General features: G+C 51.8%; 53 protein-coding genes (2 of these 53 cut by a window edge). 15 read left to right on the forward strand and 38 right to left on the reverse strand.

Features of this window, described 5'->3' with window-relative positions; genetic code table 11:
• From F454_RS0102950 to F454_RS16565, 17 genes are all read right to left on the reverse strand, one after another.
• Positions 1-122: the start of a CPBP family intramembrane glutamic endopeptidase gene (locus tag F454_RS0102950; RefSeq protein WP_018969130.1), read on the reverse strand. Its footprint begins 727 nt before the window's first position; only the first 122 of its 849 coding nucleotides appear in the window; the start codon lies at positions 120-122; its stop codon lies beyond the left edge, outside the window.
• A gap of 26 nt (positions 123-148) precedes the next feature.
• A complete protein-coding gene (ispG, locus tag F454_RS0102955) occupies positions 149-1,951 on the reverse strand; it encodes a (E)-4-hydroxy-3-methylbut-2-enyl-diphosphate synthase (RefSeq protein ID WP_018969131.1) in 1,803 nt (600 codons plus the stop codon).
• Between the two features lie 194 nt (positions 1,952-2,145).
• Positions 2,146-2,508 (reverse strand): SpoIIAA family protein, encoded by a 363-nt coding sequence (locus tag F454_RS0102960; protein ID WP_018969132.1) that lies wholly within the window; start codon positions 2,506-2,508, stop codon positions 2,146-2,148.
• Positions 2,509-2,613: 105 nt separating this feature from the next.
• A complete protein-coding gene (locus F454_RS0102965; RefSeq protein WP_018969133.1) occupies positions 2,614-4,176 on the reverse strand; it encodes an NADH-quinone oxidoreductase subunit N in 1,563 nt (520 codons plus the stop codon).
• Positions 4,177-4,197: 21 nt separating this feature from the next.
• Positions 4,198-5,646, reverse strand: a complete 1,449-nt coding sequence (locus tag F454_RS0102970; protein WP_018969134.1) for a complex I subunit 4 family protein — start codon at positions 5,644-5,646, stop codon at positions 4,198-4,200.
• Between the two features lie 45 nt (positions 5,647-5,691).
• The gene (gene nuoL / locus F454_RS0102975) at positions 5,692-7,494 is read right to left on the reverse strand and encodes an NADH-quinone oxidoreductase subunit L (RefSeq protein WP_018969135.1); all 1,803 of its coding nucleotides are present in this window, start codon (positions 7,492-7,494) and stop codon (positions 5,692-5,694) included.
• A gap of 6 nt (positions 7,495-7,500) precedes the next feature.
• Positions 7,501-7,824 (reverse strand): NADH-quinone oxidoreductase subunit NuoK, encoded by a 324-nt coding sequence (gene nuoK, locus F454_RS0102980; protein WP_018969136.1) that lies wholly within the window; start codon positions 7,822-7,824, stop codon positions 7,501-7,503.
• 61 nt (positions 7,825-7,885) lie between these two features.
• Positions 7,886-8,482 (reverse strand): NADH-quinone oxidoreductase subunit J family protein, encoded by a 597-nt coding sequence (locus tag F454_RS0102985; RefSeq protein ID WP_018969137.1) that lies wholly within the window; start codon positions 8,480-8,482, stop codon positions 7,886-7,888.
• 24 nt (positions 8,483-8,506) lie between these two features.
• Entirely contained in the window at positions 8,507-8,707 is a 201-nt protein-coding gene (locus F454_RS0102990; protein ID WP_018969138.1) for a hypothetical protein, read from the reverse strand.
• Positions 8,708-8,752: 45 nt separating this feature from the next.
• Positions 8,753-9,322: a NuoI/complex I 23 kDa subunit family protein gene (locus F454_RS0102995; protein ID WP_018969139.1), complete on the reverse strand. Its 570-nt coding sequence runs from the start codon at positions 9,320-9,322 to the stop codon at positions 8,753-8,755.
• A gap of 26 nt (positions 9,323-9,348) precedes the next feature.
• On the reverse strand, positions 9,349-10,620 hold the full coding sequence (locus tag F454_RS0103000) for a complex I subunit 1/NuoH family protein (RefSeq protein ID WP_018969140.1): 1,272 nt from the start codon (positions 10,618-10,620) through the stop codon (positions 9,349-9,351).
• 25 nt (positions 10,621-10,645) lie between these two features.
• Entirely contained in the window at positions 10,646-12,394 is a 1,749-nt protein-coding gene (locus F454_RS0103005; protein ID WP_018969141.1) for an NADH-quinone oxidoreductase subunit G, read from the reverse strand.
• 37 nt (positions 12,395-12,431) lie between these two features.
• Positions 12,432-12,845 carry a DUF805 domain-containing protein gene (locus tag F454_RS0103010; RefSeq protein ID WP_018969142.1) on the reverse strand — a complete coding sequence of 138 codons (414 nt, stop codon included), beginning with the start codon at positions 12,843-12,845 and terminating at the stop codon, positions 12,432-12,434.
• A 13-nt stretch (positions 12,846-12,858) separates the two neighbouring features.
• Complete coding sequence (nuoF, locus tag F454_RS0103015) at positions 12,859-14,253, reverse strand: NADH-quinone oxidoreductase subunit NuoF (protein ID WP_018969143.1); 1,395 nt, start codon at positions 14,251-14,253, stop codon at positions 12,859-12,861.
• A gap of 22 nt (positions 14,254-14,275) precedes the next feature.
• On the reverse strand, positions 14,276-14,842 hold the full coding sequence (locus F454_RS0103020; RefSeq protein ID WP_018969144.1) for an NADH-quinone oxidoreductase subunit NuoE family protein: 567 nt from the start codon (positions 14,840-14,842) through the stop codon (positions 14,276-14,278).
• 42 nt (positions 14,843-14,884) lie between these two features.
• Positions 14,885-16,147 carry an NADH dehydrogenase (quinone) subunit D gene (nuoD, locus tag F454_RS0103025; protein WP_018969145.1) on the reverse strand — a complete coding sequence of 421 codons (1,263 nt, stop codon included), beginning with the start codon at positions 16,145-16,147 and terminating at the stop codon, positions 14,885-14,887.
• A 171-nt stretch (positions 16,148-16,318) separates the two neighbouring features.
• A complete protein-coding gene (locus F454_RS16565) occupies positions 16,319-16,612 on the reverse strand; it encodes a hypothetical protein (RefSeq protein ID WP_018969146.1) in 294 nt (97 codons plus the stop codon).
• A 291-nt stretch (positions 16,613-16,903) separates the two neighbouring features.
• Here F454_RS16565 and F454_RS0103040 point away from each other — a divergent pair, with 291 nt between their 5' ends.
• Positions 16,904-17,578: an outer membrane lipoprotein-sorting protein gene (locus tag F454_RS0103040; protein ID WP_026292669.1), complete on the forward strand. Its 675-nt coding sequence runs from the start codon at positions 16,904-16,906 to the stop codon at positions 17,576-17,578.
• A gap of 138 nt (positions 17,579-17,716) precedes the next feature.
• Here F454_RS0103040 and rpoD read toward each other — a convergent pair whose 3' ends face one another.
• The 4 genes from rpoD to prfA all read right to left on the reverse strand — a co-directional run bounded on the left by rpoD (position 17,717) and on the right by prfA (position 23,176).
• Positions 17,717-19,660 (reverse strand): RNA polymerase sigma factor RpoD, encoded by a 1,944-nt coding sequence (gene rpoD / locus F454_RS16730; RefSeq protein ID WP_051083278.1) that lies wholly within the window; start codon positions 19,658-19,660, stop codon positions 17,717-17,719.
• Positions 19,661-19,877: 217 nt separating this feature from the next.
• Positions 19,878-21,155 (reverse strand): UDP-N-acetylglucosamine 1-carboxyvinyltransferase, encoded by a 1,278-nt coding sequence (murA, locus tag F454_RS0103050; protein WP_018969149.1) that lies wholly within the window; start codon positions 21,153-21,155, stop codon positions 19,878-19,880.
• Between the two features lie 4 nt (positions 21,156-21,159).
• Positions 21,160-22,056, reverse strand: coding sequence for a peptide chain release factor N(5)-glutamine methyltransferase (gene prmC / locus F454_RS13960; protein WP_018969150.1), 897 nt, complete (start codon positions 22,054-22,056; stop codon positions 21,160-21,162).
• A gap of 43 nt (positions 22,057-22,099) precedes the next feature.
• Positions 22,100-23,176, reverse strand: coding sequence for a peptide chain release factor 1 (gene prfA / locus F454_RS0103060; RefSeq protein ID WP_018969151.1), 1,077 nt, complete (start codon positions 23,174-23,176; stop codon positions 22,100-22,102).
• Positions 23,177-23,326: 150 nt separating this feature from the next.
• Between prfA and F454_RS0103065 the strand changes: the two genes are divergently transcribed.
• The 3 genes from F454_RS0103065 to F454_RS0103075 are packed head-to-tail and all read left to right on the forward strand — an operon-like array spanning position 23,327 to position 26,527.
• Entirely contained in the window at positions 23,327-24,208 is an 882-nt protein-coding gene (locus tag F454_RS0103065; RefSeq protein WP_018969152.1) for an HAD family hydrolase, read from the forward strand.
• A gap of 22 nt (positions 24,209-24,230) precedes the next feature.
• Positions 24,231-25,634, forward strand: coding sequence for a UDP-N-acetylmuramate:L-alanyl-gamma-D-glutamyl-meso-diaminopimelate ligase (gene mpl / locus F454_RS0103070; protein ID WP_156817106.1), 1,404 nt, complete (start codon positions 24,231-24,233; stop codon positions 25,632-25,634).
• 8 nt (positions 25,635-25,642) lie between these two features.
• Positions 25,643-26,527 (forward strand): tyrosine recombinase, encoded by an 885-nt coding sequence (locus F454_RS0103075; RefSeq protein WP_018969154.1) that lies wholly within the window; start codon positions 25,643-25,645, stop codon positions 26,525-26,527.
• A 5-nt stretch (positions 26,528-26,532) separates the two neighbouring features.
• Here the strand turns inward: F454_RS0103075 and F454_RS0103080 are convergent, their stop codons facing one another.
• Complete coding sequence (locus F454_RS0103080) at positions 26,533-27,147, reverse strand: MarC family protein (RefSeq protein ID WP_018969155.1); 615 nt, start codon at positions 27,145-27,147, stop codon at positions 26,533-26,535.
• Between the two features lie 22 nt (positions 27,148-27,169).
• On the reverse strand, positions 27,170-27,991 hold the full coding sequence (locus F454_RS0103085) for an NTP transferase domain-containing protein (RefSeq protein ID WP_018969156.1): 822 nt from the start codon (positions 27,989-27,991) through the stop codon (positions 27,170-27,172).
• 509 nt (positions 27,992-28,500) lie between these two features.
• Between F454_RS0103085 and F454_RS0103095 the strand changes: the two genes are divergently transcribed.
• On the forward strand, positions 28,501-29,418 hold the full coding sequence (locus F454_RS0103095; protein WP_018969158.1) for an SUMF1/EgtB/PvdO family nonheme iron enzyme: 918 nt from the start codon (positions 28,501-28,503) through the stop codon (positions 29,416-29,418).
• A 425-nt stretch (positions 29,419-29,843) separates the two neighbouring features.
• On the opposite strand, the gene F454_RS0103100 is transcribed toward F454_RS0103095, so the two are convergent.
• Positions 29,844-31,814 (reverse strand): fumarate reductase/succinate dehydrogenase flavoprotein subunit, encoded by a 1,971-nt coding sequence (locus tag F454_RS0103100; protein ID WP_018969159.1) that lies wholly within the window; start codon positions 31,812-31,814, stop codon positions 29,844-29,846.
• A gap of 38 nt (positions 31,815-31,852) precedes the next feature.
• Complete coding sequence (locus tag F454_RS0103105; protein ID WP_018969160.1) at positions 31,853-32,536, reverse strand: succinate dehydrogenase cytochrome b subunit; 684 nt, start codon at positions 32,534-32,536, stop codon at positions 31,853-31,855.
• Positions 32,537-32,728: 192 nt separating this feature from the next.
• Between F454_RS0103105 and F454_RS0103110 the strand changes: the two genes are divergently transcribed.
• Together F454_RS0103110 and F454_RS0103115 are read left to right on the forward strand one after the other, a co-directional pair.
• Positions 32,729-33,109 carry a hypothetical protein gene (locus F454_RS0103110; protein WP_018969161.1) on the forward strand — a complete coding sequence of 127 codons (381 nt, stop codon included), beginning with the start codon at positions 32,729-32,731 and terminating at the stop codon, positions 33,107-33,109.
• Between the two features lie 115 nt (positions 33,110-33,224).
• Positions 33,225-34,835: a protein kinase domain-containing protein gene (locus F454_RS0103115; protein ID WP_018969162.1), complete on the forward strand. Its 1,611-nt coding sequence runs from the start codon at positions 33,225-33,227 to the stop codon at positions 34,833-34,835.
• Here F454_RS0103115 and F454_RS0103120 read toward each other — a convergent pair.
• The 5 genes from F454_RS0103120 to F454_RS0103140 all read right to left on the reverse strand — a co-directional run bounded on the left by F454_RS0103120 (position 34,832) and on the right by F454_RS0103140 (position 37,988).
• On the reverse strand, positions 34,832-35,539 hold the full coding sequence (locus tag F454_RS0103120) for a type II secretion system protein (RefSeq protein ID WP_018969163.1): 708 nt from the start codon (positions 35,537-35,539) through the stop codon (positions 34,832-34,834). The two genes, F454_RS0103115 and F454_RS0103120, sit on opposite strands and share 4 nt — an antisense overlap.
• The gene (locus F454_RS0103125) at positions 35,536-35,958 is read right to left on the reverse strand and encodes a hypothetical protein (RefSeq protein WP_018969164.1); all 423 of its coding nucleotides are present in this window, start codon (positions 35,956-35,958) and stop codon (positions 35,536-35,538) included. Before F454_RS0103125 ends, F454_RS0103120 begins: the two co-directional genes overlap by 4 nt.
• Before the next feature lie 21 nt (positions 35,959-35,979).
• Positions 35,980-36,549: a prepilin-type N-terminal cleavage/methylation domain-containing protein gene (locus F454_RS0103130; protein WP_083912871.1), complete on the reverse strand. Its 570-nt coding sequence runs from the start codon at positions 36,547-36,549 to the stop codon at positions 35,980-35,982.
• Complete coding sequence (gene gspG, locus F454_RS0103135) at positions 36,473-36,919, reverse strand: type II secretion system major pseudopilin GspG (protein WP_018969166.1); 447 nt, start codon at positions 36,917-36,919, stop codon at positions 36,473-36,475. Before gspG ends, F454_RS0103130 begins: the two co-directional genes overlap by 77 nt.
• A gap of 151 nt (positions 36,920-37,070) precedes the next feature.
• Entirely contained in the window at positions 37,071-37,988 is a 918-nt protein-coding gene (locus tag F454_RS0103140) for an ArsR/SmtB family transcription factor (RefSeq protein WP_018969167.1), read from the reverse strand.
• Positions 37,989-38,043: 55 nt separating this feature from the next.
• Here F454_RS0103140 and metK point away from each other — a divergent pair, with 55 nt between their 5' ends.
• Complete coding sequence (gene metK / locus F454_RS0103145) at positions 38,044-39,222, forward strand: methionine adenosyltransferase (protein WP_018969168.1); 1,179 nt, start codon at positions 38,044-38,046, stop codon at positions 39,220-39,222.
• Positions 39,223-39,276: 54 nt separating this feature from the next.
• Positions 39,277-40,707, forward strand: a complete 1,431-nt coding sequence (ahcY, locus tag F454_RS0103150; protein WP_018969169.1) for an adenosylhomocysteinase — start codon at positions 39,277-39,279, stop codon at positions 40,705-40,707.
• A gap of 79 nt (positions 40,708-40,786) precedes the next feature.
• Here ahcY and F454_RS0103155 read toward each other — a convergent pair whose 3' ends face one another.
• A complete protein-coding gene (locus F454_RS0103155) occupies positions 40,787-41,377 on the reverse strand; it encodes a riboflavin synthase (RefSeq protein WP_018969170.1) in 591 nt (196 codons plus the stop codon).
• A 156-nt stretch (positions 41,378-41,533) separates the two neighbouring features.
• Positions 41,534-43,255: a putative Na+/H+ antiporter gene (locus F454_RS0103160; protein WP_018969171.1), complete on the reverse strand. Its 1,722-nt coding sequence runs from the start codon at positions 43,253-43,255 to the stop codon at positions 41,534-41,536.
• A gap of 307 nt (positions 43,256-43,562) precedes the next feature.
• On the opposite strand from F454_RS0103160, the gene F454_RS0103165 reads away from it, so the two are divergent.
• The gene (locus F454_RS0103165) at positions 43,563-44,420 is read left to right on the forward strand and encodes a thioredoxin domain-containing protein (protein ID WP_018969172.1); all 858 of its coding nucleotides are present in this window, start codon (positions 43,563-43,565) and stop codon (positions 44,418-44,420) included.
• Positions 44,421-44,428: 8 nt separating this feature from the next.
• Here the strand turns inward: F454_RS0103165 and F454_RS0103170 are convergent, their stop codons facing one another.
• Positions 44,429-45,277, reverse strand: a complete 849-nt coding sequence (locus tag F454_RS0103170) for a DUF1853 family protein (protein ID WP_018969173.1) — start codon at positions 45,275-45,277, stop codon at positions 44,429-44,431.
• A 10-nt stretch (positions 45,278-45,287) separates the two neighbouring features.
• Positions 45,288-46,514, reverse strand: a complete 1,227-nt coding sequence (locus F454_RS0103175) for a saccharopine dehydrogenase family protein (RefSeq protein WP_018969174.1) — start codon at positions 46,512-46,514, stop codon at positions 45,288-45,290.
• Between the two features lie 178 nt (positions 46,515-46,692).
• Between F454_RS0103175 and F454_RS0103180 the strand changes: the two genes are divergently transcribed.
• The 4 genes from F454_RS0103180 to F454_RS0103195 all read left to right on the forward strand — a co-directional run bounded on the left by F454_RS0103180 (position 46,693) and on the right by F454_RS0103195 (position 51,030).
• Positions 46,693-48,099, forward strand: coding sequence for a tetratricopeptide repeat protein (locus tag F454_RS0103180; protein WP_018969175.1), 1,407 nt, complete (start codon positions 46,693-46,695; stop codon positions 48,097-48,099).
• A 192-nt stretch (positions 48,100-48,291) separates the two neighbouring features.
• Positions 48,292-48,603 carry a translation initiation factor IF-1 gene (gene infA, locus F454_RS0103185; protein ID WP_343123142.1) on the forward strand — a complete coding sequence of 104 codons (312 nt, stop codon included), beginning with the start codon at positions 48,292-48,294 and terminating at the stop codon, positions 48,601-48,603.
• 189 nt (positions 48,604-48,792) lie between these two features.
• Positions 48,793-49,140 carry a Spx/MgsR family RNA polymerase-binding regulatory protein gene (locus tag F454_RS0103190; protein WP_018969177.1) on the forward strand — a complete coding sequence of 116 codons (348 nt, stop codon included), beginning with the start codon at positions 48,793-48,795 and terminating at the stop codon, positions 49,138-49,140.
• 51 nt (positions 49,141-49,191) lie between these two features.
• Complete coding sequence (locus F454_RS0103195) at positions 49,192-51,030, forward strand: SLC13 family permease (RefSeq protein ID WP_018969178.1); 1,839 nt, start codon at positions 49,192-49,194, stop codon at positions 51,028-51,030.
• A 52-nt stretch (positions 51,031-51,082) separates the two neighbouring features.
• On the opposite strand, the gene F454_RS0103200 is transcribed toward F454_RS0103195, so the two are convergent.
• From F454_RS0103200 to F454_RS15490, 4 genes are all read right to left on the reverse strand, one after another.
• Positions 51,083-53,014 carry an amidohydrolase gene (locus F454_RS0103200; protein ID WP_018969179.1) on the reverse strand — a complete coding sequence of 644 codons (1,932 nt, stop codon included), beginning with the start codon at positions 53,012-53,014 and terminating at the stop codon, positions 51,083-51,085.
• A 36-nt stretch (positions 53,015-53,050) separates the two neighbouring features.
• Positions 53,051-54,892: an amidohydrolase gene (locus F454_RS0103205; protein ID WP_156817109.1), complete on the reverse strand. Its 1,842-nt coding sequence runs from the start codon at positions 54,890-54,892 to the stop codon at positions 53,051-53,053.
• A 19-nt stretch (positions 54,893-54,911) separates the two neighbouring features.
• Positions 54,912-55,391 carry a protease inhibitor I42 family protein gene (locus F454_RS0103210; RefSeq protein ID WP_018969181.1) on the reverse strand — a complete coding sequence of 160 codons (480 nt, stop codon included), beginning with the start codon at positions 55,389-55,391 and terminating at the stop codon, positions 54,912-54,914.
• A 113-nt stretch (positions 55,392-55,504) separates the two neighbouring features.
• On the reverse strand, positions 55,505-56,071 hold the full coding sequence (locus F454_RS15490) for a 5-formyltetrahydrofolate cyclo-ligase (protein WP_018969182.1): 567 nt from the start codon (positions 56,069-56,071) through the stop codon (positions 55,505-55,507).
• Positions 56,072-56,225: 154 nt separating this feature from the next.
• On the opposite strand from F454_RS15490, the gene rpsM reads away from it, so the two are divergent.
• Positions 56,226-56,512 carry the 5' portion of a 30S ribosomal protein S13 gene (gene rpsM, locus F454_RS0103220; RefSeq protein WP_018969183.1) on the forward strand. It continues 82 nt past the right edge of the window, so the window shows 287 of its 369 coding nt (coding positions 1-287); its start codon is at positions 56,226-56,228; the stop codon falls past the right edge of the window.

Consider the following 56,512-nt stretch of genomic DNA (forward strand, 5'->3'; position numbering starts at 1 on the left):
GCCGCTCGGCGAAGCCATGCATAGAGGATGGCTGAGAGGACGGCACCGATGGCGCAGATCAGTCCAATGTCCTGCAGGACGTGGTGGCCAAACTCGGCTACCTCTAGCTCGCTGGGTGTCATGTTTTTTTAATCTTAGACTCTAATGCTCAAATTTCAACCGTCTCGGTGGGAGCATCGATCCACTTGTCATTCTCTTTGATCAAGTCGATGAGGCGATCCACTGCTTCCGCTTCTGGGATGTTGAACTGCACCGGTGTTTTATTGATGTAGAGATTGATTTTGTTAGGGGCGCCACCGACGTAGCCGAAGTCTGCGTCAGCCATTTCGCCAGGGCCATTGACGATGCAGCCCATGACCGCGATTCTGACTCCTTTGAGGTGACCGGTGGCTGCGCGAATGCGTTGGGTGGTTTCTTGCAAGTTGAAGAGTGTGCGTCCACAGCTAGGGCAGGCGACATAGTCAGTCTTGAAGATGCGCGTGCCCGCTGCTTGAAGAATATTGTATGAGAGTCTGAGTGACTGACCAGGAGCCTCCTCACCCTGCACGATCACGGCATCTCCAATGCCATCACAAAGGAGTGAACCAATGTTTCTAGCAGCGGTTAGCAATGTGTCTTGGAAGTCTTTGTTGGAGTCCTTGGATGGGTGGAAGGTGTCTTTGAGGAGGATGGGGTGGCGTGCATCGAGCTTGCAGGCTAGCATGCGGTAAGCGTGGATGACGGCCATTGGGTGCCCGTCCGGAATCGTCACCAACTGGGGGCTGGTAGAGGCATTGATGGTGGCAATTTCTTTGGAGTTCTCGGGATCAACTGCAATCACTCCGGAGTTTTCGATAACAATTTCTGGTGTGAAGTCACCTAGTTTATCGAGTTTGTGTGAGAGCGCGTCGTACTTTTCTTTGGAAGTGAAGACTCTGACAGTATTGGCTCCGCCAAGTTTGATCTCGTTGAGGACGATTTCTTGTGAGGCGCGTCGTTGGTAGGAGAATGGGTTGTAGCTGAGAGTGCCTTTTTGTTGGTCTTGGGGGTCATGTGGAAGGTGGCTGTCCGCAATGTTATTGACCAGGGCGAGCGCCACAGGGACTTCTTTGACTGGATCCTCAGTGAGGGAGACGCGAATGGTGTCGCCAATGCCGTCGGCGAGCAAGGAACCGATGCCGATGGCGGATTTGATACGACCATCTTCGCCATCTCCGGCTTCCGTCACACCGAGGTGGATCGGGTAGTTCCAGTCTGGGCCTTCAGCCATGAGGCGGGCGACTAACAAGCGATAAGCTTCGACCATGACCTTAGGATTCGAGGCCTTCATCGAGAAAATGAAATTGTGGTAGTTGTTGTCGCGGGCGATGCGGGCGAACTCGAGTGCGCTTTCGACCATACCTAGCGGGGTGTCACCGTAGCGGTTCATGATGCGATCGGAAAGTGAGCCGTGGTTGGTACCGATGCGCATGGCACGATTTTTGTCGCGGCAGAGGTGGACGAGTGGGGTGAATTCTTCGCGGATACGTTCGAGTTCTTCGTCGTATTGTGCGTCGGTGTACTCGCGGATTTCGAATTTCTTTTTGTCGGCGTAGTTGCCTGGGTTGACGCGGATTTTTTCTACCCATTTGGCCGCTTCAAGAGCGGCATCGGGTTTGAAGTGGATGTCTGCGACAATGGGCACTTCACAGCCTGCTGCTCGTACTTCGCGCACGATGTTTTCTAGGTTTTCGGCGTATTTACGGGTCTGGGCTGTGACACGCACTAATTCGCATCCAGCTTCTGCTAGTTCGAGGATTTCCTTCACACATGCAGGAGTGTCGCGAGTGTCTGAGGTGATCATCGATTGGATTCTCACCGGGTTGTCACCACCGAACTTGATGTTTCCAACATGGATCTCGCGGGAGACTCGGCGTTGGTAAGCGAATAGGTCTGAACAGTATTGGAGTGCGTTAGATGCCTCAGCAGTCATGCAGGACATCGTATACAGTGCTTGGATTTGTCCAACTATAAAACGAGGGAAATCGACTTGCTAGAATTGAACATTAGAGCGCTAACAAGATAGGTGAGACCCTTGTTGCCTGAAGGTGTGACTGAGGGGGCTCTGGGCTATCAGCACGGGGGCTGAGAGTTTCATCGTGCCAATGGTTCTGGCGCGAGAGAGATTCAGTCAGACAACCATTTGGTAGCCGCATCTTTGGCATCGAAGTCAAAGTGTCGTACCTCCGCAGAGACGAAGTGCGAGGCGAGTTTAGGTGCTAGAGTGGCGAGTGCGCTGTCACTGACGAGAGCCACTTTATGGAGGGTTTGGTGGTGGTCCTTGATGAACTTGAAGTGTTGGATCATGGCACTGAGGGTTTCCCAGCCTGGGAATTCTTCGGCGATGATCATCAAGTCTTGGAGTGAGTGACCATTCTCGATGGATGTGTCGACTATTTGTGCGAGCTGAACGAAGTCATCTTGGCTAAGTGGACCACTAGGTTCTACGATGAGGAGGGATTGTTGATAGTGGAAGTGGTGCTTGAGCATGAGAACGCGATGAGGGTGGTGATTCGTGTATGAAACGCAATGTTGATTATTTGGGAGGAATGGCTGTCTCAATCGCGATCCTGGAGCCTTGGGCTAGCTTGTTCTTTATTGAATTAAAGCATAGATCGGCTGTGGGATGATTCCGAAGAGGATGATGGCAAGACAGAGAATGGTGATGGCTAGCTTTGAGATCAGTGGCACTTGGATGGGGGTCTCAGATTTCGGGTCGTGCCAGTAGATGGCTTTGATGATTTTGAAGTAGTAGTAGAAGCCTGAGATCGCACCGAGGAAGGCGAGGGAAATGACGAGCCAACCAACGGTTTGGAGGTGGCTAAAAGCTGCTTCAAACATCAGGAATTTGCCGATAAATCCAGCAGTGAGCGGAACGCCTGCCATCGCTGCCATAATGATGGTCAGAGCCACGGCTAACAGTGGGTTGCGTTTGCCTAGACCATTGAATGTGTCAATTTCATCTGAGTCGTCTTGTGTGCGAACGATTGCGAGCACAAAGAAGGCGGCGAAGGTCATGATGAGGTAGGTGGCGAGATAGAAGGATACCGCGGCGAATTGGGAGGTGGCCAAGCCAATGAGGAGGAAGCCAGCGTGAGCGATCGAAGAGTAAGCCAGCAGTCGCTTGAAGTTCGTCTGCGCAAGGGCGGCTAGATTCCCGTAGAGGAGAGTGAGGCCAGCGAGTACTACAAGGATGAGAGCCACTTGGCTGCTAGTAGACTCTGCGGCGAGGAACGGGCGTAGGATGGTGATGGCGACGCCGAATCCAGCAGCTTTTGAAGCCACGGAAAGGAAGCTGGTGATCGGAGTTGGGGCCCCTTGGTAGACATCTGGGATCCAGAGTTGCATTGGAGCGGCTCCTACTTTGAAGCCTAGAGCGATGATGATGAGCCCGAGCCCGAACATCAGTGCTGGGCTAGAGCTGATGGATTGAAGGCTGTGGACATGGTGGAGATTGTGCGTCGCGAGGGCTTCAGCCAGCTCTGAGGAGGGGTTGGCATGAGCAAAGGAGTAGAGCTTGGCGTATTCGATTGCCTGGTCTGGGGTGATGCTGAGTCCTAGGGTGATACTAGGAAGGTGGGTGGTCTGAGTGGCACCATAGACCCATGCGATCCCGTAGACTAAGAAACCAGTGGATAGGGCGCCGAGGATGAGGTATTTCGCGCCTGCTTCCAGTGAACCGACATTGCGGCGCATGTAGGTGACCATGACGTAGAAGGATATGGTGACGAGTTCGAGCGCGACAAAGATGGATACGAGGTCTTTGGCGGAGGCCATCCACATCAGGCCAGCACAGGCAAATAATGGTAGGCAGTAGAATTCCCCCACATTTTCATCACTGCCGTCTGGGCTGGTGAATTTATTGAGCACGCTTTGGAAATCGATGCTCATGAGTAGCACGAGGATGGTGCTGATGAGTGCGAAGCCTTTGAAGAATGCGGAGTAATGATCGTGGCCATAGAAGCGAGACATCCACGCGGGTGCCTCTTGAGCGTGGCTGCCACACGATCCGATGATCAAAAGAACCAAGACGGCGGCGAGGCCAGCGGCACCCACCAGGCCCAGGGTGGCTTTATTTTTCGGCGAGGCGAAGGCCTCCCACATGAGCAGGATGAGGCCAATTCCAACGACGATGAATTCGAGGTAGTTGTAGAGCATGTTCGGTAGCTTGAGTAAACGTTACTTGAGAAGGTTGAGAAGGAGGTTGGGGCAAAGGCCAACAGCGAGGAGTACCAGGCTGAGTAGGATAGCAGGGGCTTTTTCTGCAAATGTGAGGTCGCTGGCGCTGGCGCAGCGGTCGGCGGCTGGCCCATGGAAGGTGTTGCGGAAGGCGCGCAGCATGTAGACAGCGCTGATCACCACGCCCCAGATGGCGATGATGGTGGTGATTTGCACGGGTCCGAGTGCTTGCTCTGGGGACCAGCCTTCAAAGCCGGAGAAGAATACCATGATTTCACCAGCGAAGTTAGCGAGGCCGGGAAGTCCAATTGATGCCATGGCTACGAGCCCGAATAAGAAGGCGAGCTTTGGTGCCGCCTTAGCGAGTCCGCCGAGTTTGTTCATTTCGAGGGTGCCGGTTTTGGCCTCAATACGATCGGCGAGTGAGAAGGAAAGAGCGATCGAGATGCCATGGGCAAACATGAGTAGGACTGCGGCGGAGGCGGCTAGTGTCAGTGATTGCGTTGTGGGGTCAACGATATTGCCTCCCGCTGCAATGGCTGCGCCAATGGCTAGGAAGATGTAACCCATGTGCATCACTGAGGAAGCGCCTAGCATGTTATCGAGACGCTTTTGGTTGATGGTCACTAGTCCCATCCAGAGGATGTTGAAGAGCAGCAAGACGAGGAGGAGGTTGAGCCAATGTTTCATGCCATCCGGGGCGACGGCTAGGCCGATGCGGAGGAGACCGTAGAGTCCAAATTTTTTGAGAACGCCTGCGTGAAGCATGGCGACGGGTGCGGGAGCTGAAGCGTAGGCTGGAGCTGCCCATGAATGGAATGGGAACAGCGAGACGAGGGTGCCGAAGCCGATAATGAGCAAAAGGGCGATGGCGTTCTGATGTTCAGCCACTGGCTGAAGAGAGCTAAAGGATAGGTCTTCGAGCTGGATTCCAGCGAGGATCAAACCACCGAGAAGGATGATGGAGCCAAAGGCGAGGTAGATGGTAGTTTTCCATGCGATGTTGACGCGCTCGTGACCACCTCGGCCTAAAATACCAATCATGAGGAAGGTGGGGATCAGAGCGAGCTCGTGGAAGGCGTAGAAGAAAAATAAGTTGGTAGAAACGAAGGCTCCGATGGCGCCTGCGGCGATGAGGTTGATCGATGCATACCAGAGTCTTTCACGTCCGTCGGGACAGGAACCACTGAGGGCGGCGGCGAGAGTGACAATCACAGTGAGGGAGAGCATGACTGCACTCATGCCATCGAGTCCAAGGCTGAAGCTGATTGCTGGGTTTTCAAGTACCAAGACATCCATCGTGCCTGCGCAGGTAGGACAGAGTGCCGCATAGAGCCCCAAAATCAGGTTGATGCCAGCAGCTCCGAGTGTGATCGTGCGCGCTGGCAGCTTCGCAAAGACTGCAAGAGCTGCGAGTATGGGAATGAGAATGAGTGCGAGTAGTAGCATGGAGGTGAAGTGTGAAGTGAGGTGTGAGCTGTGGGTAACGCAGTCTTAGAGAAAGGTGACGATGTAGATAATGACGATGGCACCCAGACCTAAAAGGGTGGCGTAGCCTTGGAGTCGGCCGGATTGGCAATGATTACGGAAGAGGTTGCCCGTACCCTGAGCGATGCGGGTGAGGCCACCCACGAGGAGTCCATTGATGAAGAATTCGTCAATGAAGTGGACGATGGCAGCCACGAGGTCTTGGAAGATCTTGATGAGTATCGCGTAGGCTTCGTCAACGTAGAACTTGTTGCGGAAGAGCTGCATCACTTTGTTGTTCGCGAGCGGGTCGCTTTCTTTTCCTTTGTAGAAGACGACGGCCGCAGCGAGGCCGACCACGAAGGCGGCGATGGAAGCGATGGTGACGCTATTCATTTCAAGGCCGATGTGGGGGTGGAAGTCGTTGAGCGCAGGGATCGCTTTACCAATCCAGGGTGAAGCAAGCGACATGAGACCGAGGATGAGGAGTGGCACGGCCATGACGAGAGGTACTTCTTTGGCGTGGGCCGCGTGTTCGTCTTTGGCCTTACCGAAGAAGGCGATGAAGAGCAGGCGGAACATGTAGAATGTGGTGAGCGCGGCTACTGCTACAGCGATGTAAAAGAGCGCGGGGTTGCTCTCGTGTGCGGCGTGGAGGATGCCTTCTTTAGAGAAGAATCCTGAGGTGAATGGGACTGCAGTCAAACACAGGGTGCCGATAACGAAGGTGATGCCGGTGATGGGCATTTTCTTGAAGAGGCCACCCATCTTCCAGATGTTTTGTTCGTGGTGGCAGGCGTAGATGACGGCACCAGAGCCTAGGAAGAGGAGCGCCTTGAACCATGCGTGGGTGTAGAGGTGGAACATCCCGGCATTCGGGTCGACCAAGCCAACAGCCATCACCATGTAGCCGAGCTGCGAGAGCGTCGAGTAGGCGAGGATCTTTTTGATGTCGTCTTGCTGAGTGGCCATGAGGGCGGCAGCCAATGAAGTGATCCCACCGATCCAGGCGATAGTGACCGCTGAGCAATCCGGGATGACATCGAAGCCGATTGAGAAAAAGAAGCGTGCCATCATGTAGACACCCGCTGCTACCATGGTGGCAGCGTGGATCAGAGCTGAGACTGGAGTTGGTCCCTCCATGGCATCGGGAAGCCAGACGTGGAGCGGGAGTTGGGCGGATTTACCAATGGCACCGCAGAAGACGAGGAGGACGGCGGCTCCGAGGAAGGGAGTGGCTGCGCTGAGAGCCATTTGATCAAAGACGATGGAGCCGGTGATGCCCCAGATCATGAGAATGCCGATGAGGAAACCAAAGTCGCCCACGCGGTTGGAGAGGAAGGCTTTCTTTGCCGCGTCTGCAGCACTGTCTTTTTGATACCAATGGCCGATGAGCAGGTAGGAAGAAAGACCAACGAGCTCCCAGAAGATAAACATCATGACGAAGTTATCGGCTAGGACGATGCCGGTCATGGAGAACATGAAGAGCGAAAGATTGCCGAAGTAGCGAGCCTTGGATTCGTCGTCCTTCATGTAGCCGAGTGAGAACACATGAACCAGCAAGCCAATTCCAGTGACCACGACCATCATCCCCTTGGAGAGTTGATCGAGCTGGATGCCAATGTTGACGTTAAAGTCGCCAATTTGCGCCCAATTGAAGCTGCAGCCCACAGCGTCTGAGCTGAGAAGGCTGAGCGAGATGCCGAGCGTGACTAAGGTGCCAATAGTGCCTAGAATGGCTGCGATACTGGCCATCTTTTGCTGAAGCAAAAAATGGATGAGGATGGCTGAGAGCAGCGGGATGATGAGTAGGAGCAATGCTGAATTCATCTGATGTTATCCTTTCAAGCTAGTGAGGTCTTCGGTGTTCACGGTCTGGCGTGCGCGATAGAGGGCTACGATGATGGCAAGCCCTACGGCGACTTCGGCAGCGGCCACGGTGATGATAAAGAACATGAGCATCTGTCCATCATAGTCGGGAAGTCCGTTGACGGTGTGGTAGCGGGAAAAAGCAATCAAGGTCAGAGCCGCGGCAGCGAGCATCATTTCCAAGCACATGAAGATGACGATGATGTTGCGGCGAATGATCACTCCAGCCAGGCCAATGGCAAAGAGTAGGCCCGACATGAAGAGGTATTCGGTGAGTGAGGCGGTTTGCATGAAATTCGTTATCCTGGAATGGTTTTCAGTGAGTGGCTTGGGGTCGTGGTTGCCCGAGACCCTAGGATTTTGCTTTGAGCTTCTTGGAGAGTGCGACACAGCCGACGGTGGCCACGAGCAAGAGCACGGCGATAATTTGCAGTGGTAGGTTGTATTCGTTGAAGAGCTTGTGACCGATGAGGTTGACGTCAGGCAGCTTGCGGTCTGCAAGGTTTTCGGCAGCCATTGAGCTGCGAATCACCGAGTCAGCGGGGATGCTTGGGTCGAGTTGTTGCTCGCTCATTGCGAGCGACTCAGGAGTGATGGCTTGGAAGTTACCAAAGTCACTTGTTTGGAACACAGCGATCAACTGCAGCACGAGTAAGGTTGGGATGACGACGCCCGCTGCAATGGAGCTGGAGCTGAATTGCTTTTCTTCCTCTTTTTTGAGGTCTAGAAGCATGATGATGAAGAGGAATAGAACCATCACAGCGCCGGTGTATACGAGGATCTGCAAGATGCCGACGAAGTAGGCATTCAAGCCAACAAACAAGGCAGCTAATCCGATGAAGGAAACAATCATCGAGAGGGCGCTGGACACAGGGTTCTTGAGGGCGACAACACCGATGCCGCCACCAATCATGATGAGGGCGAAAAGGTAGAATAGTATGGTAGGCATTGTTTAGTGAATTGTTATGGGTGATTAGTTAATCGGTGCTAGCGGCTTTGGGCAGCCGGTTAGTGTGATGATTTGTTGGCTGAGCGCTAGAGGTAGTTGGTCGGCAAGGCTGAATTCTTTGGCGCCAGCAATGGTAGTAAGAATGTGTTGGGACACGCGCATGCGAAAAGCTCTGCCTGCTTTGTAGGCTTCGAACTCTTCAAATCTATTGATCTCACTTTCCATATCCAAACCAGCTCACCAGAGCTGCAAATTCATTTCTAATAACAACTATTTAATCTCATTCCACTTGTTGACGAGGCCGATGCGTTTGCCTCCGATTTCGTAGAGTTTCTGCTTGTCGTGGAGCAGTTCGGCACGTGAGGAACCGGTGATGGCGTAGTCTTTTCTGAGGTAGATAGCTTGTTCTGGGCAGACTTCTTCACACATGCCGCAGTAGATGCAGCGGGTCATGTCGATGTCGAATTCTTTAGGGCGCTTTTCTACTTTGGCCCATGGATCATCTGCTGGGATGTCGCCTGGGATGATTTTGATTGCTTTGGGAGGGCAGATGAATTCACAGAGTTGGCAGGAAACACAGCGTTCACGATCTTGTTCGTCAGTCACGAGTGCTGGAGCCCCGCGGTAGTGTTCAGGTAGTTGGTCGTCCCACTTTTGCTCTGGGTACTGCATGGTCAAGCCAAGTCCAGATGACTTGAGTGCCTCAGATCCGCGTGCTTTGCCAGTCATCGATTTGAAGGCATGCTTGAGTGTGACGGCAGCTCCTTTCGCCAGGGCAAAGAGGTAGAGCTTCTCGGAGGTGTTGAGCTCCGGGCGTTTGAGTTTTTTTACTTCGGCCATGGTGGTGTGTGCGTGTGGGGTGATGACTAAGCGTTTGCCTTGGGTTTTTTGTCAAAAGTCTTGGCGATGTAGAACATGAGGGCTGAGAAGATGATGGTGCCCAGGGCGAGTGCGCTGAGGGCGAGTGATTCCCCACGTTCTATCATGCTAGGTGCAGCCATGATGACTGCGGCAACGAGTACATTGATGAGAGCGAGTTCGAAGAAGACAACCCAACCAAGCTTCATGAGTTGGTCGTAGCGGAAGCGTGGAACGGTCCAGCGCACGAGGATGAAGAATAGGATGAAGAAGATGACTTTCCCAAGGAAGGCGGCGAGGTGGACGAGTCCAGCGTATGGCAGCCAGTTGCCCTGTGCATCTTGGAGAAGGGCATCGAGGCCAAAGCCCAGGGACCAGCCACCAAAGAATAATGTCACAATGAGTGCGGATCCGACGATCATGGCGGCATATTCACCGAGGAAGAAGAGCGCGAACTTCATGGAAGAATATTCGGTATGGTAGCCACCGACGAGTTCGGTTTCACACTCAGGAAGGTCGAATGGCATGCGGTTGGTTTCAGCAAAGATGGAGACGGTGAATATGAAGAACGAAAGCATTAGTGGGAACCAAAGGAAGTAGCCGATAGCACCACCGAACTGGCTTAGACCACATTGGAACCCGTCATCGAAGGTGAATGGAAGAAGCAACCAACCATGGTTCGCTTGCCAGGTGACGATGTCAGTTAGGTTAAGTTGGCCAAAAATCATCAGCACCGGAACGATCGAAAGGCCTAGAGAGATTTCGTAAGAGATCATTTGGGCACAGGAACGTACGCCACCGAAGAAGGAGTATTTGTTGTTGGATGACCAACCCGCAAAGGTGATTCCGTAGACAGAGAGTGAGGCGATGGCAAAGATGAAGAGTGGGCCAACTGCGATGTCGGCGATCACAAGTTTTTCACCCCAAAGTTCCGAGCCAAATGGGATCACACAAAGCGTGAGCAAGGCGGGCACCATGGTAAGGCCGGGAGCAATCCAGAAGAAGAATTTGTGCACGTGGGATGGGGTGAAGTCTTCTTTGAGAATAAACTTTAGACCATCGGCAAGCGGCTGAAGCAGGCCTTGCACCGGGAGGTCTTTCTTGCCACCAAAGAGGGTGAGAGGGATTCCGGTACGGTTGGGGCCTACGCGGTCTTGGATGACAGCAGCGAAGCGGCGTTCAGCGTATACTGAATAGGCGATGAGAGGTAGGGTGAGAACGAAGGTGAAGCCGACGATCTTGACCAGAATGATGAGGAGCTGGATGAGTATGGAGTCCATGAGAATGCAATTCTAGTTCGAGAGTTTAGCCGACAATCTCACCATTGTTGATGCGTTGTTTTTCAGCTTCGAGCAATGGGATAGTTTCGCCAGTGTCAATGAGTGGGAGCCCTTGGTCTCCAATCTTGGAGAAGGTGATGCCTTCGAATTCTTTGACGCTGGATGCGAGGAGCTTGAGTACATCTTCGATGATGAAGAGGTCATTCTGCTCGCCTGCGAGCTTGAGCGTGAGGTCACGGATGATCTCCCAGTCTTCGCGAGCGTTGCCTGGAGGTTGGAGGGCTTGATTGAGTCGCTGGAGGCGTCCTGTGACGTTGATCATGGAGCCCCGCTTTTCGGCGAAGGATGAAGATGGTAGTACGATGTCGCTGGCTTCGGCTGTATGGTTTGCAACAGCGGCTACACTGATGATGAGCTCGCATCCAGCAAGGTCGTCGTGGGTGAATTCAGCAGCTTCAAACACATCTTCTTGAAGGATGACGAGGGCCTTGATTTTACCATCTTGGAGTCCGTTTTTGATGGATATTAGACGGCCTGCGGAGCCTTCTGTCCCTAGAATCAGGTTGACCCCCTGGGTGTTGGGGTTGCGGTCGGCTGAGATGAGCTTGCCATCTGCTTGATCATCGCGTGCCACCGTGGCGATGGATTCGGTACCCAGGACTTGGGCGAGGGTTTTGGTGAGGAAGAGTTCTTCATTGGTCATGCGGGCGGACGCGATAATAGCAACTTCCGCAGCGTCGAATTGCTTGAGTGCTTCGGCACTGGCATCGAGGGCTTGGTTCCAAGCTGAAACTTCGTGCTTGCCGTCCGCCTTGACCATGGGGTCGGTGAGGCGATCGTTTCCTTGAAATTTGTGGAATGACAAGCGATGTGAGTCTGGCATCCACTCAGAATTCACCGCGTCATTGCGGCGTGGTGTGACACGGTAGACTTGGCTACCACGCGTCCAGATAGTGGTGTTGCATCCCGTGGCGCAATTGACATCGATTGATTTGGTTTCCTTGAGGAACCAAACACGCATCTGGAAGCGGAAGTCTTTTGAGGTCAGGGCTCCCACTGGACAGAGGTCGATGGTGTTCATCCCATAGTTAGAATCGAGCTTGCGGTCTGGGTGGCAGGTGAGCGTGGTGTGTGTGCCACGTTCGGTAAAGCCAAGGACTGCGTCATCAGCAACTTCATCCATGAAGCGGACACAGCGTGAGCACATCACACAGCGTTCATCGTCGAGGTTCACGCGCGGGCCAATATCAACATTTTTAGGCTTCTTGACCTTATCTTCGATGAAACGTGAGGTGCCACGTCCGTGCTCTACTGAGTATTCTTGGAGGGTGCATTCACCTGCTTGGTCACAAATCGGGCAATCGAGTGGGTGATTGATGAGAAGGAATTCCATGACTCCTTCACGGGTTTTCTCTACGAGCTCCCCTTGGGTGCGAATCCCCATGTTTTCAGCCACCGTGTTGGCGCAAGCGATGACTGGACGAGGCATCCATCCGATGTCCTGGTAGCCTTCGTTATTGTATTCGGGGTCTTGGCCAGGAGCTAGGCGCGGTGGCATACCCATCTGCACCATGCACATGCGGCAGTTGCCTGGAGAAGAAAGTTTCGGGTGGTAACAATAATGTGGAACTTCCGCTGCCGCTTGTTTGCACGCCTCAATCATGCGTGTGCCACGAGGCACTTGGATCCAGTGGCCATCGATTTGCACATTGACCAAGCCCTTTTCGGCAGCAAGGTCTTTGGGGAGTGTTTGGGTTTCAGTAGTCTCTGACATACGCAAGGTGGTTGGCTAGGAGTGGGGCAGGAAGGGGTTATAGCGGGTCTTGGCCGAAGTTGTTTGGGCCATCAGTGCCTTTGAGGCATCCATTCTCAATGAAGGCCCAGAGGGCGCCGACGACGGGGACGAAGGCGATGAGCACCCACCATGCAGACTTGTCTCTGTCATGCCATCGCTTGGCTTGAATTGCGATGGTGATCCACAAGACTGGGAGGTAGCATACCAACGCAATGATTGAGGCGGCCAGGGACTCTGAGCCAAAGACTAGGGATGTCACGAAGACGATGGCATAAAAAGCCAACATCGTAACAATGGAATAAGCCCAGTATGAGCTCCGGGATATTCTACCTTTGAAGCCGAACAAGATTTCATTGGGTGTGAGTTTCGCAGCTGATTCAGCTGGCAATTGGGTGTCGGTTGCTGGTGCGGTGTATGGGTTGTTGTCCATAGGATGAAGTGCGTTATTGAGTCAAAAACTCCTCACGTTGGAGTTGTTCTTTGCTGAGGTACTGGTTGTTCTCGGATGTTTCAGCTGTGAGTTCATCACGGAATTTGGCGATGATTGCTTCAACTGGCCATGAGGAAGCCTCGCCGAAAGCGCAGATGGTTTTGCCGTCGATTTGGTAGGCGACGTCTTCGAGGGTTTGGATATCCTCTGGCGCTGCCTCACCATTGACGATGCGGTCGGAAAGTTTCTTCATCCAGCCATTTCCCTCGCGGCACGGGGTGCATTGGCCACAGGATTCGTGGGCGTAGAAGTGATTGATATTGTTGAGCACCCAAGACATCTTTCGCGAGTCGTCTAGAACGATCACGCCACCCGATCCAGCCATAGAGCCGCATGCGGCGAGTGTGTCGAAGTCCATCTGAATGTCCCAAAAATCGAGGTCTTTGGCATCTTCACCACGTCCAATCTTGAAGGTTTCATCACAACGAAGAATCTTGGAGGAGGAACCACCGGGGATTACCGCTTTGAATTCTCGCCCATCTTTGGGGCCGCCGCAGATGTCGTAAAGAAGTTCACGCATGGTGAGAGTGCCAACTTGGACTTCGTAGTAGCCAGGCTTCTTCACATCGCCGGAGACACAGAGGATGCGAGTGCCGGTGTTGCGCTCGACGCCGAGCTTGGCATATGCGTCACTACCCATCTCGATGATGTGTTTGACATGGCAGAGTGATTCGACGTTGTTGACGATGGTTGGTGCCATGTAGAGGCCAAGGGCGGCAGGGAAGTAGGGTGGTTTGATCCGTGGGTACGGACGCTTGCCTTCGAGTGACTCGATGAGTCCGGTTTCTTCGCCGCAGATGTAGGCTGCTGCACCACGGTGGACGTAAATTTCGAGATCAAACCCGGTACCGAGAATGTTTTTGCCAACGAAGCCTTTTTCACGTGCTTCTTCAATTGCCGCTTCCATGGTCTCGGCCGCGGCAGGAAATTCCTCACGCATGTAGAGGTAGGCAGTGTGTGAGCCAACCGCGAAGGCGGAGATGACCATGCCTTCAATCAGCTGATGCGGGTCTTGGTGTACAATGTAGCGGTCCTTGAATGTGCCGGGTTCCGATTCATCACAGTTGCAGATGAGGTAGACCGGCTTGGTGTTGTTTGGTGGGATGAAGCCCCATTTGACACCGGTGGGGAAGCCAGCGCCTCCGCGACCTCGAAGGCCGGATTTTTTCACCTCATCGGTGATAGCACCGGGCTCCATTTTGACGGCTTTCTTGAGTTGTTCGTAGCCGCCATCCGCGATGTAGGTGGCAATGCTAGTGTCCCAGCCTTGGCGATCGATGTTCTTGAAAATCAAGCGATGTTCGCGTGGATGTGGTTCTTTACCTGGAAGGTATTGGATGTCTGCCATATGCTTGCTGGAGGGTGAGTGGTTATGCCTGATACTTGTCGATGAGTTCTTGAGCTTTGTCAGGCGTGACGCTTTCGTGGAAGTCGTCATTGACGAGGCAGACCGGGCCCGTGCCACAGGAGGCCAGGCACTCGGCAAATTCTACTGAATAATTCCCGCATGGCGAGACGACGATTGGCTGGTGGTGGGATAATTGTGTGCGGTCGATGTTGGTGATCTCACAGATTTTTTCCATCAATTCGTATGAGCCTTCCATGGCGCAGGAAAGTGTGCGGCAGATGCGGTAATGGAACTTTCCTGGAGCGCTCTGGCGAAAGCCTGGGTAAAAGGTGACGACCGAGAGAACTTTGATTTTTTCAATTTCCAGTTTGTTGGCAACCCAATCGATGGCTTCCTTTGAGATGAATCCAAAGTGGTGCTGGACGATGTGTAGCAATGGGAGCACGGCGGAGAGTTTGCTCACGGGGTAGTGCGTGATGCGTTCGTCTGCGAGTGCTTCGATTTCAGCGCTGGCTTCAAAAGGTTTGAAGTGCTGTGTGCCCGGAGTGGTGTCGGATGCTACAGCATGTTCTAGGATTTCATGAGACATGGGGTCTGCGGAGTGAGAATTGGAATGAAGTGCTTGGGTGATTTATCGGTCGCATTCACCCATCACAAAGTCGAGTGAACCGAGGATCGCTGGAACGTCCGATACCATGGTGCCTTTGAGTAGCTCAGGGCAGATGGAAAGGTTGATGAAGGACGGAGAGCGGATCTTGAGGCGGTGCGGAACGCCTCCTCCTTTGGAGTGGATGTAAAAACCCAGTTCGCCTTTCGGGTTTTCATGGCCAAAGTATACTTCACCCTTCGGGGCGTCGATGCCCTGTGTGGTGACAATAAAGTGGTGGATGAGTTCCTCCATCGACATCAACACGCGTTCCTTTTCTGGGAGCGTGCTTTTCGGATCGATGATGTTGATCGGTCCGTCTGGTAGCGAGACGATAGCCTGACGTAGGATGCGGATGGACTGGCGAATTTCCTCCAGTCGAATTTGGTAGCGAGCATAGCAATCTCCCTCATCTGCAATAGGAACATCAAAATCGTATTGTTCGTAGCCTAGGTATGGGTTGTCTTTGCGGAGGTCACGAGCAACTCCTGAGGCTCGAAGGTTGGGGCCGGTGAGGCCGTATGAGATCGCATCTTCCTTGCTGATGTGGCCGATGTCACACATGCGATTCATGAAAATCTTGTTCTTGTCTAGCAAGGTGGCGACTTCTTCCACAAGTGGTTCGCATTCGTCGAGGAAGGTGGTGAGTTGCTCAATGAAGCCGTCTGGGAGGTCGCGTGTTTGACCGCCGATGCGGGTGTAGGAAGTGGTGAAACGCGCGCCCGTGAGTTGCTCACAAAGGTTGTAGATCTTTTCTCTTTCGTTGAATGTGTAGAGGAAGACGGTCATGGCTCCTACATCCATGGCGCAGACCCCGACTCCTAACATGTGTGATGAAATGCGAGCGAGTTCGCAGGCGATGACTCGCACAGCTTGACCGCGTTCGGGTAGTTCCCAACCCATCAATTTTTCGACGGCGCAAGCGTAGGCGACATTATTTGCTAGTGGCGCGAGGTAGTCGAGGCGGTCAGTGTATGGGACGAACTGATTGTATTGCATGTTCTCCGCAATTTTTTCATCACCGCGGTGTAGGAAACCTACATCTGGTGTGGCCTTACTGATGACCTCTCCGTCGAGTTCGAGGATGAGGCGAAGCACTCCGTGGGTGGCTGGGTGTGATGGCCCCATGTTGAGTACCATCTTTTCGCCAAGCATGTCGTCAGCTTCTGCCTGGTGGTCTGCTACAGCCTGGACAGCGCGTGCTGCATTATCGGGTGCTTCGTAGTGGGTAGTTTGTTTTGTGGCCATAGAAGTGTGAGTGTCTAACCACATATTAGAAAAAAGGAAAAACTACAGTGTATCAAGGAGGATTATCAAAAAAGAAAGAGATCACCATGATAGTGATCTCTAAAGTGCGGGTAGCAATCTGAACTTGAGCAGATTAGCGGCGTGTGCAGCGGTGTCCTCAGGGCGTGAAGTCTAGCCTTTGAGTGACTCAACGGCCTTTGCCCAGTCGAGTTCTGCGCTGCCTGCTGTGCCGTTTGCGATGCGCTCACAGAAGTTGAGGTATGCTGCTACAGCGATGTCGTCTTGGGTGATCTTGGAGAGCACGACTTTCTTTGGTGTTTTTTTAGCGGCTGCCTTTTTTGTGGTTTTCTTTGCGCTTGTCTTTTTTGTCGCCTTTTTGGCGCTTGCCTTCTTAGCTACTGTTTTTTTAGCGGCTTTCTTTGCAGTCTTCTTGGCGGCTGTTTTTTTGGTAGTTGATTTTGCCATGATAGGGGTGTGTTGCTGTTCGGTATAATATAGTGAGTGTAGGCTCACACGGAGTTACGCAGCAGAGTCAATGCCAACTAACAAATTAGTCAACGAATTATCGGTTGATATTCTGTCACGCAAATTCGTGTGTCTGAGTTAGCTGTAGCTGAATTTGTTAGGTTTTTCAATCATTTCTATGATGGCGTCAAAGATTTTTATCTGATGGGTAATTATTACTTGAGGATTCTTCACTATGGGGTGTTATTGCGAGTGATGCGATTGAGACAATTATTACTGGCTGTGTGTGTGATGTCATCTGGTTCCCTGATGGCGGATGATGCGGCGCGCGAGATATTGGCGCGCACGCGATACGCGGCGACGATGCAAGATGATCAGAGTTTGCATGGTACGATGACTAAGAATGGGCTCCGCACACCGATTAGTTTGTATTTACGTCAGTCGGACATTCAATTTCGATATGAGGCTGCTGGGCAGGAGAAGCGTTTTCATATGCGTCTGGAAGATGATGATTTTTCCCTCTACCAGATTGTTGGTGATAAGGTGACTCCCTTTAGTGATGCTCAGATCTCGGAGCCTATCAACGGCACTGATTTTACTTATGAGGATTTATCCATGCGCTTTTTGTATTGGGATGATGCTTCGATCGAGGGGGATGAGAAGGTGAGTGGTCAGCTATGTACGAAGTTGCGCTTGATCAATCCGTCACAGACGAGTGGTCAGTACCGAATTGTTTATATCTGGGTACATAAGAAGTTTGGGAGCTTGATGAAGATGGTGGGTTATAATGCTGCAGGGAAGCCATTGAAGCAATTTCAGGTGACTGATGTGATGCAAGTAGGGAAGCAATACACGCTGCGCAAGATGCGTGTCGATAGCATCAGTCCAAAGACGAATAAGGCTACCGGGATCACCTATTTGGAATTCCAGAAAGAGAAGCGTAAGAAGAGCCGCTTCAGGAGGTAGCATCGGCTCATCCGCCACTGCTGCCTAGCTTGCAAGTTCTGCTGTTGGTGGATTGATGACGAGCAGATTCCTTAAGTGTGAATAAAAAAAGCGCCAAGCAGTGATGCTGGCGCTTTTGTGTTGAGATGGAATTCCTGATTAGGCGTTCGGGAGTTCGATGAAGCCTTCGAGCTTGCGGATACGAGTCGGGTGACGCATCTTACGCAGTGCTTTTGCTTCAATCTGACGGATTCGCTCACGAGTGACTTGGAATTGACGTCCGACTTCTTCGAGAGTGCGGCTGTACCCGTCTTTGAGGCCAAAGCGTTGTTCGAGGACTTCGCGTTCGCGGTCGGTGAGTGTGTCGAGTACGTCGATGATCTTCTCCTTCAGCATCGCGAAGCCTGCTTCTTCCATTGGGTTTTCAGCAGCTTTATCTTCGATGAAGTCACCGAATGAGGTGTCGTCCGAATCACCTACTGGCGCTTGGAGTGAGATCGGCTGTTGGGCCATCTTCAGGACTGCGCGGACACGCTCCACAGGTAGGTGGATTTCCTCTGCGATTTCGTCTGGGGTAGGTTCGCGACCATATTCTTGCACGAGTTGCTTCTGCACGCGCATGAGCTTATTGATCGTTTCGATCATGTGCACAGGAATACGGATGGTACGTGCTTGGTCGGCGATGGAGCGAGTGATCGCCTGACGAATCCACCAAGTTGCGTACGTTGAAAATTTGTAACCACGGCGGTATTCGAATTTTTCAACCGCTTTCATGAGGCCCATGTTGCCTTCCTGGATGAGGTCGAGGAAGGAAAGTCCACGGTTGGTGTACTTCTTGGCGATGGAGATAACGAGTCGGAGGTTGGCTTCGACCATTTCGGTTTTGGCTTTGTAGGCCATCTTCATCCAGTGGCGGAGATTTTTATTGTTCTCCATGAAGTCATCCGTGTTGTGCCAGGCGTGTTGCTGCGCTTCACGGATTTTAGTTTCAAATTCTTTGTCTTCCGGATGTGCTTGAAGCTTGCGGCTATATTTCCAGAATTTCTTTTGATAATCTTCAACAACTTCGCAGAAGTCTTCGACAATCTTTTGTTTGTAGAAGAAGCGGTTGTAGAGTTTTGCAATGATCGTAAGTTGGCTCTCGAGCTCGTCTCTGAGTTTGGTGACACCACGTGGGTTCTTCGCATTGAGCTTTCGGAAAATGTCGTCAGCTTCCTCGTGAACTTGGCGGAGTTGGTCGCAGAGTTTTGGAAGTGTCTTCATGTAGCGCTCGCGTGATTCGATTTTCTTATCGAGGATGACGCGGTCGAAGCGTTCCTTGCCACGCATGAGCTTGTCTGCAAGGTCGAGGTATGATTGAGACACGAAGCCGAAGCGGTGGAGGTACTGCTGCACGGTGATTTCAGCATCTTCGATACGCTTGGAGATCTCCACTTCCTGCTCACGTGTGAGAAGTGGGACTTGGCCCATTTGCTTGAGGTACATGCGTACCGGGTCATCGAGGATGTCGAGTTTTTGCTCTGGCTTGGAATCGGCTTCCTCGCCACCATTACGCTTCTTGTCGCGGTAGCGATCAACTTCAGAGGCGTCGATGATATCAAATTCCATCATGCGCAGGCGTTCGAGGATGGCCTCAACATCTGCGGGTTCGACGAGATCATTGGGGAGAATCTCATTGATGTCGTCGTAGGTGAGATATTCTTGCTCTTTGGCAAGCTTGATAAGCTCGCGCACCTTTTCCTGGATTTCAGGGGTGTCGATGCGGTTTTTTGGTGGCTTCTTGGACTTCTTCGCTTCGGCTTCTGCTTCGAGAAGTGCTTCAAGTTTAGATTTTTTAGGAGCAGCTTTTTTGGCGGCCTTTTTTGCAGGAGCAGCCTTTTTGCTTACTGTCTTTTTGGCAGCCTTTTTCGCAGGAGCTTTCTTGGCTACAGACTTTTTAGCTGCTTTTTTCGCAGGAGCCTTTTTTGCTACAGACTTTTTCGCGGCAGTTTTTTTAGCTGCGGTCTTTTTCGCGGTGGTTTTTTTTGCTGCAGTCTTCTTGGCTGCAACTTTTTTAGTTGCTGCTTTCTTGGCTGTTTTTTTCGCTACTTTCTTAGATGCCATGGTGAGCTTGTGGTGGCTATGTGTGATCGTTCGGAGCACAAATATAGCTATTGTAAGTTGTCAAGGCGCAGAGATGCGCGACAACTTTGAAAGTTGTGCCACGAATGTCGATTCGTCAAGGGATTTCCTGACGCTCCTAGCAAGGAAATCTCTGAGTGCTTGAGCGTCTGCGTGATTTGGATGTTAGAAAAAATCAATCACCCTGTCGGTTAGGGGATTATCGTTCTTTTACTCGTTCGACTTTGGCGCCGAGAGCGAGGAGTTTTTCATCGATATGCTCGTAGCCACGGTCAATGTGGTAGAGGCGGTTGATCTCAGTGGATCCCTCAGCATTCAGTGCTGCTAGCACGAGGGCTGCGGAGGCTCGTAGATCGGAGGCCATGACGGGGGCTGCTGAGAGCTTATCCGTGCCATCAATGACGGCTGTGCCATTGTCGACTTTCATGTTAGCTCCCATGCGGGACATTTCAGCACAGTGCATGAAGCGCTGAGGGAAGATGGTGTCTTCGATCACAGAGAGGCCTGGTGTGGTGGCGTAGAGCGCGGAGAATTGGGCCTGCATGTCTGTGGGGAATCCGGGATGAGGGGCTGTGACGATGCGAGCCCCTTTTGGAGTGCTCGCTGGTGCAACTTTCACCGAGCTTCCTTCTTCATTGAATTCGACGGAGTGTCCTGATTCGATGAGTTTTTCTGTGACTGGTTCGAGGTGTTCCTTGCAGATACGATTGATGGTGATGCCTTCGGGGCCAGCAGCCATGGCACCTGCTACCATGAATGTGCCAGCTTCGATACGGTCCGGGATGATGGTGTGTTCGGTGCCGTGGAGGCGTTCTACTCCTTCAATGGTGATGGTGCGGGTGCCGGCGCCTTGGATTTTTGCGCCCATGCTGATGAGGAAGTTGGCGAGGTCGACGACTTCTGGTTCAGCGGCTGCTGACTCGATCACGGTGGTTCCTTTGGCTAAGACGGCGGCCATCATGAGGTTGTCGGTGCCGAGCACGGTTGGGCCTTGCTTACCGCGCATGTCTACTTCGGTACCCACGAGTCCATTGGGAGTGGTCATGTTCATGTTGCCGCCTTCTAGGTCGATATCGGCGCCGATGGCGCGCAGTCCTTTGAGGTGGAGGTCCACTGGGCGGTCGCCGATCACGCAACCTCCGGGCAGGGAAACCATGGCTTGGCCGAGGCGTGCGAGTAATGGGCCCATCACACAGATGGAGGCTCGCATTTTGCGAACAAGTTCATAGGGGGCTTCGTGGGTGATGGTTTGTGCGCTGATGCGTACGGTGCCGCTGGAGCGCTCCACATGGGCTCCAAGAGCTGAGAGGATCTGGATCATGTAGTTGGTGTCCGAGACGTCGGGCACGCGGCGAATGATCACATCATCTTCTGTGAGTAGTGAGGCTGCAAGGATTGGGAGCGAGGCGTTTTTTGCGCCGGAGATGTTGATGGCGCCAGATAGGGTATTGCCACCGTGTACGATGAGTTTGTCCATGTGATCAGTCGGTTAAAGGGGTGTGTTCTGTAGAAGGGGCTTCTGGCTCTTGGGCTTCCTGCCATGTGGCCGTTGGAAAGCGTTGGATACCAGAGAGGTCTGAATAGGTGTGGATAGAGGAAAATCCAGCGCGATCAAGAAGTTGTTCTACTTCTTGATATTGGTGGATGCCAATTTCGAGAGCGATTTTCCCGTTCGGGTTAAGAAATTGTGGTGCTTGTTGGGTGAACTCTCTGAGGAGGTCGAGTCCGTCTTGTCCTGAATAGAGGGCGAGAGCTGGGTCGTAGTCGAGCTCAGCCTCTAGCGTTGGCTTGTCGCTGAGAGGCACGTAGGGGAGGTTGGCAACAATGAGGTCGTAGCGTTGGTCTGCCAATTGGCTGAAGCTATCGCTCTCGATCAAGTCGACGTTTTCGACACCTAGAAGTTGTTTATTTTTCTGGGTGAGTTCCAGTGCTTTGGTGGAAATGTCGGCACAGGTGATGTGTGACTTTGGGCCAAATTCTGCAGCGAGAGTGAGTCCAATCACGCCAGAGCCGGTTCCCATATCGAGAACGCGAGCGGGTGAGGCTGAGTGGAGCTCGCTGAGGACGATTTCACAGAGTTCTTCGGTTTCAGGGCGCGGGATGAGGGCTCGCGCGTCGGTATAAAACTCGCGTCGGTAAAACTCCACAGTTCCTAAGATATGCTGGAGTGGCTCACGTTGCCCGCGGCGTTTTAGCATATCGCGCAAGGGAGCAAGCTGTGCTTCATCGAGCGGTTGGTCAAAGCGAGTGTAGAGCTGGATTTTTGTGCACTCGAGCTGATGGCAGAGCAGGAGCTGCATGTCGCGGCGCGCGGTATCGACGCCTTTGGACTGCAGCCATTGGGTGCCAGAATCCAGTGTCTCTAGGATGGTTTTCAATTCGCTCGATCGCTGCGGTTAGGTTTAGTCGGGGATGGCTGGCTTACTCCATGCCCGCATCGGCGAGGCGGTGTTCCATTTCCTTCTTTTGAAGGTTCTCGGTAAACTCGTCAATCGCGCCGCTCAGGATACCTTCAATGTTGTGGGAGGTGAAGCCGATGCGATGGTCGGTGACGCGGGATTGAGGGAAGTTGTATGTGCGGATTTTTTCGGAGCGATCGCCAGATCCGATTAAGGACTTACGTTGAGCTGAGTATTTTTCTGCTTCTTCGCGCACCTTAGCTTCATAGAGTTTGGTGCGCATGATTTGGAGGCCGATCTCGCGGTTCTGAGTTTGGCTTCGGCCATCTTGACACTTCACTTGAAGTCCGGTGGGCAAGTGGGTGATTTGGACGCATGAATCGGTGGTGTTCACGTGCTGACCACCTGAGCCACCTGATCGAGTTGCTTGGATGTGGAGTTCTTCCTTTTTGAGTTCGAAATCGACTTCATCGGCTTCTGGCATGACGGCAACAGTGCAGGTGGAAGTGTGGATGCGGCCTTGAGTTTCCGTGGCAGGGACTCGCTGAACGCGGTGCACTCCTGATTCGTATTTCATGTAGCGGAATACTTCCTCTCCAGTAATCTTAAGGACAACTTCTTTGAATCCGCCGACTTCGGAGGGCGATGACTCGAGGTGCTCTACTTTCCAGCCGCGGCCTTCTGCATGACGTTCGTACATGCGCATGACTTCGCCTGCGAAGAGTGAGGCTTCATCGCCGCCAGCACCCGCACGGATTTCAATCAGGGCATCGCGGTCTTCATTGGCATCGCGTGGTAGGAGTGCGTATTGCACTTTTTCGGAAAGGTCTTCGATGCTTGCTTCGAGTTCTGGGATTTCCATTTCAGCGAGCTCGGCGATTTCAGGATCGTCTTCTTTGGCGAGTTCCTGATTTTCGGTGAGGTTGGTTTTTGCTGTTTGGAGCGTTTCCCACATTTCGAGTAACTCTTTGAGGCGTCGGTGCTCACGCATCGTCTCAGAAGCTTTTTTCTGATCCGAGAAGAGGTTCGGGTCCGTGATGAGAACTTCAACTTCGGCGAAGCGTTCGCGTCGTTTCTCGATGAGTGAGGCGTAATCCATGCGCAGAGAGTCTATTCAGATCTCGGGAGGTGCAAGTTTTTTTAGTCGCAGATTCTTTGTGTTTCGGCTTGCTGGGGGATTTCTGTGTCCGAATCGTTCTGGGTTCTGTATTGCCGACTGGTCTGCTTGTGTTAGTGTGGATTCATCTTTATGGCAGTCTCACAAAATACCATCGCCCTTGTCTTTGATTACGACCAAACCTTGAGCCCGAGCTTCATGCAGGACGATGTCCTTTTTCCAGAGTTTGGGATTCATCCAGCCTCGTTTTGGGATAAGTGCAATGCACTAGTTTCTGAGAATAAGTGGGATGGTGAATTAGCTTATTTGAAGTGCCTGTTAGACTACTTATCCATGGATGGGGTGTCGAACCAGCGGCTCAACGAGTTTGGTAAGAATTTGAGTTATTTTGAAGGAGTGCCTGAGATGTTTGATGAAATTCCCCGGAGTTGTCTGAAGGATGCGCACCTGGCTGTGGGGATTAAAATTGAATTCTATATTGTGTCGTCAGGTTTGAAGGCGTTACTGGATGGGAGTTCGATTGCGCCGCATTTTAAAGAAATTTATGGATGTGAGTATGGAGAGGACGGATCAGGGGTGATTAGTTTTCCGAAGCGAGTGATCTCGCACACGACCAAGACGCAGTATTTATTCCGAATCAATAAGGGGATGTTGAAGCATGGTGAAGATGTGAATGATCATATGCCCAAGCATCTGAGGCCAGTGCCCTTTTCGAATATGGTGTATGTGGGGGATGGGCCGACGGATGTGCCGTGTTTCACGGTGATGAAGCGTAATGGCGGGCACTCGATCGCCGTGTATAATCCAAAGGACGAAAGTCGTCGTAGCTTTCGAAAATGTTATCAATTGAGTAATAAGTCAGACCGGGTGAAGAACATTGCACCTGCGGATTATCGTGCGGGGAGTCATTTGCGGTTGATTTTAGAGCAAATGGTGACTGATATAGCGGATCGTATCCTGTTGCAGCAACAGGAGGAACGTGAGAGTGGCACCGTGGCGGCTCCCAGTTTTTAATCCGTTATAGAGATCAATGAGCATGAGTAAGAAGAAGTTTCACTTCGTAGGGGTGTGTGGCACAGCAATGGGTTCTGTGGCTGTGGCGATGCAAGAACGAGGGTACGAGGTGACTGGTTCAGACCAAAACGTGTACCCACCGATGTCGACCTTTCTTGCTGATAGTGGGGTGGCTGTGAGCTCTGGCTTCTCTGCTGATCATATACCTGAGGACACCGATGTGGTGGTGATTGGTAATGCCATGAGCCGAGGGAATGCAGAGGTGGAAGAGGTGCTTAATCGGAAGCTTCTCTATGTGTCTCTTCCTGAGGTGTTGAAGGAGCACTTCCTGAGAGGTAAGCGCAACCTCGTGGTGAGTGGGACCCACGGTAAGACGACAACCTCTGCGATTTTGGCTTGGTTGCTGGAGTCCGCTGGCACGAACCCAAGCCACATGATTGGAGGGATTCCCACCAACTTAGGCAAAGGCGCGCGTTTCACCGATTCTGAATTCACTGTACTCGAAGGGGACGAGTACGACACCGCTTTCTTTGATAAACGATCGAAGTTTTTGCATTATCTTCCAGAAGTGGTGGTGGTGAATAATATCGAGTTTGATCACGCTGACATCTACGATTCGATTGATGAGATTAAGCTGACTTTTCAGCGTTTACTCAATGTGGTTCCGAGCAATGGGGTGGCCTTTGTGAATGGAGATGATGCCAATTGTCTCGAGGTGGCGGCTAAAGCACCTGCTCCGATCCAAACGGTCGGTTTTGACGCATCTTGTGATGTGTGTATCGAGGATGTGGATTACCGTGGTGCGTGGAGTTCATTCACGGTTTATGGAGAGCAATTTAGTATCCCGATGTCCGGTGAGTTTAACGTCCGCAATGCGGCGATGGCGGTTTGTTCGGCCCGTTTTGTGGGGCTAAGTTCGGAGCAAATTCAATCTGGCCTTGAGCAGTTTGACGGCATTGCACGTCGCCAGCAACTTCGTGGTGAAGAAGCTGGGGTTAAGGTGGTGGATGATTTTGCCCACCACCCAACAGCAATCGATCTTGCGATCGACGCCTTGCGTCAGAAGTACAGTCCAGAACGTCTGTGGGTCGTCTTTGAGCCACGCTCGAATACGACTCGACGGAATATATTTCAGAAGGAACTAGCTCAGGCTTTGTGTCGCGCTGATCGTTCTGTCGTGGCAGGAGTGCCGAACCCGGAGAAGGTGGAGGAAGCAGACCGGCTGTCTCCAGAGCAACTTATTACTGATATCAATGAGCGCGGTGGCAGCGGATTTTTTCACGCAAATGTGGATACTATTGTGGAACAGGTGGCCAATGAAGCCCAGCCTGGGGATGTGGTTGCGGTTCTTAGCAACGGAGGCTTCGATGGGATCCACGATAAATTGCTGGCAGCTCTGTCAGCGACTGCTGTGGCCAGCGAATAGGCGAGCCGATGCGAGAGAAGATTCGAGAGTTTATCATGTACCTGAGTGTGGAGCGCGGCTTGTCTCGTGCCTATCAGAACTCGGTGCAGCAAAGCCTCGAATCACTGGCTGAGTGGGCTGAGGCTAGGCAGTCGGTATTGAAGGACCTGGGTACCGATGAGTTGGCGCAGTTTCTTGCTGCCCGGCGCGATGCATCATTGGCATCATCATCTCAGCGGATTTTGGTGGTCCATCTCAAGATTTTCTTCCGCTACCTTGTCTCCAAAAGGTCTGTGTTGGCAGATGTGGCAGAGCCATTGATCGCCCCCAAGACGCAGGGTAAGCTGCCTGAATCGGTTTCGATTGAGGTGATTCTCGGGATGTTGGAGTCGATCGATACCACGCAGCGCCTGGGTAAACGAGATAAGGCGATGCTTGAGTTGTTCTATGCCTCAGGCCTGCGTTTGTCTGAATTGTGCCAACTATGTCTTGAGCACTATGATGCGGAGAGCGCGTTATTACGTGTGACGGGCAAAGGAAATAAAACACGTTTGGTACCGGTGGGGGAATCAGCGCAATCTGCGTTGGCTCTCTACTTGACTGCTGAGCGTCCGAACTTGGTGAAAGCCAAGACGCGGTCACATATTTTTTTATCTGTGCGCGGAGGCTCTCTGAGTCCAGAGCGCGTGAGAGAGGTGGTGAAGCTGCGTGCTGCCGCCGCAGGAATTAAAGAAAATGTGTATCCGCACCTGTTGCGTCATTGCTTTGCCACACATTTGTTAGAGAATGGGGCGGACTTGCGAGTGATTCAGGAGATGCTTGGACATGCTGATATTTCGACGACTCAGATCTACACGCACGTTGACCAGCAGCGGCTGAAGTCCATCCACAAGAGCTTCCACCCTAGGGCTTAATTAAGCTAGGGTGCGCTACTGAAGTAGAGCTTGAAGCCCTCGAGAGTGTTTGCGGTGGCGACAGAGGCAAGGATGAGGCCCATGACGCGAGAGATGATGCTGGCTCCGCTGCTACCAATGACGCGGTGGATTTTGCTGGCGCCTAGCATGAGAATGAAGGCGATGGCAATCACCGCGAGGAGAGTGAGGGAAACTTGCGCCTGTTCGACGATGGTGAATTTTGCGTTCTCAGTCATCAAAACTGCGGCAAGCATGGCGCCGGGGCTGGCGATCGAAGGGGTGGCGATCGGGAAGATCGCAGTTTCTTTGAGGTCTTTGGTGAGCTTCACTTCCTGGTCTGGTTTGCTTTCTCCAAAGATCATGCTGAGAGCAAAGAGAAAGAGAATGATGCCACCTGCTATTTGGAACGCTGACAGGGGAATGTCCATCGCGGAGAGGATGGGTTCACCGGCTATCACAAAGAACAGAAGTATTCCCGCTGCTGAGAGTGAGGCGATCCCTGCGATTTTTTTCTTTTCCTTCTCCGTATGCGAGCTGGTGGCAGCAATGAAGACTGGTATGGTGCCGATCGGGTCGATGACGGCGAAAAAGAAAATGAAGGTGGAGACAAAATCGATCATGGGGGCTTGTGAAGCTATGAGGCTAGCCACCTGCAACAGGCGGGATAAAGACGAGTTCATCGCCTTCTTTGACTGGGGTGGCCCAGTCTGCAAAGTCGTCATTGATGGCAACCATCAATTGCTTTTGTTTGTGAGGGAATTGGTATTTCGCTTTGAGTTCCTCGTAGATGCCTGAGGGTGTGACTGATGATGTCTTCCATTCTTCGGCGTCTTTATTTGCGATTTCTTTGAGCTGAGCGAAGTAACGCACCTGGATAGATTTTTCGACTCTTGCGCCGCTGAGGTGAGCGCGGACTTCGAGTGCGTCAGCTGGGCTGTTGGCATTGTCGAGGGCGTGTGGTTGGTCGGGTTGCATAGATTGTGTTTTAATCTTGTGGTGAAGGATGTGGCGTGGGCAGGCATCGCCTTGATCTATCGCAGTGGCTATGGCTGGGCCGGCGCTCTGTCGATAGAGTGTGCAGAGTGGTTCGTGCTTTCCGTCGACTCTGCTGCTGAAGGCGCTGGCGTCGTAGGTCGCGTCGCTTCCCTTGAGCAATTGCTCCAAGTTCGTGCGTTCGAGGAGTGGGAGGTCGCATGCGATCACTAACCAATCGGCATTGGCGTCGTGCTCAAAGGCGCTGTGAATAGCGGCGAGGGGCCCCTGGCCTGGGTCGTTGATAGCGGGCACTCCATAATCGATCCCTGCTGGGTGGCTGAGGTAGACCTCATCACAGAGTTCTTCGAGTATGGCGTGTAGGCGTTGCCACTCAGGTAGTCCATCGCGGTAGGTGAGCTGCGCTTTATTGCTGCCCATACGCGAGGATTTGCCACCTACCAGGAGCAGGCCATTGAGTGCGTGAATCATTGGTGTTGATGATGCAGGGAATCTTAGCTTTCGGCAATGCTAGGCTCAAAGAAAAAAGCTCTGCCACCTCAGGGATGGCAGAGCTGAATGCTGAGCTAGGAATGGTGCTTGGTCGCACTAGCCGCCGCAGTGGCATGAGTCGCACTTCTCTGAAGGAGCTTTGCATGTGCCACAGCATGAGGCCTTAGAGGCGCAGCTGGCTAGAGCGAGTGCTCCTACGCCAAGGATGATGTGGGTAAGTTACTTCACAATATGAACAGGTGACTTGAGTGATGATGAAGGCACGGTGAACAGAAAAAAGCTTTGAGACTAATTTGGGGCCTCACTTTGCTTACACAGAATTGATGGATGTATATCAACTCTCAAATCACCACCTAGATAGTACAAAGAGCATCTATCACACTCGGTAAATTAATTTGTCCACTTAACTTTGAACTTGTTCTAGTTGTTGGTTTTGTTAGATGAGGTGTATGCAAATAAATGAGCAATGTAAAAAGTATCTCAAGTCTATGGTCATACTTAGCTTTGGAGGACTTGTTCATTCAGCTTCAGCTAGTACAGTATTATTTGGCGCTGGAGCTAATCAGTTTTCGATGGATTTTGTAGATGTACGTAACTCTGGCAATTCAGCAGACAGTTCGGGCTATGGAGCTGTAAATTACAAATATAAGATTAGCACCTATGAAGTGAGTGAGTCGATGATTAGTGTCTATAATGCCATTAGTGGGGAGCCTGCAATCACAATAGACTCTCGTGGTGATGATAGACCAGCGACAAGCGTTAGTTGGAATGAGGCTGCTCGATTCATTAACTGGCTAAACGTTAGTTCCGGTTACAGCGTAGCATATAAATTTACTTCGAACGGAGCGAATGACAATATAGCATTATGGGAGATTGGTGATGCTGGTTATGATGCAAGCAATTTGTATAGAAATAGTAATGCTCGCTTCTATTTACCTAGCGAGGATGAGTGGTACAAGGCTGCATATTATGATCCAAACCATGGCGGATCGGGTGTAGGAGGTTACTGGGACTATGCGACAGGTAGTGATGTAGCTCCTGTTGGTGTGACTAGTGGAACTGTTGCTGGCACCGCGGTATATGACAGCCAATCCGCTCCAGCAAACGTAAACGATGCAGGAGGTTTGAGTGCCTATGGAACAATGGCGCAGAATGGAAATGTGTATGAATGGAATGAATCCGCTCTTAATGCTCCGAATGATGCAGTTGCGGAATTCCGAGTGCGACGAGGAGGAGGTTGGGCCAACGACTCCATACCTTTAGATTCATCTACTCGACTTCTAAATTCACCGACCGATGAACAGGTTTTTATCGGTTTTCGTGTTGCGATGGTTCCAGAACCTACTTCAGCTTCTTTGCTGGGGATGGCAGCTTTGGGTGTTTCATTGCGCCGCAAGCGTCAATAAGGTTTTTCCTTATATTTGATCTTTTGCTGGCCGTGAATTATCTCTTTCTATAAGAGTTTAATGTTAGGTATATAGCAATAGAGATATTTTAAAAAGCTCTGCCATCTCAGGGATGGCAGAGCTGAATGCTGAGCTGGGAATGGTGTTTGGTCCCACTAGCCGCCGCAGTGGCATGAGTCGCACTTCTCTGAAGGAGCTTTGCATGTGCCGCAGCATGAGGCCTTAGAGGCGCAGCTGGCTAGAGCGAGTGCTCCTACGCCAAGGATGATGAGATATACTGATTTCATAACTCATGTATGATGCTTGAGGAGGTGAGTTTATTTCCAGAATAAAAGGAAACTTGCGATTTTCTACCTGTAGAGGCACAAAAAACGCCCACGCTGGTAGTCCAGTGTGGGCGTTTGAGAATAAAGAAAATATTCGACTTACTGGTAGGAGCGAACTGATGGCTTCACAAACTGGAAGTCGAGGTCTTCCTTGTGTAGTTCAGGCTTCTCACCGAAGCCTTTGTATTGCCATGCAGCGACGTAGGCGAACTCATCGTCGTGACGGAGTGCTTCACCTGCCTGAGTCTTGCCAGAGATAACCTCTGGTGATTCTTCAGTGAACTGGTGCTCACCACGGAAGTGGCCACCACAGGATTCTTCGCGGTTGAGTGCGTCGTGACAGAAGAGCTCTGCGAATTCGAAGTAGTCTGCAAGGCGAGCAGCCTTTTCGAGCTCCTGGTTCATTTCGTCGAGATCCCCAGGAATGCGCACATTCTTGTAGAACTCGTCGCGAATTTCAGGAATGCGTTTGAGCGCGATTTCAAGACCTTCTTTACGACGGTCCATACCGCAGTAGTCCCACATGATGTTACCGAGTTCACGGTGGAAGGAGTCAACAGAACGGTCACCTTTGATATTCAAGAGTTTCTCAAGTCTGTCTTCAACTTCCTTCTTCGCTTCGACGAATTCTGGGCGATCGGTGGTGACGGAACCAGGCTTTTGCGTGGCAAGGTAGTTCGCAATGGTGGTTGGGATGACGAAGTAACCATCAGCGAGGCCTTGCATCAATGCTGAGGCTCCGAGGCGGTTTGCGCCGTGATCGGAGAAGTTGGCTTCACCGAGTACGTGGAGTCCCGGAAGGTTGGACATGAGGTTGTAGTCCACCCAGAGTCCACCCATGGTGTAGTGCACCGCTGGGAAGATCATCATTGGCTGCTGGTATGGGTTCTCACCAGCGATTTTTTCATACATCTGGAAGAGGTTGCCATAGCGCGCGCGAACCAAATCTTCACCTAGGCGGTTGATTGCGTCTTTGAAGTCAAGGTAGACGCCTAGGCCAGTCGGGGCTACTCCGCGGCCTTCGTCACAGACTTCTTTGGCAGCACGGGAAGCGATATCACGTGGGCAAAGGTTTCCGAAGGATGGGTACTTGCGTTCGAGGAAGTAATCGCGATCGTCTTCAGCGATGTCAGAGGCTTTCTTCTTGCCGGCGCGAATTGCTTCCGCATCCTCTTTGGTTTTTGGAACCCAGATGCGTCCGTCGTTACGCAGTGACTCAGACATGAGGGTGAGCTTGGACTGATAGTCGCCACTCACAGGAATGCATGTTGGGTGAATCTGGGTGTAACATGGGTTGGCAAAGTACGCTCCTTTTTTGTGAGCCTTGAAGGCTGCCATCACGTTGCAACCCATCGCATTGGTGGAGAGGAAGAACACGTTGCCGTATCCGCCAGTAGCAAGACAGACAGCGTCTGCTGCGTGTGTGGTGACTTCACCTGTGACCATGTCGCGGACGACAATGCCTTTGGCGTGACCATCCACCATAACGAGCTCCATCATTTCAGTGCGTGGAAACATTTCCACACCACCTTTGGAGACTTCTTTGGAGAGTGCTTGGTAGCAACCGATAAGGAGCTGCTGGCCTGTCTGGCCACGAGCGTAGAAGGTACGTGATACTTGGGCGCCACCGAAGGAGCGGTTGTCGAGGAGACCGCCGTATTCACGGGCGAATGGCACACCTTGAGCAGTTGCTTGGTCGATGATGTTTGTGGAAACTTCAGCGAGGCGGTACACATTGGCTTCACGTGAACGGAAGTCGCCACCCTTGAGTGTGTCGTAGAAGAGACGGTACACAGAGTCGCCATCGTTCTGATAGTTCTTTGCAGCATTGATACCACCCTGCGCTGCAATGGAGTGCGCACGACGAGGGGAATCTTGGTAACAGAAGCACTTTACTTTGTAGCCGAGCTCGGAAAGCGTGGCTGCTGCAGCTCCACCTGCAAGACCAGAACCCACCATGATGACGGTGAATTTACGCTTGTTCGCAGGGTTGATGAGCTTGGAGTCCATCTTGTGCTTTGACCACTTTTGCTCAAGCGGACCATCAGGAATATTTGCGTCGATTGACATAATCTTAAATTGTGTGAGAGTTGAGGTGCGTTGAGAAATTAGTTGAGCCAGCCTGCGAGTACAGCAACCGGAATGGATACGAAACCAACCCAGATCACAGCGGTGTATGCTTTTGCAAGCTTGTCGATGATTGCTGAGGACTTCTTAGAGCGAAGGCCAAGGGTCTGGAAAATGGAGGCTACTCCGTGTGAAAGGTGGCTGCAGAGGCAGGAAATAGCAATCACGTAGAAGATGCTGACGAGCACGTTCTGGAATCCCACAATGACCATTTGATATGCATCCCCACCGTCTGCAAGTGCTGCGAGGTCGGAGTCGATACGAACGGTGTAGTGGAGGATGTGGAATACAACAAATGCAAGAATGGTGAGACCGGACCAGATCATCATGCGGGATGACTTGGATGCCTGCACGGTGTTGTCGCATTCATAACGTTTTTCTTTGGAAGCTTTGTTGGCTGTGGTGAGCTGGATGGTAGCCACTACATGTAGAACGAGTGCTGTGAGAAGTACCACGCGAGCAATCCATACACCAGCTCCGTGGAGCATGCTGTGAAGGAACTTTGCGTAATCATTGAAGGCCTCAGCGCCTGCGTACATGAGAAGGTTTCCGCTAAGGTGACCAGCTAGGAAGCCAACGAGTACGAGACCGGTGATGGCTACTACGAATTTCTTGCCGATGGATGAACTCCAAAAACGGCATAGGGAACAGGATGTTGCGCTCATTATGTCTTTATTCTGTGTGAGAGAACTTGGTGGTTGATAGGCACAAAAGGTGGGAATTACAAGTAGTGGATAGAAAAAATATCAGAAATTCTTAATCATTAGGATGAGGGGTTCTCATACTGAGCTTGAATTGAGAAAATTTGATCGAATTTAGTAGCGCATACATACGATTGTGTTAGCCTTAGAGTACCTATGAAAACCAAAATAAAATCCGTAGCAGATGAATTGCGTGAAGATCTTGACAGATGCCCGGACATGCGTGCTCAGGAGCTCATTGATTTGAATGAATCGATTGTGGCTCAATTGGATCGATTTGAGGGTGAGTTAGCGGATGGGCAGCTCGAGGCATGGCAGAAGCTCAGGGACTCAGTCGCTAAGATGTGCGACTACGCACAGAAGTCGAAGATGCGCCTCCTCTTTGGAGACCACGAGGTGATTGAAAAGCTTGATGTTCTCCATGAGAAAATAGACACTGAGGAGATGGAGGATATGGTGGGGCAGGGCCGCACGGCACATGAGCTACACGGAGTGTCTGACGTGCTCAAATCGTTGATGATGTGGAAGGATAAATGAGCGCTTCCCAGTAGTCATCTAACGGAACTGTGAAAGTTTAATCTTGTTTGTGCTGCATTGCGGTATATGATGGCGAACAGATTCCACCCGATGACGCACAAAAAGATCTCTATTGATGTTGAATCGTTACGAAATACGGCAAGAACTTGGACAAGGTGGTTTTGGTAAAGTCTACTTGGCTTACGACAATAAACTGCGCCGTGAAGTTGCGTTAAAGAGATTAGAGCACGGCCTTTGTCGTGACGCATTGCGTAAGAAGCTTCTCGAAGAGGCGCAGGTTTTGGCTGCGTTGAAGCATCCCAACATTGTATCAATTTATGATGTAGCTGAGCATCACGACCATGCCGAAATCGTGATGGAGTACATTCAGGGTATCACGATGGAGGATTTCGTGAAGCGCCATTTACTTCAGCCTATTGACTTTCGGCACATTGCCACGCAGATTTTACACGGTGTCTCCGCATCACACAAGGCAGGCGTGTTGCATTGTGATATCAAGCCGGAGAACGTGATGCTATCTCTAACGGCAAATGACCAATACGAGCTAAAGGTTTTTGACTTTGGTATATCGGAATCAGTTGCCGACATGGAGAATGGTGAAAAGGTGGCATTGGTGGGGTCGATCCACGTGATGGCACCTGAGCTATTTAGTGGGCAGGGCAGTACGGTGAAGACGGATATTTATGCTCTGGGTTGTTTATTTTATTACCTTCTAACCGGAGTCTATCCGTACATCGGAGATTCCACGAGTGCTACGATGCAAGCGCACCTATCCGGGAAGCACCATCCGATTCTGAGTTTGCGCCAAGATATAGGTAAGGAACTTGCTAATTGGATCGAGTCTCTGATTGAGACGAACCCAGCCAAGCGCCTCTCTGATTGTTCCGATGCTCTTAAGCAAATTGCTGCGATGCAATTCCCTGACAAGGTAGAAGTTTTCACCTTGCCGACGACTTTGCCGATCAAGACTGAGAATAGTACTGTGGTGCGAAGTTTGACGCGTCGTTCTTTGGCGCATGTTGAGGCTTCACAAAGTAAGAGGGGTACGAGGTTTTTGACGAATACCATCACCAAAAACTTGGGCATGAGCTCTAAAGTAATGCAGATCATTGACCTGCATGCCGACGATGAAGATTTTGGGGATAAGCCCAAAGAGCTACCAGAAAAAGCCGAGTGGTTCTTTACTGTCGACAAGGAAGCCAAGGGACCAGTGACACTAGATCAATTGTACCGACTTGTAGAAGAAGATAAGGTAGAAGCGAAGAGTATGGTTTGGCACCCGAATTATGGTGAGTGGGTGCACGCGATTAGTTGTGCCGAGCTTAAGCCGTACTTCAAGCATGAGGATCTAGATGAAGGTGGGCACGATCGTGCGCGAAGTTTTGCGAGTGAACCGAAGAAAATCTCAGAGGCGTGGCGGGATCCTGGTGTGATTGTCACTATGCTGGGCTTCATTGCTTTGATGCTCTTGATGTTCATGCGTCCTGAGTTGCGTGAGTATGGGCTCTATGGATATGCCCTGATTCTCACCTTGATGGGATTCATGCGATTGAGGATCAATCAATTCCATCAGGGTATGGGGTGGCTCATTGGTGGGATTTGTGTGCCAGTCTTGGTGGATGTGGCGTATGTTGTGCGTACGCGTGACATTGCAGCTGGAGTGGCCGTGGCAATGCTTTTCTCTGGAGCTCTTCTGCTCTACATGCTGCAGTTTTTGGTCCGTTAATTCGCCGGCTGAGTATCGATTTGCAGCTCAGGCGTGGCCCCATTGGTAGTGCCACCAGAATTCGGGGTATTGTTATTGCTGCTTTGAGTGGCGCTGGAGCCTACTAAGAAGATAGCTTCTTGTTGGAAATCGCTGTCTACTGAGCTCGGGGTGTATACAAGTTTTACCATCTTAGGTTTGCCAAGCTCCGCTTGCCATTCGGTCAGCCATACTTGGTCGTTTTGGCTATAGAAGAGGAATTCTAAGTGGCGCATGGGCTTGCTTATCCGGGTGCTGTAGGTGTGTTCTGGGAGGTCTGCGGCTTCTTCAGCAACCCAATTTTGCAGGCTGACTTGCAGTGCGTAAGCATCTTGGTTGGTGGCGATGGTTTCGATCGTGAGGTCTCTCGCCATGAGTTCCTTTCCTTGAGAAGGAAAGGAGGTGTCTGGGTTGGTGATTCGAATGAACTGTAGACCGTCGTTGCCCGTTTCGAAGAGGACTTGAGATTCGGCTGGGAGGCGATTGAAGAGTGTCCTCAGGTAGTCGTTGGTTTGCGTTTGTTGCCTGGCCTCTACTTGAACTTCCACAATGCTGTTGCTCAGTGCGATATTGCTGCGAACAGTGATCATGATAAGGCTCACGACCATGGCAATTACGGCCATGGCTAGGATGACTTCTAGCAGGCTAAAGCCAGAGGATGTGTAGTGAAATCGGCGGTGTTTCATGGGCGAGGCCCCCCGATGGCGTAGCGATAGTGCACCATGCTAAATTCTTGCCGATTCCTCTCTGGATCCTCTTTTGAGCTAATGGTGAGCTCCACCAGAAACATCTCATTTAATAAGTTTTCGTCGTCATTTGTCGTCTCGAGTGCTGTGACCAATAGGCGGGCCTCAGTCTGTTCATCGAGCTCGATTGTTTGGTCGCGCACGAACTCGCCATCTGGTGTGGCTTCGTGCATCACTTGAAGCATGATGTTTTGGGCGCGCTGAGCCATAGCGCTACGATGGATGATGTCGTGATTGAGCTCTGACATGCTATGCAGCACCTTGATGGCTGCAGTGATAGCGATGCCAAATACCATCATTGCCAATAGGGCCTCCAGGAGTAGGAACGCTCGGCGTGTTGGTTGTTTGTTCGCGATCATGATTATCGAGTTTATGAGTGCCTAGTTGTCGTCGGCTGCAGATCCGATGGGATGAAGGAAAAAAGGATCAAAAGTTAATGCATCATAGGCGCCGTCACCCAATTGGAATTTGAGCTGAATCGGCTCGCTCAGGCCGGAGCTACTGATGCACCAGCTTGCTGTGGTGGAAGCCTCGAGGCGCGACCAATCATCAGATTCAGAAGCTGCGTAGTAGACGTCGACGCCATTGGGGATGTTGATGCTGCGTTTGCCTGCCGATGCATCGCTGGAGCTGGTGGCTTGGGCGTCAATCCAGATTTGTTGACCGCTGGCATTGAGGAAGTTTGCGCGCTCGTTGAATGAGGCATCATAGCGTGCCTCTTGGATTAGCTGGAGAACATCGACTCGTAATTCAGATAGCTCTGATTGGTCGTTGTTGCCAATGTATAGGAGGGATGACCCTGCTAGGATTCCGATGAGTAGCAGAGTGATCATGAGTTCAAGCAAGGTGAACCCAGAGGATGGTGAGTGAGGCTTAATAGGCTTCGTCTTGTGAACTAATGTCATCGTCGCCGCCAGCCACACCGTCACTACCGTAACTGATGATTTCATAGGTGCTGGAGTCTTTGCTGCCGGGCATTTTGTATATGTAATCGTTTCCCCATGGGTCTCTAGGAAGAGCTGTGAGGGTTTGAGTCCAACGGCGTGGTTTCGGCGCGGTTGTTGGCTTTGTCACCAAGGCTTGGAGCCCTTGTTCGGTGGTTGGGAAGCGACCTGCAAGGTTCTTGTATTGCAGCAGGTGTGCGGCCAAGCTTTGCATTTCGCTCTCTGTCTTTTGAATTTTTGCGCCAGCAGAAAAGTTTTTGGTCATGCCAATGACGCCGCCTACGAGAATCCCGATAATGGCGAGAACCATCATCATTTCTAGGAGTGTGAAACCTTTGGCGAGTGGTTTCGTGAACTTGGATTGAGTCTTCTGCATGTCTAGTTTGTTATGAATTGCGAGGAGCTTTGTCAATTAGGAGCAGGAAAGAATTGCACTTCACTAAAAGAAGGTGACTTGCATCGCCAGATGTCGGCCTGGAATACTAAGCTTGTGGTGTGGGCAGCAGGCACAACAGGTACTCCAGTTGTTAGGTCTTTCTAGCAGTAACGAGCAAGGTCTGGAAGTGTGGGGGCTCGTCTTCTTTATCTACCACTGCGGTTTCAATTTGCTGGAACTTGATGCTGCTGAGCATCTGGGTGATCTCGAGCTCTGAGAAGCCAAGCCAAGTGTCGTAGTAGAGCTCTTTGGCCTGTTCGAAGTTGTGTTGTAGAAGGTCGAGAATGATGAGGGTGCCTCCGGGTTGTAGAATCCGGTGTGCGTGCTTCAAGGCCGACGCTGGGTGCGTGGCGTGATGTAATGCCTGCGAGAAAATAACAAGGTCGACGCTGCAGTCATCGATTGGTGGATTCTCAATGTCACCGAGCCGATATTCGAGGTTCTTGAGGCCGTGTTCCTTGGCTAGATTGCGTCCGAAGTCGACCATGTTCTGGGAGTTGTCGATCGCAATGACTTGTTTGGCTCGTTGTGCAAGTAATTGGGAAAGGGTGCCTTCACCGGCTCCGAGGTCGGCCACCGTGTCGTAGTTGAGCACACGCAAGAGTGCTTCAGCCAGGCCTTTCCATGAGCGCCCAGGTACATAATGGCGTCCAAATTTGCCGGCAAGCTGGTCAAAGTAAGCGCGTGATTGATCTTGGCGCTTTTGTAATGCCAATGCCAGTGCGGCTCGGTCGGTGTGAATTTCGGGAATCTCCTCAGCAGCCAACTTGGCCACCTCAAGCAGATGGTTTGGAGCTTGGCTGGTGTAGAGGATATTTTTGCCCACGCGGCGGTCGCTCAGCAATGACTCATCTTTGAGTTTGGCTAGTTGGGTAGAAATCCGGCTCTGACCCATGCCCAGAATGCTTTGCAATTCGGCCACGCTGAGCTCTTCCTGCTCCAGCAGCATCACGATGCGCAAGCGAGTCGGGTCCGAGAGAAGTTTGAGTGAAATTAAAATTGACGCCATGAGAATATACGTTACACATAAACGCATCAAGATTTGTTGATGCAATAATAAAATTATGAGCCGACCATTTATTTTTTCCTCTGAATCGGTGACTGAAGGTCACCCAGACAAAGTATGTGACACCATTTCCGATGTGATATTGGATGCGTGTCTAGAGCAAGATGTTAACAGCCGTGTGGCTTGTGAAACCTTTGTCAAAGACAACGTGGTGGGGCTCGCTGGCGAGATCACCACACATGCAGACTTCGATAGCCGTTCGCTCATTGAGAAGGCGATTCGTGAAATCGGCTATGTGCACAAGGACTGTAAGTTTAACGCAGACAGTTTTTTCTTCGTAAACTTGATTGGCAAGCAATCACCCGACATTGCCCAGGGTGTTGATGAAGGTGGTTTTGATGATAAAACCACTGATGAGCAGGGCGCTGGTGACCAAGGTATCATGTTTGGCTACGCCTGTGATGAGACACCGGAATTCATGCCAGCACCGATCAGTTATTCGCACAAGCTTGGTCGTGAGATCACCACATTACGCAAGTCAGGGCAGCACACTTGGTTGCGTCCGGATTCCAAGACCCAAGTCTCTATGGAGTACATTGATGGGAAGCCAACACGCGTTACCGCAGTTGTTGTATCCACCATGCACTCAGCTGATATCACCACATCTGAAATCCGTGAAGTTCTTCAAAAAGACCTCATCGAGAAAGTGATTCCAGCAAACCTGCTCACCGAAGATACCGAATACTTGATCAACCCGACAGGTCTCTTCGTGATCGGTGGGCCAGAAGGTGACGCGGGTCTCACCGGCCGCAAGATCATTGTGGATACTTATGGTGGTTCAGGCCGTCATGGTGGTGGCGCATTCTCAGGGAAAGATCCATCAAAGGTGGATCGCTCAGCTGCATACATGTGCCGTTGGGTTGCCAAGAATATTGTGGCTGCAGGCCTCGCGCAACGTGCAGAGCTTCAAGTTGCCTATGCAATTGGACACCCGCACCCGGTTTCTGTGAGCGTGAATACCTTCGGTACCAGCCAAGTGGACGAGCTAGTCATTGAGCAAGCGGTGAAAGAGGTCTTCTCCTTCAAGCCAGCTGATATCATCACCCAACTCAACCTCCTCAGACCAATCTACAAGAATACGACTAACTACGGCCACTTCGGTCGCGAAGACAACCTCGACGCTCTCACTTGGGAACGTACCGACAAAGTTGACGCGCTCAAGGCGGCTATTTCCTAACCCCGACTCACAAGAGTCTATACATTACTATTAACGAACACAATCAACGACACTATGTCTACTGCAACACTCGAAAAGACTGCCGATTACAAAATCGCTGATATCACCCTCGCTGACTTCGGTCGCAAGGAAATTGACATTGCTGAACACGAAATGCCGGGCCTCATGGCGATTCGTGAAAAGTACGCTGCTGAAAAGCCACTTGATGGCGTGCGTGTGATGGGATCCCTTCACATGACCATCCAGACTGCTGTGCTTATTGAAACACTCGTGGACCTCGGTGCCGATGTGCGCTGGTGTTCATGCAACATTTTCTCGACTCAAGACCACGCTGCAGCGGCAATCGCTGAGGCTGGTGTGCCTGTGTTCGCCTGGAAGGGTGAGACACTTGAAGAGTACTGGGAGTGTACTTGGAACGCGATTCTTAGCCCAGAGGGTCAGGGGCCAGAACTTATCGTCGACGACGGTGGTGACGCGACTCTCTTCATTCACAAAGGTTACGAGCTTGAAAATGGTTCTGACTGGGTAAACGAGCCAGCAGGTTCAGAAGAAGAGCAGGTCATTAAGAACCTTCTCAAGAAGGTACACGCTGAGCAACCAGGGATTTTCGCGAAGATTCTTGCTGATTGGAAAGGTGTTTCTGAAGAAACCACCACTGGTGTGCACCGTCTTTACCAGATGGCGAAGGAAGGAAAACTCCTCGTTCCAGCAATCAATGTGAATGACTCCGTGACCAAGTCCAAGTTCGACAACCTCTACGGCTGTCGTGAGTCACTTGTGGATGGTATCAAGCGTGCCACTGATGTGATGATCTCTGGTAAGGTGGCGGTAGTTTGTGGATACGGCGACGTCGGCAAAGGTTGTGCGCAGGCACTCCGAGGCCAAGGCGCTCAGGTGGTAGTGACAGAGGTCGATCCAATCTGTGCCCTTCAGGCAGCGATGGAAGGGTACCGCGTACTCACCGTAGAGGACACCCTCGGCTGGGCTGACATCTACGTGACCACCACGGGTAATTACGATATCATCCGTTTCGAGCACATGGAGAAGATGAAGGACCAAGCGATCGTCTGTAACATCGGTCACTTTGACAACGAGATTCAGATGGAGGCACTCAACGGTGCGGCTGGTGTGACTCAGCTCAACATCAAGCCACAAGTTGACAAGTACACCTTCCCAAGTGGGAACAGCCTATACATGTTAGCAGAAGGCCGACTCGTGAATCTTGGTTGCGCCACAGGCCACCCATCTTTCGTGATGTCAAATTCCTTTGCCAACCAAACACTAGCTCAGATCGACCTTTGGAAGAACAAGGACGCCTACAAGGCGGGTGAAGTGAAGGTGCTGCCAAAGCATCTTGACGAAGAAGTAGCTCGCCTCCACCTTGAGAAGATCGGTGCTAAGCTCACCACGCTTTCCCAAGATCAGGCTGACTACATCAGTGTGCCTGTGGAAGGCCCATACAAGCCAGATCACTACCGCTACTAAGCGATTGAGTGACGACTCTTTCAGCGCTGTTCCGCTACCTCGGAGCAGCGCTTTTTTGCGCTTGGTGCAGTCGTTAATACTAGCTCCGTGCTGTGAGTAGTTTCTCGGTGTACTTGGCGAGGAGGTCGGCTTCAAGATTCACAGGGGAGCCTGCGCTGACGGCATGAAGGTGGGTGTGTTCGTGCGTGTGTGGGGTGATCCAGAACACGGCACTGTCGTCGGTGAGTTCGGCAATAGTGAGTGAGATGCCGTCTATGGCAAGTGAGCCCTTGGGGATACAGTACTTGTGGATTTCAGGTGGGAGCGCCACCTCAAAGCGATGGTCTTGTCCGTGTTGTGAGTAATCAGTGATCGTCCCAGTGGCGTCCACGTGGCCTTGCACGAAGTGGCCCCCGAGGCGGTCGCTAGGGCGTAGCGCGCGTTCGAGGTTGACGGTGGATCCAGTGCGTAGAGCGGCTAAGGAAGTCACTTTGAGGGTTTGGGCTAGGAGGTCGAAGTGGACTCCATGTTCATCCCAGCCAGCCACGGTGAGGCAGCAACCATTGGTGGCAACGGAGTCGCCGAGTGCGAGTTCTGAGGCGAATGGGATTGCGATGGTGAAGCGGGATTGTTCACCCAATGCTTCGATTGAGACGATGGTGCCAGTGGCTTCGACTAGTCCAGTAAACATGTTGGCACTCTGCGAGGATCACTTAGAAATGTCGAATCCAAATTCAAGCTCCTTGGATGAAGGTGCTGTGTTCGTTATACTTGATTGGCTGAGGCATAAAAAAGCCCCGCGCTCATGAGGTGAGTGCGGGGCTGGTTGAAATGGTGAGCGAGCGATCTAGTGCTCTTGAGCAGCCTCTGCTTCAGCGTGGACTTTCTCAGTCTTCGCCTTCGCTTCGTCTTCGTACTTTTTGAGTGGGTCGTTGGTCATGCCATCGGACTTGATGAGCATGAAGCAAGCGCCCATGATGAAGGTCGGTACGAGGGCTGCTAGCATGAGCTTGAATGGGGCAACGCCACCGTCGAAGTATTTCCCGAGGATGGACTGACCAGCAGGGTTTGGTGCGTTGGCAATGACCGTGAGACCGCCACCAGTGACGGCGCCTGCAAGGATTGCGTACTTAGCAGTGATGCTGAGTCCTGGAGCTTGTGAGGCGAGGTAGGTGATTGCAGCATTGTCGTTGAATGCAGTGAGTACGGTAGAACCAATCATGAGGATGTATTGGTTGTCGATAGAGGTGATGAGTGGCTCGATCCACCATGATTGGCATTTACCGTGAATCACAAGTCCAGCGAGGAAGAAGCCCACGAGGAGTGGTGATTTCATGCTGACGTCATTCTGGTGGTGACCGGTGGCTTGAGTGAAGCCGATGAAGAACATGAAGCCAGTGATGAAGAGTGGTGGGTAGTGCGCTGAGAGCACGGTCCAACCAAGGAAGGCAAGGTGAGTGAAGGTCACCATGAATGGGATGGGATCTTCGCGGTCTTCCCAAAGAACTTTACGGTCTTCGGCATCTTGGTTGTTGCTGAGTGCTGCAAATTGCTTCTTGAAGGCGATGAAGTAGAGAGCGTTGGCGATGATGATGCCGACGATGGCTTTGATACCATAGTTCATGAACATGTAGCCGAGGCCAAAGTTCCACTTCTGAGCGACCATGAGAACTGGAGGTGCGGCGAAGTGAGTGAGTGTGCCACCGACAGAGATGTTCACGAAAAGGAGGCCGAGTGTGGCGTAGGCGAAGAGTGTGGATGGTTTCTTATCGAAGAAGCGCTTAGAGAGGAGCATGGCAGAGATTGTCATGGCTGCAGGTTCGGTGATGAAGGAACCAAGGATCGGAGCGATCGTGATGACAGAGATCCACCAGGCAGCAGTGCCGCCACCGAATACTCTAGCAACGGAACCGATGATGCGCTCAGCAAAGCGAACCACTGGGCGGGTCGCGGAGATCGCCATGATGATGACAACGAACACTGGCTCGATGAAGTTCACATCCTTGGCAAAGTAGAGTTTGATTTGGTTGTATCCATCAGCGATGCCGAGGATGCCTTCCCCTTGAATGCCGAAGAAGTAATACATTGAGATCACGAGAGCTGCGACCCAGATGCCGAAGATCGCTTCGACTTCGCCGAGAAAGTGGTATAGGTGTGCTTTGAAAGAGACGTCATCCTTCGCACCTTCGTGCGGCTTGGCTTCGGCTGTGCGGCCTTCGGCTTCGATACGCTTACTGTGCTTTTCTTCTTCGTGGTGCGCCATACGCATGAAGATACCAGCGAGGAAGGTGTGGAGAATCGCACAGACAAAAATGATGGTAGCCACGAGGTTGAAGCCATTTTGTTGCTTGGCGCGGTAGGAAAGTGTGGCACCAAGGTCCATATCACCATTTTCGTTGACTTGTTTTTCATATTTACCAAGTGGGATTGGAAATACGGCGTATTGGTCTTCAGTGAGACCGTACTCACCAGCGTGGTAGGCTGGCTTGTCTTTACCTGCAGCCATGCTCAGGGAACTGAGCCCCAAGAGGGCGACGAGGGCGAAAATGAGATGTTTGTATGTGCTCATAGCGGATTAATTACGAGTTCCACATATACGCTTATAGTCCAGCAGGCAAGCAATTCCAGTGTGGGATCTGTGAGATTGCTGGTCTTGCTTGTGCTATAGGGATCTATATTGCTGAGTGCTAGAGCTGAACTTGCTAGGTTTGGCCGGTTTTTTTTGCTTCCCAAACTAGGGCGATGCTAGACATGCTGATGTTGTCATTCATTCCATTCCCATGCCACGATCCAAGATTTTATTATTCAACCATCCGACGAGACTGTTGTGGACGAGGCTGAGATCCGCCGCATGGTGTGCATGCTGCACGCTAGCGATGACGGGGTGCCAGTCGGTGAAGGATGCTGGCGGCGGGATGATGGAGTTTGTGGGCTTCGATAGTGATGTGCCACAGCAGAAACAAGGCTCAAAGAAGCTCAAAGAATTATCAAAGGTGAATCCTGTGGTGACTGTAGGAAATCACGATAATCTCTATAGTGAGGACAAAATCGTGTGGGCTGATGAAGATCCAGATAAGCCGATGGCGGAGCTGGAGGCGGTCTGGGAGCAAGGTCCAAAAGATGAATGGTTGGTGAGCTACTCCGAGGCGATGAAACAAGCGCGGGTGAAAGGGATTCCAGTGATGATTTGGTTTACCAACTCACGAGGTGCTGCGACATCGAAGTCACTTTCCAACGAGCTTTTCGATACGAGCGAATTTGATCACTGGGCAAATAAGCATGTGATCCGCCTGCGCGTGGATTCGTTCATTCAGGATGACGACCAAAAACACGCGGGCATGAAGCGTGAATACGTGCAACGGTTGCGCAAGCGTTACAAAGTGCTGGGGGCTCCAGTGGTGGTGGTGCTCTCGCCTCGAGGCAACCAATTTGGAAAGCACACTGGCTATCGGCCAGGGTCTCCAGATTATTTTTGGGGTAAAATTAAGCATTCACAGAAGTTGGCGCTGGATGATTATGCCAATTGGCGCCAAGAGTATGAGGCTCGAGGCTACCGCGTGTGGCATGACCTCAAGGGGCGCAAAGTCTTTGCCAAGCCGGTTTCCTTACAAGAGGGAACATTGCACCTTGTGAGTCCTGACGGAAAGCGCTCCAAGACCTCAGTAAAGAGGCTTTCGTCTGAAGATCAACTGTGGATCAAAGAGTACATCCGCAAAAAGAACAGCAAGCGCTAGCTTGCATTTTACCAATCATCGGGTGCGATGAACATTGGTTTACTGGAGGGTGTGGGGAGTACCAATGTGCAGCGTTGGCTGGCCAGCGTCACTAGTTTTTCCTGATTGATGCTCGGCAGTGAGAGCTGCAGTGCCGAGCCTTCCTCAAGCTCGCATGGCCAGAGCGCCTTGTGCACAAGTTGGCATTGCTTGAGATCAGGGAATGCTTTGAGGAATTCATTCAGGTGCATCCAGCAACGGCGGCGCACGAGTGGGTTGGCTCCCTCAGGCAGGGGGGAGGCTGTGGCTTGGTGGTGATCATAAAAGATCCCGTGCACTAATTGCTGCGACTCGATCGCATCGATGCCGTAGCGTTGTAGGAGGATATTGCGTGTGTGTGGGTTTTGGCTGAGCTGCATCTGGTGCGAGCTAAGCCTCTCAAACTTCCGTTGGTAGTTATCACGCTTGTCTGGTCCCGGGAAGCTGAACCCAGTATCAGTCGGTTCCACGAGGTAGAACTTGATGGCTACCTCAAGATGGAGGTGCTTCTGTGCCGTGCAATCGTGAAGAACAAAGTCGAGCTCTCCAAGAGTTTGTTTTTCTGGGGTGATGATCTGCATGTTACGAGCCACGATCTCGAAGCGTGGTGATTGCTCGAGGCAGACTGCAGCGGCATCCTCGTAGATGTAGCCGAGTTTTTGATTGAAATTGAGTGGTTCCTTTAGGTCGGGGGCAATGAGGGAGTGGTGATTTAGTCTCGGGGGCACTTCACCGATCATCGGGGGCGACTGAACGAGGCTCGCGCAGATGGCCTCGCTGTAGAGCAGCATGTGTTGCGTCTCCAGAGAGGGACCAAAATCTTTGCGTGGGGGCTTCATGGCCTTTAGCTTAGCATACCTTGAGAGCCTTCGCGTCTTCGACGCTCAGTTCCACACAGGTCCATGGTAAACCATACTTGTTGAGGGCGTCCATGAATGGGTCGGGATCATTTTGTTCCATGTTCCAAACACCAGCTTTTTGTGTCCAGGATCCCTCGAGGAGAAGCTTGGCGCCGATCATTGCTGGTACGCCGGTGGTGTATGAGACCCCTTGCGAGCCAAGTTCCTCGAAACATGATTCGTGGTCGCAGATGTTGTAGATGTATACGGCCTTCTCTTTACCGTCTTTGACGCCGCGGATGATACAACCAATGCAGGTGCGGCCAGTGGTGGTCTTGCCTAAATCACCTGGATCTGGGAGCACAGCTTTGAGGAATTGTAACGGAATGATCTTTTGTCCTTGGTAGTCGACTGCGTCGATGCGGGTCATGCCGACGTTTTGTAATACTTCTAGATGTTTGATGTAGTTGTCTGAAAAGGACATCCAGAATTGTGCCCGTTTGATGCTGGGAATGTGCTTTGTGAGTGACTCCATCTCTTCGTGGTACATCCGGTAAATCGAGTAATTCCCGACTCCTTCGGGGCACTCGAAGCGCTGGTTCACAGACATGGCTTCGCTTTCTTGGAAGGCGCCATCTTCCCAGTGGCGGCAGGGGGCTGTGACCTCGCGTATGTTGATTTCTGGATTGAAGTTGGTTGCGAACGCTTGTCCGTGATCGCCTCCATTGACGTCGACGATGTCTAGGAAATGGATTTCATCAAAGTGGTGCTTCAGCGCCCATGCTGTGAATACATTCGTCACACCAGGGTCGAAGCCAGAACCCAGTAATGCTTTGAGCCCACTGGCTACAAAACGATCGTGATACGCCCATTGCCAGTGGTATTCAAATTTTGCTTCGTTCGGCGGCTCGTAGTTAGCGGTGTCAAGATAGTGGGCTCCAGACTCGAGGCAGGCTTCCATAATGCTCAAGTCTTGGTAGGGAAGGGCAACATTAATGACGAGTGTGGCGGCAGTTTCTTTGATGAGTGCTGCGGTGTCGGCGACGATGTCGGCATCAATTTGAGCGGTGTTGATTTTGACCCCATAGCGATCTAGTACTGAGCTAGCAATCGCGACGCATTTCGATTCGGTGCGCGATGCGAGTGTGATCTTGGTGAATGCTTCGGAGACTTGCGCGCATTTGTGCGCTACGACGGAGCCGACGCCGCCTGCGCCGATGATGAGAATAGCTGACATGGATTTACATACCTATGGTTTGAGTTTCAGAATGAATCGGATTTTGAAGGGCGATTCAATTAAAATGATTTTTTTCGAGCCTTAGCTTGCCATGGCATCTGAAATAGTCATGATACCGCAAATTTGGTAATGACCTGCTAGGGTATTACCTGCACACAAAAAGACCACGCCCACACACATGAGTAACCCAATTGTTGAAATCACAGACCAAGAGTTGCCCCACAATCTCAAGACATTATGGCTTAAAGCATTATCTGCAGTTGAGATTAAAAATTTTAGTTATGCAATCAGCTTGGTTAATGCTGTGTTGAAAGAAGCTCCTGGCTTTTTGGAAGGACGCAGAGTGGCTCGTAAGTGTGCGGCTATGGTGGCAGCTGAGAGTGGGAAAAGGAAAGGTGGGGGCATGACGGCGCTTCTTTCTGGTGGGATGTCTACGATGAAGCTTGGCTCCGCAGCCAAGAAAGATCCTTTGGCCGCGTTGATTCAGATTGAGAAGGAACTGGAGAAGGACCCATACGACCCACAAGTCAATGAGGTTCTTCACGAGACGGCACTGAGTATCGGCTTCAAAGAAACCGCAGCATTTGCCCTCGAGACGGTGCGCGAAGGCGCACCAGAAAATTCTAAAGTACTGCATCGCTTGGCTGAATTTTATCTGGCTGAAGGACAGCCATCTAAGGCCTCCGACGTCTACAACGACATTGTGAAGCATAACCCAGCCGACATCGATGCGGTGAAAGGAGCCAAAGATAGCTCAGCCAAGGCATCAATGCAGGAGCAAAAATGGGATTCCGCCAGTGGTATTCAAGATCTGAAGAAAGACGCCGCTAAGGCAGCCGAACTTGAAAATGCTGACCGTGCCGCTCTCACCAAGGATCAACAGGTGCAAAAGCTCTCTGGTCTCATCGACCAATACAACCAAGATCAAAATAACCTCAATGTGGTGAAGCAAATTGCAGCGCTCTACGAGGAAATGGAAAACTGGACCGACGCACACGCATTCTATGATTGGGCTTACCAGCTCAGTAATGCGGACTCCGCTCTCAAGAAGAAGGCGTCTGATCTTGGAGATCGCGTGGCACGCGAGCAGGTGAAAGCTATGGAGGCTCAGCTTGCCGCGGATCCAGGCAATGCAGAGCTTCAGGCTCAAGTGGCAGAAATCAAGAAAGACCGTGCTCGCGAGGGAGTGACCGTGGCTCAGCAACGCGTTGAGCAAAACCCGACTGACCCGCAGCTTCGCTTCGAACTCGGTACCGCGCTCTACGATGCTGGCGAGTACAGCGATGCCATCCCGCACTTGCAGCAGGCGACACGCAACCCGCACATCCGCACCAAGGTGCTCCTCACCTTAGCACGTGCTTTCGATGGCAAGAATATGTTCGACCTCGCTGTGAAGCAGCTCTCTGATGCATTGGCTGACCTTCAGGCCATGGATGACACGAAGAAAGAGGTGCTCTACGAGAAAGGCCTGATTCACGCGAAAATGGAAGACGCTGTCCGCGCACTCGAGTGCTTCAAGGAAATCTATGAGGTCGATTACGGCTATCGTGATGTGGCACAACGTGTGGAGTCTTCCTATAGCTAATCGATTCACTCTAAGAATCTGTTGAAAATCATCATGCCGTCAGCTAATCTCATGGTTGACGGCATTTTTTCTACGAAATTTTTTCAGATCCTCTGAAATAAGTATTGCGTAGATCAACGAAATGAAGGATATGACGGCAGTCGCACTCGCAGCTGGGTGTGAAACGGATCACAATTAACAAAGGAGATACTTATCGCTGGTAAACCAAAAAGAGGGGGCGGACGCCGCCCTAGAAGGAACGCTCGAGGCAGAAATGATCGTCGCTTTAAGAAGAAGGAAGACGACGGCCGTGAGGACAAGTCTGTAGAGATCGAAGGTACGATTAAGACGGTACTAGCAGGCACCATGTTCAAGGTTGAGCTCCCCGGTGGCCACGAAGTTCTAGCTCACATCTCTGGTAAGATGCGCAAGCGATTCATCCGACTTGTGGTTGGTGACCGCGTTCGCATGGAAATGTCTCCATACGATACCACCAAGGCACGTATCACCTTCCGAATTGGCTAAGCCAGTGTTTGAACGATCCCCTCATCTGGTGATACACCATTGAGGAATTCAAATTTTCGAGCTTTGAACATGATTTGTGTTCAAAGCTTTTTCATGTCTGATAGAATCGAAATCACATTTCTATTTACTTTGGAATTTTTGTAGAAATTTCGAGACGAATGATTCGTATGATACAAGCAACGAATACCCATGAAGATTTACGCTCATAAAACCTGTGGTTCCTGTAAGAAGGCGCTCAAGTGGCTAGCCGCTAAGGGGCTAGAAGTAGACGCTATTGCTATTGCTGAGAACCCGCCACAACTTGGAGAGCTACAATTAGCTCTCGATTCTGGCTACACCCTGAAGCAATTATTCAATACCTCTGGGCAGGAGTACCGTAGACGTGACATGAAACATAAGCTTCTGACGATGAGTAACGAGGAAGCCCTCAGCGAGCTTGCTGCTTCTGGTATGCTAGTGAAACGACCATTCTTGATTGCAGATGGCCATGCCTTAGTAGGCTTCAAAGAAGAAGCTTGGACTGAAGTGTTAGGGTAGCCTCCATGCCCTACGCATTCTATGACATAAACCCCTTGATTGATTGAATCTATGATATTCGAAGACGGACATCAGATCTTCCTAGCAGTACTTCTGTTGGTAGTCTTTGCAGCTTTTGTAAAAGAATGGCTATCTGCTGAGTTGGTGGCCATTGGTGGATTGATTGCCTGTGTGTTTGCTGGCGTACTATCTGTGACTCCGGGCATGGAGAATAATGCGCTACAGGTGTTTGCGCATCCGGCGCCGATCACGGTAGCCTGCATGTTTATCATGAGTGCAGCGCTTGAGCGTACTGGGGTGATTGATTCTTTGGGGAGTTGGTTTGAAGAGGTTGCGGCGAAGAGCCCGATTCGCATGTTGGTGATTATGATGCTGTTGGTTTCCGGTTTATCTGGATTCGTCAATAACACGCCAGTGGTGGTGGTATTCATGCCAATTGTTTTGGGGATCTGCCGTCGCAAAGGATACACGGCTTCCCGCTATTTGATACCACTTTCATACGCCGCTGTCGTAGGGGGGACGGTGACGATCATCGGTACTTCTACGAACCTTGTAGCTGCTGGTATTGCCAATAAGGTGATGACACCCTTCACGATGTTTGAAATCACTCCCTTGGGGGTGACTTTTGTGGTGGTGGCGTTTTTTTACATGCTCACGATTGGGCGGAAGCTACTGCCTGACCGAGTGACGCTTGCGTCATTGATCGATACTGAGGCGAGCCGAGAATTCATTACCCATGCATTCGTCAAGGAAGGTTCGCCGCTCGATGGCCAATTATTTGCCGAGTCGAATCTTGCTGGCGTGAAAAAAGCGCGCGTCATCGAAGTGCGCCGCGACGGGCAGCAGGTGGTGGAGGCGCTTCCGGAAGTACGATTCCAGGCCGGAGATGAAATTGTGTTCAAAGGGCGGATTCAGGCGCTCTTAGGTATTAAAAAGAATGCGGATGTTGATGTGCGCGGTGAAGAGAAGCTGGGTCTCGAAGATGTGCGCACCGAATCGGCGCTTCTCATGGAGGGTATTCTAGGCCCAGAGTCCACCTTAGTAGGTAAGAGCTTGAAGGAATTAAATTTCCGCCAGCGATTTGGTGTGTTGATTTTGGCGGTGCACCGACGTGGAGAAAATTTGCGAGACCGTTTTGAAGAGGAACGTCTGGAGTTTGGTGACACCTTGTTGGTGCAGGGGCCAGCGGAGAAGATGCGTGAACTTTTTGAGCAGAAAGATTTCATTAACTTGAGTGAGCCGCATCACTCGGACATGCGCACAGAGAAATCCAAGTTTGTCCTGATTGCGCTAGCGGCCTTCATTCTGTTTGGTGCCTTTGGTGGGAATTTCGGCATTCCTGCGGTACCTACTGTGTTGTTGGCACTGAGTTGTGCCTTGTTTGTGATGGTGACTCGCTGTATCGATCCGAGTGAAGCATTCCAGTCGGTAGAGTGGAAGGTGGTATTCATGATTTGCGGGATGCTTGGGTTGGGCATGGCGATGTCACAGAGTGGCCTCGCGGAGAATCTAGCCAAGGGAGTGGTCTCAGGGGTTGATTCGTTGAGCTTTGTGGATCCTGGAATGAAGCCCTATATCATGCTCGCGGCATTTTATTTGTTGGCGAATATCATGACTGAAATGATCTCAAACAACGCCGTGGCGGCCCTACTCACACCGTTGGCAATTTATGTGGGTGTGCAGATGGGAGTGGATGCTCGACCATTTGTCGTTTCGGTGATGTTTGGCGCCTCAGCGAGTTTCTGCACCCCAATTGGCTACCAGACGAATACCTTCGTCTACGGCGCAGGTGGCTACAAGTTCTTTGACTTTTTCAAAGTTGGATTCCCACTGAGTCTCATTCTTTGGCTCGTTGCGAGCTTTATGATCCCGATGCTCTGGCCATTTTAGCATGCTGCGTGGTCTGTCATGCCAGCCACGCGGCTGAGTGCTGGGTAGTGTGTTATTGTTTAGCTGAGTGTGCCATTAGGATGCCCACTAACTTCTTGCCAATGGCGCAGGAACACGCACCGGTGCTATTCATGTGGCGGTGAGCTTGGCCGAGGGCCAGCGGATCCAAGTGATTGTATGGCGATTGGTGACTTGCAACGGGGCCAAACACTTGTGAGCGTTTGGCCTTACCCGTGGCGCTTGGGTGGGCTTTGATCTTTAGGACGCGCCCCTCATTGACCGTTCCCCAGATTGGAATGTCTTTAATTGCTGTGGGCTCACAGGTGATTGGGTTCTCTGCGAGGATCGTAAAGTTGGCAAGCTTCCCGGCCTCAATGCTGCCGACCTCGTGTTCGAGTTGTAGCGAATAGGCGGCGTCGAGGGTGACGGCTTTGAGCGCACCCAACCTACTCACGCGTTGTTCTGGGGCGGCCACGCGTCCCGTGGGTGTGATGCGGTTGACACCGCAGTGCATGAGAAAGAGAGGCTGCCCTGGAGCCATCGGCATATCCGAGTGAAACGAGTATGAAACCCCGGCGCGCTCTACATCGCCCATGCGGGTCATTGGGTCGGCGCGTTCTGGGCCCAAGCCAGACTTCCCGTATTGGTCGGCTAGAGCGACTGGGTAGTAGGGATTGGCGCTCACGATCGCACCGAGGCGCTTGATGCGATCGACTTGATCGCGGGATGAAACAGCGAAGTGCACAATCACGGTGCGGTGGTTGTGGCGCGGGTTGCGGCGCATGTTTTCTTCAAGGGTATTGAGCACCATTTCGAGTCCGGCGTCGCCATTGACGTGGATGTGGAGCTGATAGCCAGCTTCCCAGTAGGTGCGAAAGGCTTTGCTGAAGACATCAAGGTTCATCATCCATTCACCTTCGTGGCCATCGGTGTAGGGTTCCTTGACCTGCATCAGCTGGGAGTAGATTGCGCCGTCGGCAAAGAGCTTGATTTGTTTGGGCACCATGGCGGTCATACCGCTTCCCCAGTCCATGATCTTCTCAGTTTCTGCTACGGCGTTATCTGGGTGAGCGGCGATGATGGATTTTCCATCGGGGATGAAGTAAAAGCGGAAGGGGGCATCAGGGGAAGACATGATGGCATTTTGAGTGTCTTGCAATTGCTTCGAGAGGATACCGCCAGGCTCACAACCGAGTGTGACACCTGCGCGGTGGAAGAAGTCTACCATGAATTTGAGCCCGTTATTGATGCGCTCTGGTGTGGCGAGCGTGGGGGCGATGGCGGGCATGATGCCAAACATCCCTTGTTCCCAGAAGTGTCCCTCGGCGAGGTTCGATTGCTTTTGAGCGCTTTCGCTTTGTTTGGCGAGGTACGCTTTATCGATGCCCATCAGTTTGAGTGCTGCACTGTTGAGAATAAATTCGTGGCAAGAACGATGCCAGACGATGATGGGGCGTTGTGCATTGAGTGAGTCGAGGTCTGAGCGTGTGAGTTTACCATGGAAATAATGGTGATAGCCCCAAGTGATCAAGGGTTCGCTTGGATCACTTAGCTTGGCTTCTGCTTCCTCGATCCTCTGCCGGTACTCCAGGGCATTCCTTGCTGCCGGCACGAGCCCGCTCGGTAGGTTCCAGTCTTCGATGGCGATGACTTCGGTTTCCATCGTCAGAGCGGTGAGGAAAGGATGGTCGTGCTGGGCAATGAGGCCAGGAATGATGACCTGGTCCTGAAAGCTGTGATCAATCTGAAATGCCTGGCCGTCGGCAGCGGCTTTAAGTTCTTCGAGTGTGCCAGTAGCCAGGATGCGCTTGCCCACGACGGCCACAGCATTGGCAGATGGGCTTGAAGGGTCCAGGGTGATGACTTCTTTGGCTGTGTAGATGGTGGCCTTTGGCAGGGATTCCGTGGCTAAGGCGAGATCTTGCAACGAGGACGCTGGGCTGATAGCGCAGCTGAGGTAGAGGAGGACAGGGATGAGTTTCATAGAGGCTTCTGTGAGTTAGGGATTACGATGCTTGTGTTAGTATTGAATCATGCGTTTTGTGAGTTCGCTCAGTGTGCGGCAGAGGCATTCAGGGCAGGGGTTGCCGAGGCTTGGTCCCACGGCACGGATGGAACGGGCGAAGGCGACTGATGCTTCATCGACGGATCGCAGAGCGCTGGATTCAGCGATGTCGAAGATTACTTGATCTTCTTTGATGGTTTTAAGGACGACGAGTTTGTCCAGAGTTTCTGGGTCAACCGCTCGTGGGTCTTTGTCGAGGATGACGAAGTCAGCGAGCTTTCCTGGCTCAATCGAGCCTTTGGTATCTTCTTCAAAGTGCTGCCATGCTGGCCACAGTGTCATTGCTTTGAGCGCTGTCATGACATCGACCCGGTGGTCAGGGCCAATGATGTCGCCGGATCGCGAGCGGCGGGTGACGGTGGCGTCAAGGACGCGCATTGAATTGGGGAAAGCAACTGGAGCGTCGTGGTGGCTGGTAAAGCGCATGCCGCGTTTCACGCACCACCCGGTAGGAGAGATGTCGTTGGAGAGGATAGGGCCCACAGTGTGCTCGCGATGCCAGTCTCCCCAATAGAATGTGTGCATGGGAAAGAGCGAGGGAATCACGCCGAGCTGGCGCATGCTGTCTACCTGATCTTCACGGAGGAATTGGCCGTGGATGAGTACTGGGCGCCGATCTCCAGCGCCATGGCGGCGGGTGGCTGCGTGGATGTGAGCGAGTAAGAGGTCACTAGCAGCCTCACCATTTGAGTGAGTAAGGATTTGGATGTCGTGCTCATAGGCCCATTGGATTGCACCGCTGACCTGCTCCGCGGTGGCTGCCGGGTAGCCGGCGTAGCCAGGTTCGTAATTGCCTACTGGGTCGTAATACGGACGGTCGCGCCATGCGGTGAAGCCTTGAGGCGATCCATCAATAGTGAGTTTGGCCCCCGCGACGCGAAAGCGGTTGGTGTAGTCTGAGCTGAGTTCTTTCAGAATGATCTCTCGATTCATCAAGACATCGGGATAGCTGACCACGTCGATCTTTAGCGCGCCTGAAGCAGCTACTTTTTTCATCGCGGGGATCGAGCCTGGGGTGCTGCGTCCATCTTGTGCTGTGGTGTAGCCGAAGCGAGCCCAGAGCTCAGCTCCAGCCTTAAAAAAGACTTCAGAGCCTTCGGTGCCCACGCGGCTGAGCAAGGTGATCAATAATGGGAAGGCGGCAGTCTCTTCCAAGACTCCATCGGGTTCCTTGCCATCCTGCATGCGCCGGATCACTCCGCCATCTGGGTTTGGTGAGTCTGGGGTGATTTTACCTGCCTCTAGCGCCTTAGAATTGGCACTGACGATGTGGCCGGATTGGTGGACAATGATGACGGGGAAATCGGTAGTGACTGCATCGAGGTCTTGCTTCGTGGGGTGGCGAAGCTCTTTGAGTTGGGCATTGTCATAGCCAAAGCCAACAACAAGTTGGAGCTTCTCAACAGCTTCACGATTACTTCTGATCCAGTCGCGTAAGGTTTGCTGGAGGCTGGCAATGTCTTGCACTTCGCCATCTGGTGGGGCGAGCAAGTTTGCAGAGAGTGCTTGGAGCCCCCCGCCCATGACGTGCCCGTGGGCGTCGACGAAACCTGGTAGCATCGTCTTGCCTTGAAGGTCAAAGTTTGTGGTGTTCGGCCCTTGGGCCTGCATTACGGATTCCTTGCTGCCGACTGCGAGAATCTTGCCGTCTTTGACCGCGACAGCTTGAGCGCTGGGTTGCTGATCATCGATGGTGATGATCGGCCCGTTGAAGTAAATGGTATCTGCAGTTGCGGCGCACAGGGTGGCGCTGGCACTCAAGGTGAGGAGTGCCATTAGGGAGTGCTGTAGTTTCATATGATGGGAGCTAGGTTTTTTACTGGATCGTGATCCTGAGCTTGAGCGTCTTGCTGGGAGCTTTTTTTTCCCATGGACGCAGGTAATCAAAATGTAGCACCAAATCTCCAGCCTCTAGCGCCTTGATCTCGAAAGTTTGCTGGATTGGGCTGCCTGTGCGTTTCTGATCGGTCTGTGCTGCGTTTGTTCCCTTATTCATCCATTGGGCGAGGGGACTATCAGATTGCTTTGGAACCCATGCGTAACCGGTGGATGGGTTTCCTGTGAGAGTGATTCGGAGTGTCTGGCCAGCCTGGAGCTCGATATCTTTGCTGTTGGAGCTTTCATTCCATTCGACAATGCTACTCGAGCCTTCATGGGTGCTCACGGTGGTGAACGAAGCGAAACTGGCTACGACGTCTTTGAATGGGTCATCATCGCTGGCCAATACAATGGGGGTGAGGGCCAGTGCCATAGCGATGGTACAAGCCTCCACAGTCTTGGGGTGTGGGGTTTTCATTTATTGTTGGGGTTTGGGTGTCGTGTCGATGCATTGGGGGCGCATCAACATTCACTAGTGTAAGGGTTAACTCTAACAATATAAAGGGTTTTTGATCTTTGACCCTTTTGGCGCTATGCGGAGATCACCGCATCCATCTGGATGTCGTGATCTTCAGTTGGGAGATGGTCGAGGACTTGGCACTGAAATGCGACCCCGAGAATGTGTGCATCTTGCTTGCGCGATTCTAGAATGCGATCGTAGTAGCCGCCACCTTTCCCCAAGCGCAGGCCAGTAGCGCTGAAGGCAATGCCTGGGCAGATAAAGGTATCGATGCGATCTGCAGCGACTAATGGGTGATGTTCAGGATGTGGCTCTAGGATACCGTATCGGCCGTGGCGAAGCTCTGAAATCTCATGAACCAAGTGGAATTGCATGGCTCCATTGCTATCTTGGGTGAGTGGGTAGACAAAATTGATCCCGTCGGCGAGTTGGTGTAATTGCTCGAGTTGTGGTTCATTCTCAAGCGCTGCGTAGATGGCGACTGTCTTCACATCATGTTGTTGCATCACCCAGTCATTGAGCTGTCGCACAATGCTTAGTGAGGCGAGATGTTTTTCGGCGCCGCTCAAGGTATTTACTTGTTCTGTGATTGCGTGGCGCGTGGCAGACTTGAGCTCAGCAGTGGAAGGCGTGGTCATGGTGATGGGTGGAAAATTTGGTGTGGATCACAAGAAAGAAGCATTTCCCGCTTGCCAGTGCGGATAATTCTGGTAAACGAGCGATCCCGCTTTGCGCCAATAGGTGCATAATTTCCTGCGGAGCAAAAATAATAACACTAAATAACCGATTACCATGGCAAGAATTTTCGGAATCGAAATTCCCAATGAGAAGCGCATCGAAGCGTCTCTCCCATACATCTACGGTATCGGCCGCACTACTGCTAAGAAGATTCTTGAGCAGGCAGGCGTCGATGCAAATATTCGCACAGGTCAACTCACTGAAGAACAACTCGTTAAGATTGCCTCGGTAATCACTTCAGAGACTATCATCATTGAAGGTGACCTCCGTCGTGAGAAGCAAGGTGCGCTTAAGCGTCTTACTTCAATCAACTGTCACCGTGGTCAGCGCCACAAGCGCGG

The sequence above is a fragment of the Rubritalea marina DSM 17716 genome (assembly GCF_000378105.1).
GTDB classification, from domain to species: domain Bacteria; phylum Verrucomicrobiota; class Verrucomicrobiia; order Verrucomicrobiales; family Akkermansiaceae; genus Rubritalea; species Rubritalea marina.

What these genes read in the sequence shown, in the direction of transcription:
- ispG (WP_018969131.1), bottom strand. Translation starts at nt 1,951, where the DNA reads ATGACTGCTGAGGCATCTAACGCACTCCAATACTGTTCAGACCTATTC.
- F454_RS0102960 (WP_018969132.1), bottom strand. Translation starts at nt 2,508, where the DNA reads ATGCTCAAGCACCACTTCCACTATCAACAATCCCTCCTCATCGTAGAA.
- F454_RS0102965 (WP_018969133.1), bottom strand. Translation starts at nt 4,176, where the DNA reads ATGCTCTACAACTACCTCGAATTCATCGTCGTTGGAATTGGCCTCATC.
- F454_RS0102970 (WP_018969134.1), bottom strand. Translation starts at nt 5,646, where the DNA reads ATGCTACTACTCGCACTCATTCTCATTCCCATACTCGCAGCTCTTGCA.
- nuoL (WP_018969135.1), bottom strand. Translation starts at nt 7,494, where the DNA reads ATGAATTCAGCATTGCTCCTACTCATCATCCCGCTGCTCTCAGCCATC.
- nuoK (WP_018969136.1), bottom strand. Translation starts at nt 7,824, where the DNA reads ATGCAAACCGCCTCACTCACCGAATACCTCTTCATGTCGGGCCTACTC.
- F454_RS0102985 (WP_018969137.1), bottom strand. Translation starts at nt 8,482, where the DNA reads ATGCCTACCATACTATTCTACCTTTTCGCCCTCATCATGATTGGTGGC.
- F454_RS0102990 (WP_018969138.1), bottom strand. Translation starts at nt 8,707, where the DNA reads ATGGAAAGTGAGATCAATAGATTTGAAGAGTTCGAAGCCTACAAAGCA.
- F454_RS0102995 (WP_018969139.1), bottom strand. Translation starts at nt 9,322, where the DNA reads ATGGCCGAAGTAAAAAAACTCAAACGCCCGGAGCTCAACACCTCCGAG.
- F454_RS0103000 (WP_018969140.1), bottom strand. Translation starts at nt 10,620, where the DNA reads ATGGACTCCATACTCATCCAGCTCCTCATCATTCTGGTCAAGATCGTC.
- F454_RS0103005 (WP_018969141.1), bottom strand. Translation starts at nt 12,394, where the DNA reads ATGTCAGAGACTACTGAAACCCAAACACTCCCCAAAGACCTTGCTGCC.
- F454_RS0103010 (WP_018969142.1), bottom strand. Translation starts at nt 12,845, where the DNA reads ATGGACAACAACCCATACACCGCACCAGCAACCGACACCCAATTGCCA.
- nuoF (WP_018969143.1), bottom strand. Translation starts at nt 14,253, where the DNA reads ATGGCAGACATCCAATACCTTCCAGGTAAAGAACCACATCCACGCGAA.
- F454_RS0103020 (WP_018969144.1), bottom strand. Translation starts at nt 14,842, where the DNA reads ATGTCTCATGAAATCCTAGAACATGCTGTAGCATCCGACACCACTCCG.
- nuoD (WP_018969145.1), bottom strand. Translation starts at nt 16,147, where the DNA reads ATGGCCACAAAACAAACTACCCACTACGAAGCACCCGATAATGCAGCA.
- F454_RS16565 (WP_018969146.1), bottom strand. Translation starts at nt 16,612, where the DNA reads ATGGCAAAATCAACTACCAAAAAAACAGCCGCCAAGAAGACTGCAAAG.
- F454_RS0103040 (WP_026292669.1), top strand. Translation starts at nt 16,904, where the DNA reads ATGTCATCTGGTTCCCTGATGGCGGATGATGCGGCGCGCGAGATATTG.
- rpoD (WP_051083278.1), bottom strand. Translation starts at nt 19,660, where the DNA reads ATGGCATCTAAGAAAGTAGCGAAAAAAACAGCCAAGAAAGCAGCAACT.
- murA (WP_018969149.1), bottom strand. Translation starts at nt 21,155, where the DNA reads ATGGACAAACTCATCGTACACGGTGGCAATACCCTATCTGGCGCCATC.
- prfA (WP_018969151.1), bottom strand. Translation starts at nt 23,176, where the DNA reads ATGGATTACGCCTCACTCATCGAGAAACGACGCGAACGCTTCGCCGAA.
- F454_RS0103065 (WP_018969152.1), top strand. Translation starts at nt 23,327, where the DNA reads ATGGCAGTCTCACAAAATACCATCGCCCTTGTCTTTGATTACGACCAA.
- mpl (WP_156817106.1), top strand. Translation starts at nt 24,231, where the DNA reads ATGAGTAAGAAGAAGTTTCACTTCGTAGGGGTGTGTGGCACAGCAATG.
- F454_RS0103075 (WP_018969154.1), top strand. Translation starts at nt 25,643, where the DNA reads ATGCGAGAGAAGATTCGAGAGTTTATCATGTACCTGAGTGTGGAGCGC.
- F454_RS0103080 (WP_018969155.1), bottom strand. Translation starts at nt 27,147, where the DNA reads ATGATCGATTTTGTCTCCACCTTCATTTTCTTTTTCGCCGTCATCGAC.
- F454_RS0103085 (WP_018969156.1), bottom strand. Translation starts at nt 27,991, where the DNA reads ATGATTCACGCACTCAATGGCCTGCTCCTGGTAGGTGGCAAATCCTCG.
- F454_RS0103095 (WP_018969158.1), top strand. Translation starts at nt 28,501, where the DNA reads ATGGTCATACTTAGCTTTGGAGGACTTGTTCATTCAGCTTCAGCTAGT.
- F454_RS0103100 (WP_018969159.1), bottom strand. Translation starts at nt 31,814, where the DNA reads ATGTCAATCGACGCAAATATTCCTGATGGTCCGCTTGAGCAAAAGTGG.
- F454_RS0103105 (WP_018969160.1), bottom strand. Translation starts at nt 32,536, where the DNA reads ATGAGCGCAACATCCTGTTCCCTATGCCGTTTTTGGAGTTCATCCATC.
- F454_RS0103110 (WP_018969161.1), top strand. Translation starts at nt 32,729, where the DNA reads ATGAAAACCAAAATAAAATCCGTAGCAGATGAATTGCGTGAAGATCTT.
- F454_RS0103115 (WP_018969162.1), top strand. Translation starts at nt 33,225, where the DNA reads ATGTTGAATCGTTACGAAATACGGCAAGAACTTGGACAAGGTGGTTTT.
- F454_RS0103120 (WP_018969163.1), bottom strand. Translation starts at nt 35,539, where the DNA reads ATGAAACACCGCCGATTTCACTACACATCCTCTGGCTTTAGCCTGCTA.
- F454_RS0103125 (WP_018969164.1), bottom strand. Translation starts at nt 35,958, where the DNA reads ATGATCGCGAACAAACAACCAACACGCCGAGCGTTCCTACTCCTGGAG.
- F454_RS0103130 (WP_083912871.1), bottom strand. Translation starts at nt 36,549, where the DNA reads ATGAAATCATCAGTTACGGTAGTGACGGTGTGGCTGGCGGCGACGATG.
- gspG (WP_018969166.1), bottom strand. Translation starts at nt 36,919, where the DNA reads ATGCAGAAGACTCAATCCAAGTTCACGAAACCACTCGCCAAAGGTTTC.
- F454_RS0103140 (WP_018969167.1), bottom strand. Translation starts at nt 37,988, where the DNA reads ATGGCGTCAATTTTAATTTCACTCAAACTTCTCTCGGACCCGACTCGC.
- metK (WP_018969168.1), top strand. Translation starts at nt 38,044, where the DNA reads ATGAGCCGACCATTTATTTTTTCCTCTGAATCGGTGACTGAAGGTCAC.
- ahcY (WP_018969169.1), top strand. Translation starts at nt 39,277, where the DNA reads ATGTCTACTGCAACACTCGAAAAGACTGCCGATTACAAAATCGCTGAT.
- F454_RS0103155 (WP_018969170.1), bottom strand. Translation starts at nt 41,377, where the DNA reads ATGTTTACTGGACTAGTCGAAGCCACTGGCACCATCGTCTCAATCGAA.
- F454_RS0103160 (WP_018969171.1), bottom strand. Translation starts at nt 43,255, where the DNA reads ATGAGCACATACAAACATCTCATTTTCGCCCTCGTCGCCCTCTTGGGG.
- F454_RS0103165 (WP_018969172.1), top strand. Translation starts at nt 43,563, where the DNA reads ATGACGGGGTGCCAGTCGGTGAAGGATGCTGGCGGCGGGATGATGGAG.
- F454_RS0103170 (WP_018969173.1), bottom strand. Translation starts at nt 45,277, where the DNA reads ATGAAGCCCCCACGCAAAGATTTTGGTCCCTCTCTGGAGACGCAACAC.
- F454_RS0103175 (WP_018969174.1), bottom strand. Translation starts at nt 46,514, where the DNA reads ATGTCAGCTATTCTCATCATCGGCGCAGGCGGCGTCGGCTCCGTCGTA.
- F454_RS0103180 (WP_018969175.1), top strand. Translation starts at nt 46,693, where the DNA reads ATGAGTAACCCAATTGTTGAAATCACAGACCAAGAGTTGCCCCACAAT.
- F454_RS0103190 (WP_018969177.1), top strand. Translation starts at nt 48,793, where the DNA reads ATGAAGATTTACGCTCATAAAACCTGTGGTTCCTGTAAGAAGGCGCTC.
- F454_RS0103195 (WP_018969178.1), top strand. Translation starts at nt 49,192, where the DNA reads ATGATATTCGAAGACGGACATCAGATCTTCCTAGCAGTACTTCTGTTG.
- F454_RS0103200 (WP_018969179.1), bottom strand. Translation starts at nt 53,014, where the DNA reads ATGAAACTCATCCCTGTCCTCCTCTACCTCAGCTGCGCTATCAGCCCA.
- F454_RS0103205 (WP_156817109.1), bottom strand. Translation starts at nt 54,892, where the DNA reads ATGAAACTACAGCACTCCCTAATGGCACTCCTCACCTTGAGTGCCAGC.
- F454_RS0103210 (WP_018969181.1), bottom strand. Translation starts at nt 55,391, where the DNA reads ATGAAAACCCCACACCCCAAGACTGTGGAGGCTTGTACCATCGCTATG.
- F454_RS15490 (WP_018969182.1), bottom strand. Translation starts at nt 56,071, where the DNA reads ATGACCACGCCTTCCACTGCTGAGCTCAAGTCTGCCACGCGCCACGCA.